Below are 56,018 nucleotides of genomic sequence, written 5' to 3' on the forward strand. Positions count from 1 at the left end.
TGAAGTCACCGGAGGATTTTGCCGCCGATGACTATCGCCGCTTCAACCCGCGCTTCCAGGCCGACAATTTCAAGCGCAACCTGGCGCTGGTCGAACGGGTCAAGGCCTTGGCCTTGGACAAGGGCATCAGTGCCTCGCAACTGGCCCTGGGTTGGGTGTTGGCCCAGGGTGACCACGTCATTCCGATCCCGGGCACCAAGCAGCGCAAGTACCTGGAGAGCAATGTGGCGGCCGCTTCGGTGGTGTTGAGCGCTGACGAATTGGCCCAGCTGGATGGGATTTTCACAGGCAAAGGTGTGGTGGCGGGCGACCGATACCAGGCGCAGACGATGACGTTGTTGAACGGTTGATCGTCGGCTGGGCTGTCGGTTTCGACAGGCCGGATTCAAGCAGGCGCCCGCCCAGCCGATAACCCTATCAACAATAGCCCTCAGCCATCGCCGGGCGCTGCCAGTTGCATAGGGTAATGATCAATGGGTTTGCCGCTTAATCGCCTGCTGATGTGGGGCGTCCTGATGTTCCTCGCTGCATGCGCTTGCGCGGCAGAGACACCGCTGCGCATCGTGACGGAGGAACTGCCGCCCTACAACATGACGCAGAACGGGCGAGTGACCGGCATGAGCACCGAAGTGGTCCAGGCCGTGCTCAAGGAAGTCGGCATGGACGCGCCTATCCAGCCCATGCCCTGGGCCCGTGCCTACGAACTGGCGCTCAATGAAAGCAATGTGCTGATCTATTCGATTGTCCGCACGCCTGCACGCGAATCGCTTTTCCAGTGGGTCGGCACCATCGGCCCGACGCAGTGGTACATCTACTCGCTGGCGGATCGGCCGGTAAAACTCGACTCGCTGGCCGATGCCCATGGTCACCAGATCGCCACGGTCAATCAGGACGTGGGCGAGCAATACCTGGTCTCGAAGGGCTTTCGCATCGGCGAAGAATTGCAGTCGAGCACCAAGTACGAACACAACTACCGCAAGCTCAAGGTCGACCACGTGGAGCTGTGGATTTCCAATGAGCTCAACGCGCTGTACCTGACCCGCCAGAATGGCGAAGACCCGGACAAGGTACTGATCCGCTCGCTGCCACTCCCCGAGCTGAGCAGTGCCGATGGCTTCAGCATGGCGTTCAGCCGCAAGACGCCGGCCGAGACAGTGGAGAAGTTCCGTGCAGGCCTTGAGGCCATCCGTCGCAATGGTGTCTACGATGCCATCGTGCGCAAATGGTTATGACATGGGTGGCCCTTTCCGCACAGCGTCCTCCCTGCCACCACCAACCAAGGCGTTCAGCTCCCTGGGACGGCGCCTGGTGCTGGCAACGCTGTTGTTCTGCCTGGTCTTTACCCTGGCGATGGTCACCTGGCGCACTTGGCTGGCCTGGGAAAACAACCTGGCGGAAATGAATTCGGAACTGGCCCTGATCGATCAGGTGTTCCAGAACACCCTGGCCCACGCCATTTGGGAACTGGACCGTGAATCCCTCGACCAGCAAATCACCAGCGTCGCCACGGCAGCCCCCGTGGGTCGCGTGGTGTTGAACATCCTGCGCCCCGGGCAAGCGCCGGAAGTCATCGAACTCAAGCGATACACCGTCGATCAGTCGGGCGTGGTGCCGGTGCTGCATCGCCAGCTCATCGCCCAGCCCTACGCCGGGGCCCACGAAAAAGTCGGCGAGCTGACCATCGAAGGCGACCATAACCTGCTGTGGGAGCGCCTCTGGAGCGAAGCACGCAGCATCGTCATCACCCAGCTCATCCAGTCCTTGCTGCTGGCCGGGTTGGTCATGACCATGTTCAACCGCCTGGTGACCGTGCATGTGGTGCATATCGCCCGTCACCTGGCTGAACTCGCGCCGCACACCCTCAAGCGTCACCTCAAGCTGCAACGGGCGGTGCAGCGCCAGGACGAACTGAGCCTGCTCGAATTCCAGGTCAATGAGCTCCAGGACAATCTGCGCGCCCACCTCGAACGCCAGCGTTCGGACGAACTGGCCCTGGCCGCCAGCCGCGATCAAATGGCCGAACTGGTCGAGGCACGCACCGCGGAACTGAAGGCGGCCAACCAGTCGCTTGAAGCATTGTCCCGCCACGATGCCTTGACGGGCCTGGCCAACCGCCGCTACTTCGACGAATTGAAGGACATCGAGTTTCGCCGGGCGATCCGCCACAACACCCCGCTGGCCGTGCTTATGTGCGACGTCGATTTCTTCAAGATCTACAACGACACCTACGGCCACATGCAGGGCGACCTGTGCCTGAAAGAGATCGCCGAAACCCTGCGCACTGTGTTCGGCCGCTCAGGCGAACTGACCGCCCGCGTAGGCGGCGAAGAGTTCGTCGTGGTCCTGCCCAACGTCGACGCGGCCCAAGCCTGCGAAGCCGCCCAACGCTTGCGCGCCAGCCTGGCGGAACGTGAGCTGCCCCACAGCGGTTCCAAGGTTTCACCTTTCGTCACCGTGAGCATCGGCGTCGCCGAGTTGGACACGCAGACCATGGACCATTTCGATCAACTGTTGCAACGCGCCGACCAGGCGCTGTACCGGGCCAAACACCAGGGACGCGACCGCGTCGCCCTGTAATTACTCTCGCGCGCCATGAGGTCTATCTATGCACTATCGCCTGATACTCTGCTCGTGCTTGCTACTCGCCTCGATCAGCCTGCACAGCCACGCCGACACGATCGAAGTCGTGACCGAAGACTCCCTGTACGCCCATCAGCGTGACGACAAGGTCATCGGGCCGGGCATTCGCATCGCCGAAGAAACGCTGAAAAGCGCGCAGCTCACCGATTACAGCCTGTCGCTGTACCCATGGGCCCGGGCCTACGAAAAGGCGCTGCACGAGCCCAACGTGCTGATCTTCCCGTTGGACCGCACCCCGGCCCGCGAACAATTATTCAAATGGGTGGGTGAAATACATCGCGTGGCGAGCCGGCTCTATAAATTGCGCGATAATAAAGACATCGCCGTCAACAGCCTCGAAGAAGCCAAGCAGTACAGCATCGGCGTGGTGCGAAACGACGCCAAGCAGATCTACCTGCAACAACGTGGATTCACCCGGCTGGTCATCTCGGCCAACAACCACGACAACTTTGAAAAACTGCTGAATCGCCAGATCCAGTTACTGCCGATGCCGGAGAATACCGCGCGCCTGATGAGCAAGGATGCCCAGGTGGATTTCACTTCGCTGGAAGAGGTCTATACCCTCGACGAACAACCTCACAAAGTCCACTTGGCCTTCAGCCTGAGCACGCCGGATGAAGTCGTCGCCAAGGCCCAACTCGCTTTCGAAAAACTCAAGGCATCCGGTGAAGTCGCACGAATCATGAACGAACAGCGGTAGACTCTGGGGGATCACACCGCAAGCAACGATGAGGTATGTCCCGATGAGTAAAGCGTCCTACGTTCCGCCCAAGGTCTGGAAAAACGACGCCCCGTCTGGCGGCCATTTCGCCAGCATCAACCGCCCGGTCGCCGGGCCGACCCACGAAAAAACCTTGCCGGTTGGCAAGCACCCGCTGCAGCTCTACTCCCTGGCCACGCCCAACGGCGTGAAGGTGACCATCCTGCTGGAGGAGCTGCTGGCGCTGGGTCATGCGGGCGCGGAGTACGACGCCTGGCTGATCCGCATCAACGAGGGCGATCAGTTCTCCAGCGGCTTTGTCGAGATCAACCCCAACTCCAAGATCCCGGCCCTGCTGGACCGCAGCGTGGAACCCGCCATCCGGGTCTTCGAGTCCGGCTCGATCCTGCTTTACCTGGCGGAAAAATTCGGCGCCCTTCTGCCCACCGACCCGGCAGGTCGCACCGAAACCCTGAATTGGCTGTTCTGGCAGATGGGCTCTGCACCGTACCTGGGCGGTGGCTTCGGGCATTTCTACGCCTACGCGCCGGAGAAACTCGAATACCCGATCAATCGCTTCACCATGGAAGCCAAGCGCCAACTCGACGTCCTGGACCGCCGCCTTGGCGAAAGCCACTACCTGGCCGGCGATGACTACACCATCGCCGACATCGCGGTCTGGCCCTGGTATGGGCAACTGGTGCGCAACAACGTGTACGGCGCCGCCGAATTCCTGAGTGCTCACGAATACACCCATGTGCAGCGCTGGGCGGAAGAGATCGCCAAGCGGCCGGCCGTACAGCGTGGGCAGCGGGTCAACCGCACGTGGGGCGATGAGGCGAGCCAGGTGCCGGAGCGGCATGCGGCTGGGGATTTGGGCTGAAGGCCCGTTCCCACACCAGATCGCTGGTAAACCCCGATCTATTGACTGTGACACTCCCCTTGTGGGAGCGAGCCTGCTCGCGATAGCGGTGGATCAGCTTGCATCGATGCTGGATGTGCCGCCGTCATCGCGAGCAGGCTCGCTCCCACACTGGATGGGTGATGAGCCTCGATTTCTCGACTGGCACCGTCCCCCTGTGGGAGCGAGCCTGCTCGCGATAGCGGTGGATCAGCTTGCAGTGACGCTGAATGTGCCGCCGTCATCGCGAGCAGGCTCGCTCCCACAGTTTTTCCCCAAGCTTTTCGTCAAGTGTTCAGCGGCTGGCTTCCAACTTGTACCCATCGCCCGCCGACGCCGGCGTCGTTTCATTGGCCAAGGCAAAAACACCCCCCATCCAGATAACGATGCAACCCAACAAAAAAACCCAGGCCACTCCGGACACGGCTTTGTATTTATTCATGGATTGTCTCTGCAAAGGGCAATGACGAGCAGATTCTCGTCTCGCGCCTGGCGTTGGTTGTGGTGAATGGCAAGAGGCCACTGCCGAAGCATAGCGGGTGGTGCTTTGTCGTCCAGCGAGCAAGAACTGATTTTTTCCGTAGGTTTCCGGGACCTATACGAAAGTCGCTGATCGACAGACGAAGTAAACCCCAACCAAAAGCTCCTACAGGCCGCCCCCGCAAATAGCACAAGCTCACGCCCACCCAAGCCCCCAGCCGTGACCGCTACAGCGAAAGGACTCCCCACGCATCCCTCGTACGCATCACGTCGCGCTCAACCGAGTCCAGCCATGAACCTAGCGAACCTCTTCAACAAAGCCCGAGCCCGCACCCAAGGGACGGTGAGCGTGGCCTGCACGTCGGGTGAACTCGACCAGGCGTTGGCCAACGTACGTATCACCCCAGTGTTGATCACCGGTTTCGTCTCCCCGCACCTGGACATCGACCAGGTCGCCGCCAAGGTCAAGAAGCGCTTTGCCCACAGCACCATCAGCCTGTGCACGACCTCGGGTGAGTTGTGCAACGCTGCGAACGCGCTGTATTGCCAGACCGGCGAGACCTGGGATCGGGTGATGCTGCAGTTGTTCGACGCCAGTGTGATTGTGTCGGCAGAGGTAGTGATGGTGCCGCTGGAGTGCGAGGACATTCGCGGTGGCGGCAAGCGCTTGGCCATGCGTGAGCGGATCACCCGGTTGGTAAATAACATCAAGCAGGCGCAGGTGAGCACGCCCATTGATCATCGCGATACGTTGGCCTATGTGGTGTTCGATGGTCTTTCGGCCTCCGAGTCGTTCTTTATGGAAGCGCTGTATGAATCCGGGCGTTTCCCCTGCCTGTTCGTTGGCGGTTCGGCTGGCGGCAAGGCTGACTTCAAGAAAACCCTGATCAGTGACGGGCAGCGCAGTTATCAGAATCATGCGCAGATTGTCTTCCTGAAAACCGCGGCGGACGTGCGCTTCGGGGTGTTCAAGAGTCAGAACTTCCAACCGGCCGGGCTGACGTTCAGCGTGCTGACCGCGTCGGTCGAAGACCGCACCATCGACCAGGTCATCGACAGTCGTGGGAACATCAAGAGCATGGTCCAGGCACTGTGCGATGCATTCGAGTGCAGCCCCCAGGCGTTGGAGAAGAAGCTGGCCGATTATTCATTCGCCATCCGCGTGGGTGATGAGCTGTTCGTCCGTTCCATTGCCCGCATCGACCACCGGCAGCAGATCATCCAACTGTTCTGCGACGTGGCGCCTGGCGAAGAGTTGGTGATGGTCAAGCGCACGCCCCTGCGCGAGGCGACCCGGCTCGACTACGAGAAATTCCTCAAGGGCAAAGGCGGCCAGCCGGTGGCGGCTATTCTCAACGACTGCATCCTGCGTCGGCTCAACAACAGCAGCGACCTGGGCAGCATGGCCGGTATTTTCGGCGATGTGCCGTTGGCCGGTTTCTCGACATTTGGTGAAATCCTCGGCTTGAACCTTAACCAGACGCTCACGGCGATTTTCTTCTTCAGAGTCACCAAGGGCGCCGGTTTTGTCGATGAGTACGTCGATAACTTCATCGCTCACTATGGCGAGTTCAAGGCGTTTTTCCTGCGCCGCCAGATCAAGAAATTGGCGGGGCTGAACCATGTGGTGGTCAAGCAGATCAAGGCGTTCAAGCGGAATGATTTCAGCAGCGCCCTGGACACCCGTGGCCTGGACCCGACGATCCTGCCGGTGTTCGACGGCCTGACGGACCTGGGCCAGGTATTGGCGCAGGCCAGCCAGCAACAGGCGCAGATGGCGACGCAGATCAAGCATTACTCCGGCGAGCTGCACCTGTCGATGGATGACCTGACGGGCACGATCGACCGGCAACACAGCGTCGCCGAGCAGGCCGGTACGACCGTTGAGCAACTTGCCACCCAAGCAGGTGAAGCCGTGGTCGGCGCCCGTGCGCTCGCCAGTTCGAGCTTGCGCATTCAGTCGATTGTCCAGGTCATCCAGCAAATCGCAGGACAGACCAACCTGTTGGCGCTCAACGCCGCCATCGAAGCCGCGCGGGCCGGTGAGATGGGCAGAGGATTTGCGGTGGTGGCTGATGAAGTTCGCAAGCTGGCGGAGATCACCCGCAAGAATGCTGCGGAAATCGGCGTGGACATCGATCTGCTTTCGACGGAAATCCAAGGCGTCGCCCAGCAGATTGAAGACCAGTCCGTCGCCGTGAGCGCCTTGCGCGAGATGCTCGACGCCCTGGAAGACTCGAGCCGTACCACCGAAGGCACGGCACAACGTACGAAGGCCATCGCGGACACCTTGACCGGGCTGACCCATGCCAGTGCTTGAGGCCGAGTTGCCCAGACAGTGAATCGAGATTGAGCGACCACCACAGATCCCTTTGTGGAAGATTCCCTTGTGGGAGCGAGCTTGCTCGCGATGACGACGGCACAGTCAACATCACTGCAATCTGATCAACCGCTATCGCGAGCAAGCTCGCTCCCACAGTGGGGATCTGCGGTGCCGCGGGTGTCACCGTCAGGGAATCAACATCTGCACCTGCCCCGGCACGACGATCTTGATCACCCCGGCCCAGCTGCACATCAGGGTGCTGTTGGCGTCGATGGCCGGCATGTTGCCCAGCAACAGGGTCGGGGCGCCGCCGGGGATCCACGGGGCCGCGGTGGCCGGGATGCAGGGCATGGGGGTCAGCACGCCCAGGGCCGCGGCGGTGGCGGCGGCCACGGTGGGATTCGCCAGGCTCATGCACATGCCGAAGGTGGTGATGTTCACCAGCGGGATGTGATCCATGATGTTCGCCGCCGGCATCCCGCCGGTCAGCAGGCGATTGACCGGCAGCACATTGAGCACCGCCGGGGCGGCACCGAAACTGCATTGCAGGGTCGCGGTGCCACAGACTTGCGGGCATCCCATCAGGGTGGCTCCTCTGAAAGCGACAGACCTCAGAACCTTAGCTCGCCCGCCTCCAACGCGCACGCCGCCATGCATCAAGCCCGCTGATTATCCGGCAACACGCTAACCTATAAGACCCTGGCGTGCTTGTGACGCCTCCCACGCGCCATTAGATTAGCCAATGATCGATGGCCTCCAAAATAAGCAGAAGGGATAAGCATGGCGTTTACTGATCAGTCCACCCGCGTGCGCGACGGTGAAGAACTCGATGCCAACCTGATCGACCCGTACCTCAAGGCCCACATTCCCGGCCTCACCGGCCTGCCGACGATCAGCCAGTTCCCCGGTGGCGCGTCGAACCTGACCTACCTGCTGGAGTACCCCGAACAGGAATTCGTCCTGCGCCGGCCGCCGTTCGGCCACAAGGCCAAGTCCGCCCACGACATGGGCCGTGAGTTCCGCATCCTCAACCAATTGCGCGATGCGTTCCCGTATTGCCCCAAAGCCTACGTGCACTGCACCGACGAATCGGTGATGGGCGCCGAGTTCTATGTGATGGAGCGGGTCAAGGGCATCATCCTGCGCGCCGAGCTGCCGCCGGAGCTGGGTTTCGACGCCGCCCGCACCGAAGCCCTGTGCAAGAGCTTCATTGACCGGCTCGTCGAATTGCACCGCGTCGACTACAACGCTTGCGGCCTGGCCGACCTGGGCAAGCCCGAAGGCTACGTGGCCCGGCAGATCCGTGGCTGGAGCGACCGCTACGAAAAAGCCCTGACCCCCGATGCGCCGAAATGGGAGACGGTCAAGGCCTGGCTCAACGACAAAATGCCCGCCGACCACCCGACGTCGAGCATCGTCCACAACGACTACCGCTTCGACAACGTGATACTCGACCCGCAGAACCCGATGCAGATCATCGGTGTGCTGGACTGGGAACTGACCACCCTCGGCGACCCGTTGATGGACCTGGGCAACAGCCTCGCCTACTGGATCGAGGCCGATGACCCGTCACCGGTGCAACTGATGCGTCGCCAGCCAAGCCATGCACCCGGCATGCTGACCCGCCGCGAATTCGTCGATTACTACGCCGAGCGCGCCGGGATCCGCATCGACAACTTCGACTTCTACTACACGTACGGCCTGTTCCGTCTGGCCGGGATCGTCCAACAGATCTACTACCGCTTCTTCCACGGCCAGACCCAGGACAAACGCTTCGCGCAGTTCGTTCAGATGAACAAATTGCTGGAGCAGATGAGCCTGCAGGTCATCGCTAAATCCACGCTCTGAGCGCCCCATAACAAGGAAACAGCATGTCCAAGACCCAGTTGTTCGACCTCGACGGTAAAATCGCCTTCGTTTCCGGCGCCAGCCGTGGCATCGGCGAGGCCATCGCCAAACTGCTGGCCCAGCAAGGCGCCCATGTGATCGTGTCCAGCCGCAAGCTCGACGGTTGCCAGCACGTGGCCGATGCCATCATCGCCGCGGGCGGCAAGGCCACCGCCATCGCCTGCCACATCGGTGAAATGGAGCAGATCAGCCAGGTGTTCGCCGGCATCCGCGAACAGTTCGGGCGCCTGGACATCCTGGTGAACAACGCCGCCACCAACCCGCAATTCTGCAACGTCCTGGACACCGACCTGGGTGCGTTCCAGAAAACCGTGGACGTGAACATCCGCGGCTATTTCTTCATGTCGGTGGAAGCCGGCAAGTTGATGCGCGAGAACGGCGGCGGCAGCATCATCAACGTGGCGTCGATCAACGGCATTTCGCCGGGGGTTTTCCAGGGCATCTACTCGGTGACCAAGGCCGCGGTGATCAACATGACCAAGGTCTTCGCCAAGGAATGCGCGCAGTTCGGCATCCGTTGCAACGCCCTGTTGCCGGGCCTGACCGACACCAAGTTTGCCTCGGCGCTGGTCAAGAACGACGCGATCCTGAAAACCGCCCTGGCGCAGATCCCCCTCAAGCGCGTGGCCGACCCGAGCGAAATGGCCGGCGCGGTGCTGTACCTGGCGAGCGATGCGTCGAGCTATACCACGGGTGTGGCATTGAATGTGGATGGTGGGTTTCTGTCCTGACAGCGGGCTCCATGACAGACCTGTGAAAATCCCCTGTGGGAGCGAGCTTGCTCGTGATAGCGCTGTATCAGGTCACACCAGTACTGCTGACCCACTGCTATCGCGAGCAAGCTCGCTCCCACAAGGGGATCTTCAGTAGCTATGGAAATGAATATTTATTCCACTATTTGCAATTTGAGAATATTTATTCCATAAAGAACCCTTCTGACAATAACAATTCAAAGGGCTCTTCCTCATGCGCGAACTCGGCATCGGTCTGATTGGCACCGGCTTCATGGGCCGTGCCCATGCCTTGGCGTTCCACAATGCCAAGGCTGTGTTCGACCTCCCCCTGAACCTGACACTGGCGGCCCTGGCCGACGCCGATCCGCAGCGTGCCCGGCAATGCGCCCAGAGTTGGGGATTCGAAACGGCCCACAGCGACTGGCAACGGCTGATCGATGACCCGAAGGTTCAGTTGGTCGCCATCACTACACCCAACCATTTGCACTTCCCGATGGCCATGGCGGCGTTGGCGGCGGGCAAGCCGGTCTATTGTGAAAAACCCCTTGCGGTGTCCCTGGAACAGGCCGAACAAATGCGCCAAGCGGCCAAGGCCGCCGGGGTGGTGACGCGGGTCGGCTACAACTACCAGCACAACCCGATGATTCAACGGGCGCGGGAGATGATCCAACGCGGCGAACTGGGGCAGATCATCAGTTTCCAAGGCGAGTTCAGCGAAGACTTCATGGCCGATCCCGCCTCGCCGTGGTCATGGCGTTGCGAAGCGACCCACGCCGGTGGCGCACTGGCGGACCTGGGCAGCCACCTGCTGGCCATGGCCCGGCACTTGTTGGGCGATGTCGAGGCGGTGTGCGCCGACAGCCAGACCGTGCACCACCAACGCCCTGCCAGTGCCGGCAGTGCCGAACAGCGGGCCATCGCCGTGGATGACCAAGTCCATGGGCTGCTGCGTTTCGCCAACGGTGCACGGGGCACGGTGAGCAGCAGTTGGCTCAAGCACGGCTACAAAAATCACCTGAGTTTCGAGATCAGCGGCACCCTCGGCACCCTGGCGTTCGATCAGGAACGACTGAATGAACTGCGCCTGTGTCGCGCCGGCCAGCCAGGCTTCCAGCGCCTGCTGGCCGGCCCGGACTTGCCCGGCTATGCCGCGTTCAGCCCGGCCGCCGGGCACCAGTTGGGGTATAACGAATTGAAGACGTTGGAGGTGCAGGAACTGGTCATGGCCCTCGCTGGCGAAGGTGCCAGCGGTACGGACTTCGACGAGGCCTGGGAAGTGGAGCGCCTGGCGGCGGCGATTCGCGTTGCGGCGCGGGAAGAACGTTGGGTGAAGGTCAGCGAGCAATAACTTGCTGAGCAAACCGCTCATGTGAACGGTTCTTGTGGCGAGGGAGCTTGCTCCCGCTGGGTTGCGCAGCAACCCCAGAGAGGCTGAATGCAATCAATCTGACACACCAGGGTGAATGGTTTTGGGGCTACTTCGTAGCCCAGCGGGAGCAAGCTCCCTCGCCACAGAGGGACTGTGTTCAACCTAGAGAAGGGTTTGCAGTTCAACCAACCGCCCCGCCAACCCCTTAGCCTGGCTCGCCACATCAGTCACAGCAGTACTCTCCCACCACATCCCCCGCAGTGGCGGGCCCATGGCGAACAAGCGGCTGGCCGGCTCGCCCTGCGCATCCAGCACCGCACCATCGGCACGCGCGGCGATGCCCAAAGCCAGCGGCCCCGGTTGGATTAACCCTCGAACCAGCAACTGTTGCGGCAATGGCCGTGCAACCCGACGCCAGTCATATTCAATGCCGCTGGAGTTGATCAACGCGGCGCCCTGCACCACTTCCAATCCTGCCTCGCCCCGTCGGCGAACGCTGATGGCCACCGATCCTTCGGCGGACGCTGCCAGCCCCTTGAACGACGCCGCCTGGATCCGCAGCCGCCCTTCCCCATGCAGCCGCGCCACCAGCTCCGCGCTCAACGGCGGCGAGCGATGGTGATGACTCTCCCACCAGGGCCGTACATGCCGTACGAACTGGCGGCGCTGCACATCGCTGGCCTGGTTCCACAAGCGCCCGATGTGCGCGCGCACGGTGTCCAGCGGCGCTTGCCAATCGATCCCTTGGGCTTGGGCCTGGCGACATTGCTCGCGCAGGGCCCGCATCAATTGGCGGGGAGAACGCAGGTTGTGATCTTCGGCGAGGAAATCCACCCAGGCGGGTGGCTGACGGCGCACATGGGGCAGCAGGCCGTGGCGGGAAAACACTTCGATCGGCCCGCGGTGGCCGGCCTGTTCCAGGGACACGACGGCATCGACCATGGTCAGCCCCGAGCCGATGATCAGCACCGTGGACTGTGGGTCGAGCTGGCGCATCGCAGCCACATCCCAAGGGTCGAGGGCTGCGGCATTCAAGCCGCTGGATTCGGTTTGCGGGGTGCGCGCCGCCGGGAACATGCCCGTGGCCAGCACCGCGAAACGGCCACGCAAGACTTGGCCGTCGTCCAGCGTCAGCGTCACGGCATCGTCGGCAAGTCGCAAGTCCACAGCCTCGCCGCGCACGTGCTCGGCGGTCGAACCGTTTTGTGCGCCCAACACGCGAGCCTCGGCCAGGCGTTGCTGCGCATAGAGGCCAAACATCCCCCGGGGTGGGAACAACTCGCTGATGGGCACGTGCTGCTGATCCGACTCGGGCCAGCCGCCGGCCTCAATGAACTCAGTGAGCCATTGAGTCAGGTCATCGGCGTTGTCCGGGTCGACGCTCATGCGCGCCGCGTTGCCGTTCAAGGTGTGGCCCAGTTCCACGGCGCTGTAGGCCTCGCCCCGGCCCAGCTCACTGCGCGGCTCGACGATCAGCACCTCGCGCCGACCGGGCAGGCGCAGCAACTGCGCGGCCAGCATGGCACCACTCAGGCCGCCGCCGATGATCAGGATGTCGGCTTCGCGGATGAGGCCGCTGCCCTGTCGCTCTGGCGCTGTGTCCATACCGCTCTTCTCCCAGGGAAATTAAATCACCACGTTGCGTACGAATCTCGCCGCCACCGGGCCATCGTTGCGATAGGCATGGGGCTGGTTGCTGGCGAACATGAAGAACTCACCGACGCCTATGCGGCGCTCTTCGCTGCCCAGCAGCAACGTCAGGCAGCCTTCGAATACATAAAGTTGTTCACTCCATCCATCTGCGTCGCACTCGGAATGGTAATGCTCGCCCGGCTCCAGCCGCCATTCCCAGAGTTCTACCTCACGGCTGGCGGTGGCCTTGGCGAGCAATACAGCTTTGCTGCCTGGGATCACACCGGCCCAGACCAGTTCGTTGATGCGGCTCGGGTCGCGGGCTTCGGGGGCCTGGATCAAATCGCTGAAGGCGACATCGAGGGCTTCGGCGACCCGGTCCAAGGTCGTCAGGCTGACGTTCTTTTCGCCGGCCTCGATAGCCACCAGCATTCGCCGGCTGACCCCCGACAGCTCGGCCAGCGCCGTCTGGCTGAGCTCGGCGGCGTGCCGCAGACGACGGACGTTCTGGCTGACGTGTTGCAGGACGGAGGCCCGCTGGCCGGATTCTTTGTGCACTATATTGCTCACATGGCAGGGTTGCGCATTATACTGCCCAACTTCGGGCGCATTGTGCGTCCGCCTCAAGTGGCGCGCAAGGTCATGGCATCGGTGAATTCCCCACAAGCTTCCTCCCGCTTCTCAAGGTTCAGCAAGGCCGAATGCGTGTTGGTGCTGATTACCATGATCTGGGGTGGGACTTTCCTGTTGGTGCAGCATGCCATGACGGTCAGCGGGCCGATGTTTTTCGTCGGTCTGCGCTTTGCCGCCGCGGCCGCGTTTGTCGCGCTGTTCTCCTGGCGTCACCTGCGAGACCTGACGCTGTTCGAACTCAAGGCCGGCTGCTTCATCGGCGTGGCGATCATGCTCGGCTATGGCCTGCAGACCGTTGGCCTGCAAACCATTCCCAGCAGCCAGTCGGCGTTCATCACCGCGCTTTACGTGCCGTTTGTACCCTTGCTGCAGTGGCTGGTGCTGGGCCGTCGGCCGGGCTTGATGCCCAGCATCGGCATCATGCTGGCGTTCACCGGGCTGATGCTGGTGTCGGGCCCGGCCGGGGCCTCGCTGAACTTCAGCCCCGGTGAAATCGCCACGCTGATCAGCGCCATCGCGATTGCCGCCGAGATCATCCTGATCAGCGCCTATGCCGGCCAGGTCGATGTGCGTCGGGTGACCGTGGTGCAACTGGCGAGCACGGCGGTGCTGGCGTTCCTGATGGTCGTGCCGACCCAGGAAACGATCCCGGATTTCTCCCTGTTGCTGCTGGTCAGCGCCGTGGGCCTGGGCGCTGCCAGCGCAGCGATCCAAGTGGCGATGAACTGGGCCCAGAAAAGCGTCTCGCCGACCCGCGCCACGCTGATCTATGCCGGCGAACCGGTATGGGCCGGCATCGCCGGACGCCTGGCCGGCGAGCGGTTGCCGGCGATCGCGTTGTTCGGCGCTGCGCTGATCGTGGCGGCGGTGATTGTCAGTGAGCTGAAGACTCGCAGCAAAGGTGTTGTCGAGGTGGATGAGGGGCTTGAGCGGGAGCAGTGAGGCCGGTTACCTGCGATGGTGATTGACCCTGTGGCGAGGGAGCTTGCTCCCGCTGGGTTGCGCAGCGACCCCAAAGAAGCCGAATGCAATCAACCTGACACACCGGGGTGAATGGTTTTGGGGCTACTGCGTAGCCCAGCGGGAGCAAGCTCCCTCGCCACAGGAGTAAGGCGCGAGATTTCGTGCTGATTCCCAAGTTGTGTCCACTGAGCAAAACAACGCAAAGTCAGAAAACCCCACCTACTTTGTAGGATTCTGCGACACCCTCGCGGTTGGTGATCCGGAATACGCCACGTATGATCCCTCACAACCTTCCGCCGAATAGAAGCCTATGTCCCTGATAGTTCTATTGCTTTTGCCCTTCATCGGCAGCTGTGTCGCGGCGCTGCTGCCGCATAACGCCCGTAACGCCGAATCACTGCTGGCCGGCCTCGTGGCCCTGGCCGGCACGGTTCAGGTGGCGTTGCTGTACCCGCAGATCGCCGACGGCGGCGTGATCCGCGAGCACTATCAGTGGTTGCCCAGCCTGGGCCTGGATTTCGTGCTGCGCCTGGACGGCTTTGCCTGGCTGTTTTCGTTGCTGGTGCTGGGCATCGGCACGCTGGTGTCGCTGTATGCCCGCTACTACATGTCGCCGGACGATCCGGTGCCGCGCTTCTTCGCTTTTTTCCTGGCGTTCATGGGCGCCATGCTCGGGCTGGTGATCTCCGGTAACCTGATCCAGATGGTATTTTTCTGGGAATTGACCAGCCTGTTCTCGTTCTTGCTGATCGGCTACTGGCACCACCGCGCCGACGCTCGACGCGGTGCCTATATGGCGTTAATGGTGACCGGCGCCGGTGGGCTTTGCCTGTTGGCCGGAGTGATGCTGCTCGGCCATGTGGTGGGCAGCTATGAGCTGGACAAGGTCCTGGCCGCCGGCGACCTGATCCGTGCCCATGCCCTCTACCCCATTCTGTTGCCGCTGATCCTGATCGGCGCCCTGAGCAAAAGCGCGCAGTTTCCGTTCCACTTCTGGCTGCCCCACGCGATGGCCGCCCCCACGCCGGTGTCGGCGTACCTGCACTCGGCGACCATGGTCAAGGCCGGGGTGTTCCTGCTGGCGCGGTTATGGCCGTCGCTGTCGGGCAGCGAAGAATGGTTTTACATCGTCGGCGGCGCGGGGGCCTGTACGTTGCTGCTGGGCGCCTACTGCGCGATGTTCCAGAACGACCTCAAGGGCCTGCTGGCCTACTCCACCATCAGCCACCTCGGGCTGATCACTCTACTGCTGGGCCTGAACAGTCCGCTGGCGGCGGTGGCGGCGGTGTTCCATATTCTCAACCACGCCACCTTCAAAGCGTCGCTGTTCATGGCCGCCGGGATCATCGACCACGAAAGCGGCACCCGGGACATTCGCAAGCTCAGCGGCCTGGTGCGGCTGATTCCGTTCACCGCGACCCTGGCCATGGTTGCCAGTGCGGCGATGGCCGGGGTGCCGCTGCTCAATGGCTTCCTGTCCAAGGAAATGTTCTTCGCCGAGACCGTGTTCATCTCCGCCACGGCCTGGGTCGAGTTGGGGCTACCAATCATCGCCACCATCGCCGGGACCTTCAGCGTCGCCTATTCCCTGCGCTTCACCGTGGATGTGTTCTTCGGCCCCGCCGCCACCGACCTGCCCCACACCCCCCATGAGCCACCGCGCTGGATGCGCGCGCCGGTGGAGTTGCTGGTGTTCACCTGCCTGTTGGTGGGGATCTTTCCGGCCCAGGTGGTCGGCTCGTTGCTCGCTGCGGCCGCGTTGCCAGTGGTGGGCGGTACGCTGCCCGACTACAGCCTGGCGATCTGGCACGGCCTGAACGCACCGATGATCATGAGCCTGGTGGCAATGTCCGGCGGCATCGTCCTGTACCTGTTGCTGCGCAAGCAGTTCCGCCTAGGTCATATCAAGCATCCGCCGTTCATTGGCCGGCTCAGCGGCAAGCGCCTGTTCGAGCGGTGCCTGGTGCTGATGATGCGCCAGAGCCGGCGCTTGGAACGCAGGATCAGTACCCGGCGCCTGCAAGCCCAACTGTTTTTCCTGGTGCTGGCGGCGGTGTTGGCCGGACTGATCCCGATGCTGCACAGCACGCTGGTCTGGGGCGACCGACCGAAGATCCCCGGCTCCATCGTCTTCGTCACCTTGTGGCTGCTGGCGATCATCTGCGCCCTGGGTGCGGCCTGGCAGGCCAAGTATCACCGGCTCGCGGCCCTGACCATGGTCAGCGTCTGCGGCTTGATGACCTGCGTGACCTTCGTCTGGTTCTCCGCGCCCGACCTGGCCTTGACGCAACTGGTGGTGGAAGTGGTCACCACGGTGTTGATCCTGCTGGGCCTGCGCTGGCTGCCACGGCGAATCGAGGATGTCTCGCCGTTGCCCAACAGCGAGCGGCGCGCGCGCATCCGACGCCTGCGGGACTTGCTGCTGTCCATCGCCGTCGGCGGCGGCATGGCGCTGTTGTCCTACGCGATGCTCACGCGGCAAACGCCCAACGACATTTCGTCATTCTACTTGAGCCGGGCCCTGCCCGAAGGCGGCGGCAGCAACGTGGTCAACGTCATGCTGGTGGACTTCCGTGGCTTCGATACCCTGGGGGAAATCACCGTGCTGGTGGCGGTGGCCCTGGCGGTGTTCGCCCTGCTAAGACGCTTCCGTCCACCGAAGGAAAGCATGCAGCTGCCGGCGCAACAGCGCCTGCTGGCGCCAGACGTGGTCACCGACCTGGTCAACCCGCGCCATGCCAGCGATACCGCCCTGGGTTTCATGATGGTGCCGTCGGTGCTGGTGCGCCTGCTGCTGCCGATCGCCCTGGTGGTGTCGTTCTACTTGTTCATGCGCGGCCACAATCAACCCGGTGGCGGCTTCGTGGCCGGGCTGGTGATGTCGGTGGCGTTCATCCTGCAATACATGGTCGCCGGCACCCAGTGGGTCGAGGCGCAAATGAGCCTGCGACCGCTGCGCTGGATGGGCACCGGGCTGTTGTTCGCCACGGCCACCGGCCTGGGGGCGATGGCCGTGGGTTATCCGTTCCTGACCACCCACACCTGGCATTTCGAATTGCCGCTGCTGGGGGACATCCATCTGGCCAGCGCGCTGTTCTTCGACATCGGCGTCTACGCCGTGGTGGTCGGTTCCACCCTGTTGATTCTCACCGCCCTGGCTCACCAGTCGGTACGGGCCCATAAGCCGGGCCTGCAAGCCAAACCCGTCGCCCCCGCCCAAGGAGCCACCGCCTGATGGAAGAAGTCATCGCAATCGCAATCGGCGTACTGGCCGCCTCCGGTGTCTGGCTGGTGCTGCGGCCACGGACATTCCAGGTGGTCATGGGCCTGTGCCTGCTGTCCTACGGCGTCAACCTGTTCATCTTCAGCATGGGCAGCCTGTTCATCGGCAAGGAACCGATCATCAAGGACGGCGTGCCCCAGGACCTGTTGCACTACACCGACCCGCTGCCCCAGGCCCTGGTGCTGACCGCCATCGTGATCAGCTTCGCCATGACCGCGCTGTTCCTGGTGGTGCTGCTGGCGTCCCGGGGCCTGACCGGTACCGACCACGTGGACGGTCGGGAGCCCAAGGAATGATCTTGACGCCTCATCTGATCGCCGCGCCCATCCTGCTGCCGCTGCTGACCGCCGCGTTGATGCTGATGCTGGGCGAGAAACACCGCCCGCTCAAGGCCCGGATCAATCTGTTGTCCAGCCTGCTAGGCCTGGGCATCGCCGTGCTGTTGCTGTACTGGACCCAGGACCAGGCCCTGCCCGCGTCCATTGGCGTATACCTGCCGGGAAACTGGCAAGCGCCGTTCGGCATCGTCCTGGTGGTCGATCGCCTGTCGGCGCTGATGCTGGTCCTGACCGGCATCATCGGCGTCAGCGCCCTGCTCTTCGCCACGGCCCGCTGGGACCGCGCCGGCGCCAGTTTCCATGCGTTGTTCCAGATCCAGTTGATGGGCCTCTACGGCGCCTTCCTCACGGCGGACCTGTTCAACCTGTTCGTGTTCTTCGAGGTACTGCTGGCGGCCTCCTACGGCTTGATGCTGCACGGCTCGGGTCGGGCGCGGGTGTCATCGGGCCTGCATTACATTTCCATCAACCTGTTGGCCTCGTCGCTGTTCCTGATCGGCGCTGCGCTGATCTATGGCGTCACCGGCACGTTGAACATGGCCGACCTGGCCCTGAAAATCCCGCTGGTGCCGGAGGCCGACCGCGGCTTGCTGCACGCCGGCGCAGGCATCCTCGCGGTGGCGTTCCTGGCCAAGGCCGGCATGTGGCCGCTGAACTTCTGGCTGGTGCCGGCCTACAGCGCTGCCAGCGCACCGGTGGCGGCGCTGTTTGCGATCATGACCAAGGTCGGTATCTACACGATCCTGCGCCTGTGGACGCTGCTGTTCTCCGGCCAGGCCGGCGCCTCGGCGTATTTCGGCGCCGATTGGCTGGTCTACGGCGGCATGGCGACCATCGTCTGCGCCGCCATCGCCATTCTCGCGGCCCAACGCCTGGAGCGCATGGCGAGCCTGAGTATCCTGGTCTCGGCCGGGATCCTGTTGTCGGCCATCGGCTTCGCCCAACCGAACCTGGTGGGTGCGGCACTGTTTTACCTGGTGAGTTCGACCCTGGCACTCTGCGCGCTGTTCTTGCTGGCCGAGCTGATCGAACGTTCGCGCTCGGCCAATGAATTGTCCCTGGACGACGACTTCGACACGTTGCCGCGACCGCTGGAATCCCTGCAGCCGCCCAAGGGCATCAACCTCGATGACGAGCAGAAAGCCGTGGTCGGGCAAGTGATTCCCTGGACCATGGCGTTCCTGGGCTTGAGCTTTATCTTCTGTGCGCTGTTGATCATCGGCATGCCGCCGCTCTCGGGGTTCATCGGCAAGCTGAGCCTGCTCAGTGCCTTGCTCAATCCCCAAGGGTTCGGCGCCAGCGCCGGGGCGCCGATGTCGAACCAGGCGTGGGGCTTGTTGGCGTTGTTGATCCTGTCGGGGCTGGCCTCGTTGATCGCGTTCTCGCGCCTGGGCATCCAGCGCTTCTGGACGCCCCAGGAACGCCCGTCACCGTTGCTGCGGCCGTTCGAATGCCTGCCGATCGTCGTGCTGCTGGGCCTGGGCATCGCCCTCACCTTCAAGGCCGAGCCGTTGCTGCGCTATACCCAATCCGCCGCCGACGCGCTGAACACGCCGGAACATTACGTGATGTCGGTACTCGCCACCCGCGCCGTGCCCAACCCTGAAGCCCGCGCCGCGTTGCAGGAGGTGCAGCCATGAAGCGCCTGTTTCCCGCCCCGTGGCTGTCCCTGGCGCTGTGGTTGCTGTGGCTGGTGCTGAACGTCTCCGTCAGCGCCGGCCATCTGCTGCTGGGGGCAGCGTTGGGCTTCCTGGCGCCGTTGATGATGCGCCCGTTGCGACCACGCCCCATCCGTATCCGCCGGCCCTGGGTGGTGTTGCGCCTGTTCCTGCGGGTGGGCCGAGACGTGCTGGTGTCCAACCTGGCGGTGGCCTGGGGGGTGCTGAACGCCGGGCGCCGTCCGCCTCGCTCGCGGTTCATCAAGGTGCCACTGGACCTGCACGACGCCAACGGCCTGGCCGCGCTGTCGATGATCACCACGGTGATCCCCGGGACCGTCTGGTCGGAACTGGCCCTCGACCGCAGCATCCTGTTGTTGCATGTGTTCGACCTGGAAGACGAGGCGTCATTCATCGCGCACTTCAAGGCCACCTACGAGCGCCCCTTGATGGAGATTTTCCAATGAGCCCGCTGCTGTCCAATGCGATCCTGTTGAGCCTGTTCCTGTTCTCCCTGGCGATGGTGTTGACCCTGTGGCGGCTGTTCAAGGGCCCGTCGGCCCAGGATCGGGTATTGGCCCTGGACTACCTGTACATCGTGGCGATGCTGATGATGCTGGTGCTGGGCATCCGTTATGCCAGCGACACCTATTTCGAGGCGGCGCTACTGATCGCCCTGTTCGGCTTTGTCGGCTCGTTTGCCCTGGCCAAGTTCCTGTTGCGTGGCGAGGTGATCGAATGACTGGCGAACTGTCGATGTGGGTGGAAATCCCGGTGGCGATCCTGCTGGTGCTCGGCAGCTTCTTCGCCCTGGCTGGAGCGATCGGTCTGGTACGGCTGAAGGACTATTTCCAGCGCATGCACCCACCGGCCCTGGCCTCCACGCTGGGCGCCTGGTGCGTGGCCCTGGCCTCGATTGTGTATTTCTCGGCGCTCAAGTCAGGACCGGTGCTGCATGCCTGGCTGATCCCGATCCTGCTGTCGATCACGGTACCGGTGACCACCCTGCTGCTGGCCCGGGCGGCACTGTTCCGCAAGCGCATGGCTGGGGATGATGTGCCGGCAGAGGTGAGCAGCCGCCGTACCGACTGACAGGTATCTCAAGCCGGTACAGCTTTTGTGACGAGGGAGCTTGCTCCCGCTGGGGTGCGCCCTGTAGGAGCTGGCGAAGCCTGCGATCTGTTGATCTTGATCTTTCGCTTGCGATTCAATTGACTGGGACAAGATCGCAGCCTCGTTGCACTCGTCAGCTCCTACACAGCTCCTACACAAGCCCAGCGGGAGCAAGCTCCCTCGCCACAACTGTGTTCGGTCGGGTGACGGAGTCAGTCAGGCCCACGCCACCGTCAACAACCCGGCCCCAAGCACCACGCACAACGGCGAATAGACCCAGGTGTCGAGCCTGGCGAATGTCGAGCCCTTGACCTCCTTGAAGAAGCCCACCAGGTTCGACTCGCCAATGGCCCGGGCGAACATCATCAAGGCAATCGCGCTGATCAGCCACTGCAACGCCCGATGGGTGACCGGTTGTGCCAACAGGCCGACCCGCAGGCACACCAGCAGCGCAATCATCAGCAGCGCCAAGGCCACCAGCAACGTCAGCCCGCCCGAGGGGTCGAACGCCGGGCGCAGCGCGTCCCCTTGCTTCACCGGCACCTGGGGCACCACCGCCAGGGCCGCCCACCGCCCACCCAGGGCCCAATACAAATGAATCAAGCTGATGGTCGCAAACACTGCGACCAGCGACCGAGCCAATAGAAGCGTCATTCGCCAGCCTCCTGAAAAAGGTTGAACAATCATCCTAGCTGGAATTTGGCATTTCGCTGGACGGGCGCAGGTTGCCAGTTTCCAGTGAATGATTCATTGCTCAGGATCAAGCGTTCAACCCGCTGGCATGGGCGCCCTAGAGACCGGCGGACACCTTGTCGGCGACCTCCTTGGGCAACCAGGCCTGCCAGACCTGGGGATGGGCCTTGAGGAATGCCTCGGCGGCTTCACGGGGCGGCGTGCGCTTCTCGCTCATGTCGGCCAGGGCCTTGTTCAGCGGCTCGATGGGCAAGTCGACCTTGCTGAAGAACCCGGTAATCTCCGGGTATTGCTTCTGGAACGGCGAGGACACGCCAATCGACAGTTTCGAGGCCAGCGAGCGGGTCGGCTTCGGATTGGGGTTGTCGGCGTCGGTCAGGGTTTTCCAGGCCTCGGCATCGAACGGTGGCTCTTGCAACTGCACCAGCTTGAAGCGTCCGAGCAGGGGCGTGGGCGACCAGTAGTAAAACAGGATCGGCTTGCCCCGGCGGATCGTCGAACTGATTTCCGCATCCAACGCCGCCCCCGAGCCGCTGCGAAAATTCACGTAGCTGTCAGACAGGCCGTACGCCTTGAGCTTCTGTTTGTTGACCACTTCGGAGGTCCAGCCGATGGGGCTGTTGAGGAAGCGGCCCTTGTCGGGGCTTTCCGGGTCCTTGAACACGTGCTTGTAGCGCGCCAGGTCCTCGACGCTGCGCAGGTCCGGCGCCAGGGGCTTGATGCCCTTGGCCGGGTCGCCCTTGATGACGTATTCGGGCACCCACCAGCCTTCGGTCGCGCCTTTGACCGTATCGCCCAAGGCGACCACCTTGCCTTCGGCCTCGGCCTTGACCCACACCGGGCTGCGGCCGGCCCATTCCTCGCCGATCACCTGAATATCGTTATTGGCCAGGGCGGTTTCCAGGGTAATGGTGGTGCCGGGCAAGGTATCGGTCTGCAATCCATAGCCTTTTTCGACGATGACCCGCAGGATCTCGGTGATCAGGCTGCCACTCTCCCAATTCAAGTCGGCAAAGTGGAGCGGCGCTGTGGCAGCCGACGCCGGAAGGGGTGAAACCAACACAGCGAAGGTGGCCCAGGCAGCCAGCCACTGTCGAACTCGTTTCATGCTTTGCACCTCGTGCCAGATACAGCAATAGCTGAACGGCCCTGCGTAACGGAACGCAAGCCCCTGAATAGTTCAGTCAATTGACTGTAGCCGAGGTTCCAGCGAGATCTTGCGAAACTGTCAGTGGTTTGGCTGCACTGCCCCTGAAAGTCCCAACGTCTACACGTTTTTCACCCGCGTTGAGCCTGTCACTCGCTGGCCTTGAAAGTCACCAGTTCACCCTTGCGCCACTTGGCGGCCTTGGCGGTGACCGCCTTCAAGGTCTTGGTCAAGCCTTCCTGCAATTGTTCGTTGGCCGCGAACACGGTCACCACACTGTGGCCTTCCTTGAACAGGATTGCCTGACCGCCGGGGGTCGTGACGAAGGCGTAATCGCCCAGGCCATAGACCGTCAGCTTGATTTCGCGAAAACGGATTTCAAACTTGCCACCTTCGCGGCTGGGCAATACCGCTGCACGAAAATGATCACCGACCTTGAGTTCCAGCCTGGGCTTGTCATCGACCACCAGCGCCGACTCGGTGTCGATTTCGGCGACATAAATACCTTCGGCGGTCTGCTCGGTGATGTAGACGAAACGTGACTGGAATTGTTTGACCAGTTTTGCCCGCAGGTCACCAAGTACGAATAACGCATGCATGTCGAGATTACTTACTGCCAAGGAAACATCCCCATCTTTGAAAGAAACCCGCCCTGCGCAAAGGACGGACCACGAGAACCCGTACCGACTGTAGTGTCGTAATGGACCTGTAATTGAAGTTCGAAATGACCGGCGCGCCCTGTCCCGGGCCGAGAGCAGACTAAAGGTTGTCGCTCTCGCCGTCTTTCCCGGGGGGTCGCCAGAGGCTGAAGGAAAAAGCCACTCTGAGCATCGGAAAAGATAGGACTACTAACTTTAGGGAATTTTCTCACTTAAAAAAGCATTTTTCTGACATCGAGCCCAAAAAAAATTGCTTTAGATAGGCGCTGCCGTCCACACGACACTGCCGATTCTAGAGCAGCCGAAGGCGTGGAGACTACTCGAAGTACCCGGCACTTCGTCGGTAAACCATGAAAAGGAATTCACAATGGCCACTTTCACCACCCAGCCCCACCCCGTCACCCCTCGTATCGTTGAACCAGCCAACAGCCCTCACGGCGTCAATTGCCTGCCCGTTTTGTTGATTCAGCCGCGTTATCGGGTGGTCTTGGCCGGCAAGTGTTTTTTTCACATCGAAGAAACATCGACTGGACGCGTAAGAGGTTTCCGAACCGACCATAACGAGGCCTGCTACCTGGCCAGGCGTCTCGAACACGGCGCCTGAATGCCTATGAATGACTTAACTCAGCCGCCGGCGGGCAACTGCTGCCATACTGCCCGCTCAGCGAAGACCGTCGTTCAACGGGCGGATCGCGCACCCATAATGATTTTGAGGAGCAGGCGCGACGTGACGGAATTTGATATTGGCGAATTTTTTATCCGGGGCGAAGCCAGGGAAGTCGAGGGCGAGTTCCAGGCTGTCATCGTGATGCGGGCCAAGCCACCGTTGACCACCGTCAGATGCCACCAGGTTGAAAAGGATCGCTGGTTCAAGACCTCGCAGATCGCTGCCGAGGCTGCCAGAGAAGCGGCCAAGGCGCTGAAGGCCGCCGTGGATGAAGGAGCCTTGAAAGCCTGATTCCAATCGAACTCCTGATGACCGCTTGCCTCAGATAAAGGTAAGCAGCGAGGCGCCATGGCGGCGCCTCACCCAAAGGAGACTTCCATGGAACAGCCTTCCCACGACCTCAAGACCCTGTTCGACCAACTCGGCCTGCCCTCCGACGACCAGGCCATTGACGATTTCATCATGGCCAACCCGCTGCCCCCGAAGATCAAGCTGGTGGAGGCTGGTTTCTGGTCGGACCTGCAGAAAGAGCTGCTTCAGGATTGGCTGCTCGCCGACGGCGAAGAAGCGGTGCTGGTGGATCAACTGAACGTGCGCCTGCACGGTGGCAAGTAGCGCAATGTCCATTGGCTGAATGCTCCCTCGCTTTTTGTGGCGAGGGAGCTTGCTCCCGCTGGGGTGCGCCCTGTAGGAGCTGTGTAGGAGCTGTGTAGGAGCTGACGAGTGCAACGAGGCTGCGATCTTTCCCCAAACACTTGAGTCTCAAGCGAAAGATCAAAAGATCAAAAGATCAAAAGATCGCAGCCTCCGGCAGTTCCTACACCAGCCCAGCGGGAGCAAGCTCCCTCGCCACAAAGGCGCCCTTGCCACATCGACAGTATTGAAACCTAGCGCGGCTTCTCGGGTTTGTAGCCCAAGCGCAAGCCACCCCAATGACGCCCCTTGAGCATGATCGGTACGGAAAGATCATGCATCAACTCCCCCGTATCCCGGGTGTAGGTCTGCAGCAGTACCGGCTGCTGGTGGCTGCCGCAGCGGATTCCGGTGCGATCGGAGAATTTGCGCTTGGTGCGGTTATTCAACGTGTCCACCTGGGGATCGCCGGTCAGCGGCTGACTGAAGACCTTGTTGTGGGTCGGCACATAGCCCTGCTGGGTGCAGGCAATCGCAAACACCAAGCCCTCGTGGCGGGCCAGCAGCGGTTCCTGGATCGCCGGCAGGATTTGGTCGGTGTAACGGTCGAAGCGGGTCTGGTATTTGGCCGGCTGGGTATTGGGGATCGCTTGGTAGTTACGGTCGAACAAATCCTCCAGGCTGACACGGCCCTGGTCGATATCGGCTTCGAACTGCGCGGCGATCTGGCTCGCCCCTTCCCGCGCCAGGTCGTAGACCCGTTGGTGGTAATCGTCGAGGCCCACCTCGGCCAGGCGTTCGCTGATGGTTTCGGCCTGGCCTTCCATCTGCACCGCCGCCTCGGCCAGCCGCTGGGTCTGCTGGTCGCTGACGGACAGGTCGCTGCGCATCTGCTCGATGGCATGGAACAGGCTGTCGAGTTGTTCGCGATTGGTGTCGGTGCCCTGGGCGATGGCGCTGACCTGGGTTTCGACGCCAGCGGCGAGCCGGGCGATGTTTTCCAGGTGCTGGCCAGTGTGCTCGACCTGCTGCACACCACTGTCCAGGTCAGCGGCCAGTTGACGGATCTGCTCCACCACCTGGGCGGTGCGCTGCTGGATGTCGGCCACCATCACCCCGACCTCGCCGGTCGCCGCGGCTGTGCGCCCGGCCAGGCCACGGACCTCATCGGCCACCACCGCGAACCCACGGCCATGCTCACCGGCCCGGGCCGCCTCGATGGCCGCGTTCAGCGCCAGCAGGTTGGTCTGGCTGGCGATCGATTGGATCACCAGGCTGACCCGCTGGATTTCATCGCTGCGCACGCTCAAGGCTTCGATCAACTCACGGCTGTCGTTGGCGCGCTGGCTGAGCTGGTGCATGCGGCTGATGGACTCTACCAATTCGCTGCGCCCGGCCACGCTGCTGCGATGGGCCTCGCTGGCGGCGCCCAGGGCCTGCTGGCTGAGTTGCGAAGTGGCCTGTTCGGTGGCAATCATCGATTCGGCATTGCTGACGATCTGCGCCGCCGCATCGAGCTGGGACTGGACCTTGCCGGCCAATTGCTTGACCGAATAGGCGACACCGGCCGCCGACAGGGCGTTATGGCTGGTGGTGTAGGACAAGTCGCGGGTCAGCTCAGCCAACGTGTCGGTGGGGGGTGCGGTTGCCCCGGCCACGCGCGAACGCAAGCGTGGCAACCAGACGATCAGCATCACCAGCGGCAGGCCCAGGTACAGCGACCAGCCACCCAGGGCCATGCCGCACAGCAGCAAGGCCAGGGCAAGACTCTGCAGAGTCGGCGTCAGCCAGCGCGCCGCGCCTTTCGTTTCGGCTACCGAGGCCGGCACCGCACCCGCCAGCGTTCCGTCTGTCGCCATGTTCGTCACCCACACTCTCGTTGTTATGACCGCATTAAACGCCACTACCGAGCCATTATCCATGGTCCATTAGTCGTGTTCTTGCAGCAGGTCAACGGGAGTCGCCGAACCGGCACGGGCGAAAACAAAAGATCGCGACCTTCGTCAAAAGGTCGCGATCTTTTTTGGGAAAACGCGAATCAGGCCTGACGCTGGTGCTTGTCGATCTGTTCGTGACGTTCCTGGGCTTCGATGCAGTACTTGGTGGTCGGGCTGATCAGCAGGCGCTTGAGGCCGATCGGCTCGCCGCTGTCGTCGCACCAGCCAAAGCTGTCGTCGTTGATGCGGTCCAAGGCCTGCTCCAGTTGAGGCAGCATGCGCTGGTCGCGATCGATGGCGTTGACCAGCCAGGTCCGCTCTTCTTCTACGGAAGCAGCGTCCGCCGGGTCGGCCGGGGTGTCCAGGCTCTCAATGGCGATTCGGTTCTGTTCGATGCGCTCGTGGGTTTCGACTTTCATGTTCTGCAACAGCTTGGTGAAGAAAGCCAGCTGCTCGGCATTCATGTAGTCATCCGCCGGCATGGCCAGCAACTTTTCCTTTGTCATTGATTTCTCTATAAAAAAACGTGCATTAAGGCGAATTATGGAGCGTCCCGCAGCGCAGCTGCCACGCTCATCGGGAAAGGCGCCGTCTATTCCAAGCGCCACCCGGCACTCAATTTACGAGGGGCGGCAGTCTAAGGCCGAGTCGAGGCCTCAGCAACTGAAAACATAGGGAAAATGTCCGACAACCCCCTCAAATGTTCTCTGACAGGCTTTTGGCAGTCATCGGAGTGCGTTTATAACAAGAAATTCGGTGCAATTGCTGTATTAAGAAGACAAATGGCAACGCCACGCGGGTCAGGCGTGGCGCTTTGTCGCAATTTTCGGCTATCAGCGCTTGAGTTTGCGCTTGTTGCGGTACTGGTCGATGACCACCGCCACCACGATGATCAGGCCCTTGATGATGTCCTGGATGTAGGCATCGACCCCGACGAAGGTAAAGCCGCTGGCCATCACCCCGAGGATCAGCGCCCCGATCACGGTCCCGGTGATGCGCCCCACCCCGCCCGCCAGGCTGGTGCCGCCGATCACCGCCGCGGCAATCGCGTCCAGTTCATAGGACATGCCCATGCCTGCCTGCCCGGTCGCCGCCCGCGCCGAGGCCACCACGCCGGCCAACCCCGCCAGCAACCCGGCAATGCTGTAGACGATCACCAAGTGGCGCTTGACGTTGATACCCGAGGTCCGCGCCGCCTGCATATTGCCGCCAATGGCGTAGGTGTACTTGCCGTACTTGGTGTAGCGCAGGGCAATGTGGAAAATTACCGCCACCACCAGGAAGATGATCACCGGCATCGCACCATGGCCAATGGCGGTATAGGAATCGGACAACATGCTCACTGGCTGGCCTTCGGTGTAGTAGCGCGCCAGGCCACGGGCCGAGACCATCATGCCGAGGGTGGCAATGAACGGCGGGATGCCGGTCATGGCGATGATGCTACCGTTGATCGCCCCGGCCAGCAGCCCGACCCCGAGCCCCGCCACCACCGGTATCCACACCGGCAAATCCGTCAGCGAGGGAAACACCGCCCGGGCGAAGTCCGAGGTCTGGGCCAGGCTGGCGGCAATCATTGCCGACAGCGCCAGCACCGAGCCGGACGACAGGTCGATCCCGGTGGTGATGATCACCTGGGTCACGCCGATGGCCAGCAGGCCGATGATCGATACTTGCAGGATCATCAGCACCAGGCGCTGGGAGTTCATCAGAAAACTCTGGTCACGCATGATCCAGCCGAACATTTCGAACACCAGGCCGATGCCGATCAGCACCAGGAAGATGCTCAGTTCCGTCGGCAACCGCCGCCGGGTCCTGTTCGGTGCTGCCGCGGGTTTGTTTTCCAGTATCGCGTTCATAACCATTCACCTTTTTTATCTGTGGCGAGGGAGCAAGCTCGCGCTGGGTTCTGTAGGAGCTGGCGAAGCCTGCGATCTTTTGATCTTTCGCTTGAGATCCAAGTGTCTGGGGAGAGATCGCAGCCTCGTTGCACTCGACAGCTCCTACAGCTCCTACACCGTTCTACTGACCCAGCGCGAGCGTTGCTCCCTCGCCACGGGATTATTGCTCGACGTTATTGATCCGAACGACGAGCATCAGGACAGGCCCGAGGCCAGTTGCATCACGCGTTCCTGGGTCGCTTCGCTGCGGTCGAGGGTGCCCATCAGGTCGCCTTCGTGCATCACCATGACCCGGTCGCTCATGCCCAATACTTCCGGCAGCTCCGAGGAAATCATGATCACCGCCATGCCTTCGCTGGCGAGGTAAGAAATCAGCCGATAGATCTCGGCCTTGGCGCCAACATCGATACCGCGGGTCGGCTCGTCGAGGATCAGGATGCGCGGGTTGGTCATCAGCCAGCGCGCCAGCAGCGCTTTCTGCTGGTTGCCGCCGGACAAGGTGTCGATGCACTGTTCCAGCGACGGAGTCTTGACCCGCAGCTTCTTGCACATGTCCTCGCACAAGGCGCGCAGGGCTTTCTGCTGGATGAAGCCGTTGCCGACATAATGGGGCAGCACGGCCATCTCCATGTTTTCCAGCACCGACAGGCACGGGAACAGACCACTGAGCTTGCGGTCCTCGGTCAACAGCGCGAAGCCTTTTTCGATGGCCATGTGCGGGTCGCTGATGCGCACCGGTTGGCCGTCCAGGCGGATTTCGCCGCCGGTGCTCGGGGTCACGCCGAAGATCGCTTCGGCCACGTTGGTCCGGCCCGAGCCCATCAACCCGGCGATGCCCAGGATCTCCCCGGCATGCAGGTCGAAGGACACGCCTTTGAAGATGCCGTCCAGACTCAGGTCGCGCACCGACAGCACCAACTCACCGATGGGTTGTTCGCGCACCGGGAACAACTGGCTCAGCTCGCGCCCGACCATCATCGAAATCAGGCTGTCGCCGTCCATGCTGTCGGCCCGTTGCAGGCCGATGTAGGCGCCGTCGCGAAACACCGCCACTTCATCGGCGATGGCGAACACTTCGTTCATTTTATGGGTGATGTAGATGATGCCCTTCCCCTGGGACTTGAGGTCGGCAATGATCGAGAACAGGTGGGCAACTTCGGTCTCGGTGATGGCCGAGGTCGGCTCGTCCATGATCAGGATGTCAGAGTCGTAGGACACGGCCTTGGCAATCTCCACCATCTGCCGCTCGGCGATGCTCAGGTTACCCACCTGCTCCTCGGGATCGAGCTTGATGCGCAGGCGTTCCAGGAGCCGGGCGGTGCAGCGGTGCATCTCGCCATGGTCGACCATGTGCAGGCCGTTGAGCTGCTCGCGGCCGATCCAGATGTTTTCGGCAATGCTCATGTGGGGCATCAGGTTCAGCTCCTGATGGATCATCGCGATGCCGGCCTGCAACGCCGCCAGTGGCGTGTCGAACGTTACCGGTTTGCCACGCAGACGCAGTTCGCCGGCGTCCGGCTGGTAGATGCCGGCGATGATCTTCATCAAGGTGGATTTGCCCGCCCCGTTTTCACCCATCAAGGCCAGCACGGAGCCGGGGCGTACCCGCAGTTGGACATCGGACAGGGCCACCACACCGGGAAAGCCCTTGCTGACATTGACGACTTCCAGCAGGTACGGCTCATCAAGTAATACGTCCGGCTGGAAAGTCATGGCCGGGGCGCTCGAAGCAGTCGCTGAAGCGAACATGATCAGGTACTCCCTCGGCAAGGTGGCGTTGCAACCTTGCCTGCTTATTGTTGTGGTGGGACCGGGTTGAACGTCACTTGAACTGATCGACGTTTTCCGGCGTGATCAAGCGGTACGGCACCACGACGGACGCCATTTTCTCGCCCTTGGCCATTTTGACCGCCGTGTCGATGGAGCCATCGGCCTGGCCCTTGGCGTCCTGGAACACCGAGACCGCCATTTGGCCTTTCTTGATGGCGTTCAAACCGTCCGGCGTGCCATCGACCCCGGCAATCAATACGCTGCCTTTCTTTTTACCCGCTTGCCTGAGGGCCATGGCCGCGCCGATGGCCATTTCGTCGTTGTTGGACACCACCGCGTTGAACTCGCGACCTTGGGTCAGCCAGTCATTAACCAGGGTCATACCCTTGTCCCGCGACCAGATACCGGTCTGCTCCTGTTCGATCTTGATGCCCGGGTACTTGGCCAGTACCTCCTTGACGCCCTTGGTGCGGTTGGTGGTGGAGTTGTTGGCCAGGTCACCCAGCAGGATCACGATGTCGCCCTTGCCGCCCATCTTGTCGGCCAGGTATTGCATCTGCATGCGCCCGGCTTCGAGGTCGTCGGAGGCCACGGTGACCACCCCTTCAGGCAACTTCGGATCGTCCGGGCGACGGTTGACGTACACCAGTGGAATACCTGCGGCCACCGCGGCCTTGGTGATGCGCTGGGTCGCGGCAGTGTCCACCGGGTTGACGATGAGCGCATCGACCTTCTGGCTGATGAAGCTCTCTACCTGGCTCAGTTGCTTGACCACGTCGCTGCGCGCATCTTCGAACTGCAGGGTGACGCCGTCCGGCAGGGACTTGGCTTTCTTGTCCATGGATTCGCGCAGGTAGGTCAACCAGGTGTCATCGAACTGGGACATGCTGACGCCGATCTTCAGGTCCGCCAGGGCAGCGCCGCTGGTGAGCATCAACGACAGGGCCAGCGAGGCGATACGGGTCTTGGTCTTCATGAACGGTCTTTCTCCACTTTTTTGTTGGTTTTATGGATAAGGCGTGACGGATCAGGAACGGGGCAAACGCACGATGGGCGCGCCGGGCATGCAACAGACCACGGCGCCCTTGCGCTGGATACACAGGGATTCGAACAGGGGAAGGACTGCGGACAGGCGCAGCAGATGTGACAGGTGAAACGCAGAACGGCTGAAGGTTTTCATCGACGGTACCTAGCTGTGTTTCTTGTTTTTGTTTCGTCTGTCTCCATTCAAGGCTGGCTTGGCAGAGGCAGACAGGGTTGTCGGTCACCTGGAATCGACTTTATTGGAAAATATTTTCCACATCAACTAATTTTAGAATTTTATTCGTTTTTTATTCCATGTCCCACAGACGCGGATAAACACATCACCTCGCCCTGTTCGGCACTCTGCCTGGCCGCGTCGAGGATGCGCGTGGTCGCCAGCGCATCACGGGCCTCCACCGGCAGCGGGCCAGCGCCCTGCAATGCGCTTTGCAGCTGTTGGTAAAACGCCAGCCAGCAGCCGCGTTCCGAGGTCACCCGCTCGCGCTCGGTGCCGTGTTCGAACCAGCCCCAGCGCCGATGCTCTTCGGCCCCCCAGCGTTCGCCCTCGGTCGCCGGGCTCAAGCCGGCCAGCGCTTGGGCCTCCTGCCCGTCCAAGCCTTCGACGGTGTAGCAACCCTGGGTGCCGTTGACCCGAAAGCGCGGGCGCGGTGCGTTTTGCACGCAATTGCCGCTCAAGTGGGAGATCACGCCGTTGGCGTGGGTCAAGGACATGAAGAAGCCGTTGTCGAATTCCTGACCTGGCTGCCGGTAGTCCAGCTCGGCATAGACCCGCACCACCGGCCCGAACAGTTGCAGTGCCTGGTCCACCAAGTGGCTGCCGAGATCGCGCAGGAACCCGCCACCGCTGCCTTTGCCGACCGAGGTCGGCGAATAGCGTTCGACGCTGGATTCAAAACGGATGACCTGACCCAGGGCACCGGACGCCAGCAGTTTGCGCAGGGTCAGGAAGTCCGAATCCCAGCGGCGGTTCTGGTACACGCTCAAGGGCACATTTCGGCGCTCGGCGGCCAACACCAGCGCCTCGGCCTGGGCGGCGTCAGGGGCGAACGGTTTGTCGCTGACCACCGCCACGCCGAGTTCAATGGCCTGCATTACAATGGCCGGGCGACCGTCCAACGGCGTGGACACCACCACCGCATCGACACCCGCCGCTACCAATTGTTCGAGAGTGTCGAAGGCTTGGGTATCGGGGTGATCGCTGGCCAGTTGCTGGCGGCGCTCGGCGGACCGGGTCACCACGCCGACGAACGTAGCCCCTGGCAGGCTGCTGATCAGCGGCGCATGAAAGAACCGCCCACCCTTGCCATAGCCGACTAGTCCGATTCGCATGAAAGTTCCTTGTTGATCACTGAATGAATGCAACCCCTGTGGGAGCGGGCTTGCTCGCGAAGGCGGCGGCACATTCAACATTGATGTCGACTGACACTATGCCTTCGCGAGCAAGCCCGCTCCCACAGGGGGAATGCATTTAACCGTAGAAACGCGGCCGTTCGGGCAGGTCGACCTTGACGATCTGCCCACTCTGCTGCGCTTCGACACAGGCATCCGCCGCCATCGCCGCGGCAAACCCATCCCAGGCCGACGGCCCGCCCACTTGCCCGGCGCGCACACCGTCGATGAAGGCTTGCAATTCGACGTCGTAGGCCGCGATGAAACGGTCCTTCCAATCCATCAGGATCGCATTGGACAGCTTGGCGCCGCTGCGCAGTTGCACCTGGGACGGCTCCGGGAGCTTGGCGATGCCGGTCTCCCCCACCACTTCGCATTGGATGTCATAACCGTACTGGCAGTTGACGAACACCTCGACGTCGATGCGCGTACCCCGGGCGGTTTCCAGCAGGACGATCTGCGGGTCCCGCAGGTGAGCCAGGGCCTTGCTGGTCTTGCGCGGAAAGACCACCTGCACCGAGACGTAGTCATCGGCCAACAGCCAGCGCAACACATCCAGTTCATGGATCAAGGTGTCGGTGATCGCCATGTCGGTCTTGTAGTTCTCGCCCACGCTCGGGTTGCGGTGGGCGCAGTGCAGCATCAGCGGCTCACCGATCTGGCCGCTGTCGATCACCGCCTTGAGCGCCCGATAGCCTTCATCGTACGGACGCATGAAACCGACCTGCACCAGGCGCTTGCCATGGGCCACTTCGGCGTCGACGATCTTGCGGCAGCCCTCGGCGGTGACCGCCAGAGGCTTTTCACAGAACACCGGCTTGCCCGCCGCAATCGCCGCCAGCACGAACTCTTCATGGCTCGGGCCCCAGGAGGTGACAAGAATCGCCTCCACGTCCGGCGCCTTGATCAACGCATGACCGTCGGGATAAACCTCGGCGGTCAATTTCAAGTCGGCCACCACCTTCGCCGCCTGGGCAAGGTTGATGTCGGTCACCGCGACCACCTGGCTGTTGAGCAAGGTCTGGCTGCAACGACGGATATGGTCCTGGCCGATGGCCCCGGTGCCGATGACGCCCAGCTTCAAAGACATTTGGAACTCCTTTCGTAGGGTTGGGGCAATCAGTATTGACGGGCTTCGGCCAGTCGTTCGTTGAGGGTCTTGGCGACGGCATCGGTGCGGGCGCTGGTGGACACTTGCGCCACGCCGACCCGCCACCAGGACAGATATTTGTGGATCATGGTCTTGGGCAAGACCTTGATGTCGATCAGCGTCGAGACCGTCTGGCGCCGCGCATCGGCCAGGGCCGCGTGCAGCTCATCAAGGGTCCTCACTTTGTAGGTCTTGCACCCGTAGGCCGCCGCGCTCATGGCGAAGTCCACCGGCACAAAGGCACCGTCGAGCTTGCCGGTCTCGGGGTTGCGAAAACGGAACTCGGTGCCAAAGCTGTCCATACCGTGTTCCATTTGCAGGTTGTTGATGCAACCGAAGGTCATGTTGTCCAGCAGCACCACGTTGATCTTGCGGCGCTCCTGGATCGAGGTCGCGAGCTCCGAATGCAGCATCATGTAAGAGCCATCGCCCACCAACGCATAGACCTCTTTGCCCGGCTCGGCGAGCTTGACGCCCAGCGCCGCATTCACTTCATAGCCCATGCAGGAATAACCGTACTCGACGTGATAGGTGCCCACACCCTTGCTGCGCCAACTGCGCTGCAAATCGCCGGGCAGGCTGCCGGCGGCGGCGACGATGATGGCGTCATCCGCCAAGGTTTCGTTGAGCGTACCGAGCACCCGGCTCTGGGTCAGGCAGGAGCCGGTGAGTTCGATGAATTCACGAAACACCGCCGGATCCATGTGGTCGTTGATTTCCGGGACGAAATCCTCGGCCTGGTAATCCGCCTGGTAGATCCGGTCCACTTCCGCGTCGAGCTGGGCCTTGGCGTCGGCGATCTGCCCGCCCCATTCGGCGCGATAATCCCCCATCGCGGCCGACAAGGCCTCCAGGCCCGAACGGGCGTCGGCCAACAGTTGCACGCCGTCGAGCTTCAAGGCATCGCACGGGCTGATGTTGAGGTTGAGAAACTGCACCTCGGGGTGCTGGAACAGCCATTTCGACGCCGTGGTGAAATCACTGTAGCGGGTGCCGATGCCAATGATCAGGTCGGCTTCCTTGGCCAGCAGGTTCGCCGCCAGGCAACCGGTTTCGCCAACGCCGCCAACGTTCAGCGGATGGCTGGAAACCACGGCGCTCTTGCCGGCCTGGGTCTCGGCAAAGGGAATCTCGAAGCGCTCGGCAAACGCCTGCAACGCCGCGTTCGCGCCGGAGTAGCGCACGCCGCCGCCACAAATGATCAACGGTTTGCGCTTGCCCTTGAGCAGCGCCAGGGCATCGCCGAGCATCGCTTCGGTGGCCGGGCGCCGGTCGATGCGGTGCACGCGTTTTTGCAGGAAGTAATCCGGGTAATCGTAGGCTTCGGCCTGCACGTCCTGGGGCAGCGCCAGGGTCACCGCGCCGGTTTCGGCCGGGTCGGTCAGCACCCGCATCGCGTGGATCGCGGCGGTCATCAATTGCTCGGGGCGGTTGATGCGGTCCCAATATTTGCTCACGGCCTTGAAGGCATCGTTGGTGCTGATGCTCAGGTCGTGGAACTGCTCGATCTGCTGCAGCACCGGGTCCGGCTGGCGACTGGCGTAGACATCGCCGGGCAACAGCAGCAACGGGATGCGGTTGGCCGTGGCGGTGGCCGCGGCGGTCAGCATGTTCGCCGCACCGGGGCCCACCGACGAACTGCAGGCGTAGATCTTGCGCCGCAGATGCTGCTTGGCAAACCCGATAGCGGCGTGGGCCATGCCCTGCTCGTTGCGGCCCTGGTGGACCACCAGGTCGCCGCTGTCCTGCTCCAGCGCCTGGCCCAGGCCCAGCACGTTGCCGTGGCCGAAAATGGTAAAGACCCCGGCGACGAACTTGCTCTGGACGCCATCGACCTCGACGTATTGGTTATCGAGGAATTTCACCAGGGCCTGGGCCATGGTCAGTCGTGTTGTGGTCATGCTTGCACCTTTTCAAACGCAACTCGGTCAAGTGTGGGAGCGAGCTTGCTCGCGATAGCGGTGTGTCAGTCAAAATTGATGCTGGCTGACCTACGCCATCGCGAGCAAGCTCGCTCCCACAGGAGGTTCTCCATCGTTCGGGGAGGCGGGTCAGGCCTGTGAGCTTTGCAGGTGGCTCATGCTCGCCCCCAACGCCTGGCGGATGTCGGCCAGGTCATGGACGCTCTCGGCGAACGGCTCGAAGGACAGGTGGCCCTCGTAGCCACCAGCCCGCAGCGCCTCGATCTGCGCGGCATTGCCGAGGATGTCAGCCTCGCCCACCAGCACCCGGTGGCCGTCTCGAATCGTCGCCAACGGCGCCTGGGCATCCTCGACCCCGGAGATGTGCACCAGTCCGGTCAACTCAGGGAAAAATTCCTGCTCGCCCGCCAGATGATGGTGAAAGGTGTCGTGCACCAGGCGGAACACATCCAGCCCGCCAATGCTCTTGATCGCTTCCACCGCCGTGCGTTTGCGGCGCAACGAGCACTCTTCGAAACCCAGGGGTTCGATGAAACCGTAGATGCCAAAGGCGCGCAGGATCGGCGCCAGTTCACTGAGGGCGGTCCGCAGCCCCGCAGCCCGTTCAGCCTCGCTGCGCGGGTCGGCGTGGTCGTTGAGCGGGCACATCACCAGCCCCTCGGCACCGCACTCGCGGGCGTAGTCGGCCAAGCGCACGGCCTGGGTGCGGCGCTCGTCGTTCCACACATCAAAGGGGTACAGGGCGTTGATCGACAGCACCTTGATGCCGCGTGCCTCGCACAACTCACGGACGCGGGCCGGCGGCATGCCGTCTTCGATCTCGACACCCTTGAGGTCGTTGCGAATCTCGATGGCATCGGTTTTCAACGCCAGGGCCAGGTCGATGAACGCGGGCAGTGACAGGCGCGGCGCAACCATTCGGTTCAAGGCAAAACGCAGGGGCTTGTTCATTATTGTTCTCCCTCCGGCAGTCATTCGAAAAATGCGTTATTGGGCAGTCGGCATGCTGAATTCAGGGCCCTTGGCGATGCTGTCCGGCCAGCGCTGCATCACGCTTTTGTAGCGGCTGTAGAAGCGCAGCCCTTCTTCCCCGTAGGCATGGTGATCGCCGAACAGCGAGCGCTTCCAGCCACCAAAGGAATGCCAGGCCATGGGCACCGGAATTGGCACGTTGATGCCCACCATGCCGACCTTGATGCTGCGGGCGAACGCCCGGGCGATGCCGCCGTCCCGGGTGAAGCACGACACGCCGTTGCCGAACTCATGGGCGTTGATCAGCGCCACCGCCGTGGCGAAATCCGGTACGCGGACGATCCCCAGCACCGGGCCGAAAATCTCCTGCTGGTAGATGCTCATCTCCGCAGTGACCTGGTCGAACAGCGTCGCCCCGACAAAGAACCCCTGCTCGGCTCCCGGCACTTTGAAACCACGACCATCGACGATCAGCCGTGCGCCCTCGGCGACACCGGCGTCGATGAAACCTTCGACCTTGGCCTTGTGCTCGGCGGTGACCAGCGGCCCCATGTCAGTGCCAGGCTGCTGGCCGTTGCCAACCTTCAACTGGTCGATACGCGGCAGCAGGCGAGCGATCAATTCGTCGCCGACATCGCCCACCGCCACGGCAATGGAAATCGCCATGCAGCGTTCACCGGCCGAGCCGTAGGCCGCACCAATCAAGGCGTCCGCCGCCTGGTCGAGGTCGGCATCGGGCATGACGATCATATGGTTCTTCGCCCCGCCCAGGGCCTGCACGCGCTTGCCGTGGGCCGTGCCCTGCTGATGGATGTATTCGGCGATGGGCGTGGAGCCGACAAAGGAAATCGCTTCGATGTCCGGGTGCTGCAACAGCGCATCCACCGCCACCTTGTCGCCTTGGACCACGTTGAACACGCCGTCCGGCAAGCCGGCTTCCGTCAGCAAGCGGGCCATCAGCAAACTGGCGGACGGGTCGCGCTCCGAAGGCTTGAGGATGAAGCAATTGCCGGCAACCAGCGCCAGGGGAATCATCCACAACGGCACCATCACCGGGAAGTTGAACGGCGTGACCCCGGCGCAAACGCCCAGGGGTTGGCGCAGGTTCCAGTTGTCGATGCCACCGCCGATGTTGTCGCTGAAATCGGTCTTGAGCAGGTTCGGCGCACCGCAGGCGTACTCGACGATCTCGATGCCGCGGGTGACTTCGCCATGGGCGTCGGACAGCACCTTGCCGTGTTCACGGCTGATGATCTGCGCCAGTTCGTCGTGGTGACGATCGAGCAGTTCCTTGAACTTGAACATCACCCGCGAACGGCGCAAGGACGACTGCTCGGACCAGACCGGGAACGCCGCCAGCGCCGAAGCCACCGCCGCGTCAACGGTGCTCGGTTCGGCCAGGGCCACCCGGGCCTGCACCGCACCGGTGGCCGGATTGAAGACGTTGCTGGACCGCGGACTGTCGCTGTCCTGCACCTGACCGTTGATGTAATGGCCTACTACCGGGGCGTCGCTCATTGTGCTTATTCTCCCTGCGTATGTGTGGGGTCAGAGATCCAGCAGCCAGCTGTGCTGCGGATCGTTGTGGAATTGCCAGACCCGCTTCGGGCCGGCCATGACATTCAGGTAATACGACTCGTACCCGTAGGGCACGCTGACCGGGTGATAGCCCTTGGGGACCACCACCAGGTCGCTGTTCTCCACGGCCAGGGCCTGGTCGATGCTGCGGTCGTCGGTGTAGACCCGCTGGAACACGAAGCCTTGGGACGGATTGACCTGATGGTAATAGGTCTCTTCGAGGAAGCTCTGGTGCGGCAGGTCATCGGTGTCGTGCTTGTGCGGCGGGTAGCTAGAGGAATGCCCCGACGGCGTGCGCACTTCCACCACCAGCAGTGAATGGGCCGGTTCGCTGTCCGGCAGGATGTCGCAGACATAGCGTGTATTGGCGCCCTTGCCGCGCACGCTGCGCTTCATGCTGTCCGGGCGGATCAGCCGTGGGCCATAACTGTTTTGCGCAGAACCCGGCGCGGCGCACACGGCAATCTGCACATCGCTCAGGGCGGTGACCTGGGCCTGGCTGCCGGGCGGCAGGTAAGCGGCATAAGGCGATTTGTCCTCGAACACCGACTGGCGATCGCCGAGGTTGTCCCAATCGAAGGCGCCCTGCCCCGGCGCTTCGCCCTTGAGGCTGATGCGACCACTGAGCAGCACCAGGCACAATTCCTTGTCCCCGGCGGCCACCGGCAGGGTTTCCCCGAGGCTCAGGCGATAGGCGGCGAAGCCGACATATTCCAGCTCACCCGCCGGCAACTGGACCATGGTCCGGCCGCTGGATTGGCTCTTGATCAACAGGCTCATGCCGGACTCCTTTCCTGCAGCAAGGCGCGCAGGGTGTCGTAGCCCTTCTTGGCGTAGGTATAACTCGGCGCTACGGCCGGGTCCTGCTCGGCTTCCACCACCAGCCAGCCGTGGTAGGCGGCGGCCAGCAGCACATCGAGCAATGCAGCGAAGTCGATGTCGCCATCTCCCGGCACGGTGAAGGTGCCGTTGATGATGCAGTCGGGGAAGCTCCAGAGGTTGTTGCGCGCCAGCTGCACCACGGGTTTGCGCACGTCCTTGAAGTGCACATGGCAGACCCTCTCGATGTGCTTGCGCAGCACCTGCAACGGTTCGCCACCGCCCATGTAGCAGTGGCCCGAGTCGAACAGCAGGCCCACTTCGCTGCCGGTCAGGGCCATCAGTTTGTCGATGTCCGAGGGCGACTCGACGTAGGCGCCCATGTGGTGGTGATAGGCCAGGCGCACACCGTGGGACAAGGTGAAGCGCGCCAGCTCGGTAAGTTTGTCGGCATAGGCTTGCCAGGCGTCATCCGTATGGAAGCGTGGCCGCTCGACCAGTGGAATCCGCTGGCCCTGGATCGAGTCGGCGACTTCGCCGTAGACCAGCACCGTCGCACCGTTCTGCGCCAGCAGCTCGACGTGGCTGGCGATGGCGTCGATTTCTTCGGCCGCCGAACGCCGAGCCAGGCGACTGGAATACCAGCCGGAGACCAGCGCCAGGTCATAAGGCCGCAGCACATCGCCAACGCCCTTGGCGTCCTTGGGGAACTTGCCGTTGAGCTCAAAACCTTCGTAGCCGATGGCCTTGCCTTCACTCAGCGCCGTACTCAACGGCGTCTCGCCGCCCAGCGACGGCAAGTCATCGTTGCTCCAGGAAATCGGGTTGATGCCAATTCGAATAGCGGGCATGGCTGCACCTTTTATTGTTGTCTCTAATGTTCAACCGATCACCTGTGGCCAGAGATTGCTCCCGCTCGGCTGCGCCTGTAGGAGCTGTCGAGTGCAACGAGGCTGCGATCTTTCCAATACCAATTGAGTCGAGAGCGAACGATCAAGATCAAAAGATCGCAGGCTTCGCCAGCTCCTACAGCGTCCAGCGGGAGCAAGCTCCCTCGCCACAAAAGCCCCTGTGCCTCATGCACGAGCACTGCGCCACGCCTCGATCAACTCCACAAACCTGCCCTGCACGTCCCGGATCAGCGTTTCATCATCGATCTCCCCGGCCAGCCAGGCACGGCTCGGTTCCTGGAAGATCGTACGGCCCACGGCAAACCCACGGCAGGTGGTGCTCTTCCTGGCCTGGCGAAAGCCTTCGGCCAACGCGGTGGCCGGGGCGTTGAGACCCAGCAGGACCACGCCACGGCAATACGGATCGCGCTGCTGGATCAGCTCATCGAGCTGCTGCCATTCATTCGCACCCTGGGCTTCGATCTTCCACCACGCAGGGAAAATACCCAGGTTGTAGAGGCGCTTGAGGGCGCGATAGAGCACGTCCGGGTGCGGTGATGGATGATCCTTGGGCGGTATGACTTCCAGCAGCAATTCATGGCCGCTGGCCTGGGAAGCTTTGTACAACCCCATCAACTGCGCCTCTTGCTCCAGGCGCAGCAGCGGTTCGTCGTCAGGGTGAAATTGCACCAGGCACTTGATGATCTGCTCCTGTGGCCAGGCGATCAGGTTGCTGCCAATGGAGCGCCCGTGTTCAAAGGCCAGTGGCCGCGAACCTTGCACCTCCACCGGCCGCGCCACCCACCAGCCCCGACCGGTGGCAGCGTTCAGCGAGTCCTGGCCGAAGCGCTGGTCGGCCAGCAGACCGACATCGGCCTCGATGCCCTGATGTCGCAGGTCGGCTTCGACCCGCGCCACCGCCTGGATGAACAACTGCTTGAGTTCGCCGATGCTGCTCAACTCGCGGCCACCCTTCTGAGCCAGCTCCACCAATTGTCCGCGATGGTCGAAGGCGAAGATGAACAGCTGTTTCCAAGCCTTGCGGGGCACGCTGACCTGGTGCAGCCGTTGCAGCACGGCATCCTGGTCGGGCCGGGTGATCGGCACCGGGCTTTGGAATAGATAGTCGAGCTCGGCCCGGGTCGGCATCGCCGGGGCGCAGGCATGGCGCGACACCACCAGCCCTCCGCAAGCATTGGCCAACTGGCAGCAGCGTTCATCGCTGGCGTCCTCCAGCCAGCCGGCGAGAAATCCGGACATGAATGCATCACCGGCGCCCAATACGTTCAAGACTTCGACCCGTACACCTGGGTAAATCGCACCGTCTTCAAGCCGGGTCGGAATGGGGCCATGGATCACCGTGCAGCCCTGGGGGCCGAGCTTGACCACCAGGGTCGCCGCCGTCAGCGAGCGCACGGTGCGCAGCGCGGTCAGCAGGTCTTCGCTGCCGCCGGCAATGAGGAATTCTTCTTCGGTGCCGACGATCAGGTCGAAACGCGGCAGGATGCCTTGCACGTGCTGGCTGACCTTCTGGTCGGCGACAAACCGGGTTTCTCCGTCAGCCTTGGCCGCCAGGCCCCAGAGCACCGGCCGATAGTCGATATCGAGGACGCGCTTGACCTGGTGCTTTTGCGCGTAGTCCAACGCTTGGATACTGGCCTGGTAGACGCCATCGGTGGAGAAATGCGTGCCGGTGATCAGCAGAGCCTTGCTGGAGGCAATGAAGGTTTCGTCGATGTCTTCGGCGCGCAGCGCCATGTCGGCGCAATTTTCCCGGTAGAACACCAGGGGAAAGGTTTCCCGGTCCTTGATACCCAGCAGGACCATGGCCGTCAGGCGTTCGGGATCGACCTTGATGCCACTGACGTCGCAGCCTTCGCGGGCCAGGGACTCCATCAAAAAGCGGCCCATGTGGTCGTCCCCGACCCGGCTCAGCATCGCCGACCGGAGCCCCAGGCGCGCCGTGCCGAAGGCGATGTTGGCCGAGGAACCGCCCAGGTACTTGGCGAAGCTCGAAACATCTTCCAGGCGCGCGCCGACTTGCTGCGCGTAGAGGTCGACGCCCAGGCGTCCCAGGCAGATCACATCCAATTGACGCCCACTGGCAAAACGAGTCTGGCCCATGCTGGCTCCTGTTATTTTTATCAGCCTGCGCTTGTCGCCGACACCGGCGCCAACGCTGTTGGTGAATGCAGACTAAAACGAGCAGTGGGCAATAATCAATAATTATTCTATAAATTTTTTACGTGGAATATTTTTTCCAATACGCTATGACCCAAGCGAACCAGACACCGTGCATCGTTTCAGCACTGCTGCAACATTTGTCCGCCCATGATTTTCCCTGCGCCTACGCTGTAGACTGCGACCAGCCAACCTATTGTCGAGGGCCGGCCTTTTTTCGGGCCGCCCTATAAGAACAAGCCAGAAGGATTTTCTATGACCCGCCCCGATGATCTGCCGGCGCCGTCCGAGAGCGCGTCCGAACCCGCCCTCCCGAGCCCACCGATCAATGCCGAGCGCCTGCTGCAACTGATCACCGACGAATACGAAAGCCTGCCGCGCCAGCTCAAACGCATCGCCAGCTACATGAGCCAGCAGAGCGACCGGATCATGGTCGACCGCATCAGCGACATCGCCCGGGAATGCGAAGTGCACCCCTCGGCCATCGTCCGATTCTCCCAGCGCTTCGGCTTCAGCGGGTTCAGCGAAATGCAGGCGTTGTTCCGCGAGGCCTACACCCACAAGACCACGCCGGTGCAGAACTACCAGCAGCGCATCCGCAGCATGATCGCCAACAAGTCGCAGAAAGCCAGCGGCGGCGACCTGGCCCGCGAGTGCGTCAACGCGACCCTGTCGGGCATCGAGCGCCTGGGGTTGGAGCTGGACGACCAGGCGTTCGAAAAGGCCGTGGACCTGGTGGTCAACGCCGACAACATCTATGTGGTGGGCGTGCGCCGCTCGTTCGCGGTGGCCGATTACCTGGTCTACAACCTGCAACACACCAACAAACGCATTCACCTGGTGTCCGGCCTGGGGGGCAGTTACCGCGAGCAGATGCGCAGCGTGCGGGCCAACGACCTGGTCATCGCCATCAGCTTTACGCCCTACGGCAAGGAAACCCAGCACTGCCTGCGCATTGCCCAGCATCACCAGGCCAAGACCCTGATCATCACCGACAGCAACCTCTCGCCCTTGGCCAAGCGGGCCAACGCGGTGTTGCTGGTGAACGAAGGCAGTTCGTTCGCCTTCCGTTCGTTGAGCGCCACGTTGTGCCTGTGCCAGGCGTTGTTCATCGCCGTGGCTTACCGGCTGGAACTCAAGGTCGATGAAATCCATGAACAGGTCGGGTTCGAGGATTAACCCCGCAAGATTTTTCTGAAGGAGACGTCATGAAACTGATCGGCATGCTGGACTCGCCCTACGTGCGACGCGTCGCCATTTCCGCCAAATGCCTGGGGGTCGCCCTGGAACACGAGTCCGTTTCGGTGTTCAGGCATTTCGACCAGTTCCAGCGCATCAACCCGGTGGTCAAGGCCCCGACCCTGGTGCTGGACGATGGCAATGTGCTGATGGACTCTACGTTGATCATCGACTACCTCGAGGCCTTGGCCGCGCCGGGCAAAAGCCTGATGCCGGTCGACAGTGGGCAGCGACTGCGCTCACTGCGCCTGATTGGCTTGGCCCTGGCCGCGTGCGAGAAGTCGGTGCAGATCTACTACGAACGCAACCTGCGTCCCACGGAAATCCAGCACGCCCCCTGGGTTGAACGCGTGGAAGGTCAACTCGCGGCGGCTTATTGCCTGCTGGAGCAAGAACTGGAAAAACAGCCGCTGCCCACCGATGGCACACTCGATCAGGCCGGCATCACCGTGGCGGTGGCCTGGAGCTTCACCAACCTGGTGGTGCCGGACCAAGTGCAGGGCCAGTCGTTTCCGTCGATCAGCGCGTTCACCGCCTATGCCGAAGGGTTGGAGGCGTTTGTCAGCACGCCGATGGAATAACCTCTTTGAACAAGAATTCCTGAAGGCAACCAGAGCCCCTGTGGGAGCGAGCTTGCTCCCACAGGGGGTTCCTGAATAACTTACGGATCGAGGCTCACCCTAAATCCCTGTGGGTCCTGGATGACCGCCAGATAGGGTTCAATTCAAATCCCACACAGGATTTTGCTCAGGCCAGTTCCATTTCCTTTGGCTTTACCACCGGCGCCACTTCGAAGCGATCCGCCAGGAACGGCGTGATGTCCAGCGGCAAGGGCTCGTTGTTCACCAGTTTGTCCAGCAGCACCCCGGTGATGGCCGAGGTCAGGATGCCGGTGCGGAAATGCCCGCAGGCGTTGAGATAGCCCTCCACGCCGCGCATCGGCCCCAGGATCGGCAATTCATCGGGCGAGCCCGGGCGCAGGCCGGCCCAGGTTCGTTTCAGGTTGATGTCGACCAACTGCGGGATGCAGCGCACCGCGCCTTGCACCAGCCCCTCGATCTCCGGATAAGTCGTGGTCACGTCGAAGCCTTTGTCTTCAGTGGTGCTGCCAATCAGGATTTCACCGTTGTCTTTCTGCGCCACATAGCAGTCGCTGGTGGTCAGGCAGCCGTTGAGGATTTTCGGCATGCGCTCGGTCAGCAGGATCTGGCCCTTGACCGGCTTGACCGGAATCCGCACGCCAGTGGCCTGCTCGCTCAGGTCCGCCGCCCAGGCACCGGCCGCGTTGATCAGGGTCCGGCAATGGAAAGTCCCCGCCTCGGCAGTTTGCACCCCAGTCACCCGTGTGCCGCTGCGCAACACCTCCGTCACATGGGTGTTGAAGAACAGATCGACGCCATTCTGCCGGGCGCCCTCGGTGTAGGCGTCGGCCAGGCGGAACGGGCTGACCTGATGATCGCAGAGAAATTCCAGGGCCCCGAGGGCTTCATGGCTGACATTCGGCTCTGCCGCGCGCAGGGCAACCTGATCGAGCCAGCGCACCTGGTCGGCCAGGTGGGGAATGCAGGCGACGATGTGCTCGGCGTACAAGCGGTCTTCGTCGTCGTAGATCACGAACTTGAGCCCGGTCTCCTCGAACTTGAAGTCCATGCCGTGACGGTCGATCAATTCGCGGTGCAACTGCGGGTACATCGCGTTGGACTGCAAGGCGAAATCGAAAAACGACTGGGGCAGGATGTGCGGCGTGCTGGCATCCACCGCCACGGCGGCACCCTGGGTCTGGCGCTTGCGGTTGGCCGACATCATGCGAAAGAAAATCACCCCACACCCCAGGCCCACCGACTCACCGATGGCCCACAGCCCACCCGCCGAGGCGCGGGTCGCGTTGCCGGGGCGCTTGGCGTCGATCAAGGCGATCTTCAAGTGTTTGCGCTTGGACAGTTGATAGGCGCACGAGGCCCCGATCACACCGCCACCGGCGATGACCACGTCATAGTCCTTAATCATGGGAAACGGCCTCCGTGCCGACGTTCTGAAACGCTGAAAAGGGAATCGGGTCGATGGGGAAGCGCGGCCGCAGCCAACCCACGTCGGCGCGCCCGGTGGCTTCGCGCAAGCGGTCGCTGCAGTAGCCGACGCACATCCGCCCCTGGCAATCGCCCATGCTCACGCGGGTGCGCATCTTCAGGCTGGCCATGTCCTGCACGCCTTGCTCCAGCGCCCGGTCGATGTCGGCGCGGGTGGCGTGTTCGCAGCGGCAGATCACCGTGTCGGCGGCCGGCAATGCGGTTTGCCCGGCGCCACGCTGGGTGTAGCGATCCACGGCGGCGCGAAAGCGAATGATCCGCTGCAGTTGCGCCTGGTAGCGTTCGCGGTGGGCCAGGGCCGTGGACGGATCCAGCACATTGCGTTGCAGGAGGATCGACAACGCCGCGATGCGCCCGCTGAGCATGGCCGCTTCACCGCCGCGAATCCCGCCCATGTCACCGGCCAGATGAATGTGCGCTTCGCTACTTTGTTGCCAGGCATCGGACACCGCCCGCAAATAGCCTTCCTCGCTGAAAACGTGTTCCAGGCCCATCTGTTGGCTCAATTGAGTTCGCGGGATAAAGCCGTAGCCAACTGCCAGGGTCTGGGCCGGCACCTGTTCGGCGCGTTTGAGATCCGGTTCCCAGGTCGTGGAATAAGGAGCGACGGTGACATGGCTCAACTCGCCCTCGCCGTCAGCCTGCACCACGCCCCAGCCATAACGGACGGGAATGCGATTGCGCTTGAGGTAGGCGAGCATGCCCAGGCCGTCGAGGAACAGTTGCGGTTTGTTCAGCAACGCCAGGCTTTCCTTGGCGATCCGGCCGAATGCGCAGGCTTCGAAGACCCCCGCCACCGCCACGCCCGCTGCGTGCAGTTGGCAGGCCACCAGCGGCAACAACGGGCCGGTGCCGGCGATCACCACCGGGCTCGGCGGCCTGACCACGCCGCTCTTGATCTGCAATTGCAGGCCGCCGAGCATCATCACCCCCGGCAGGGTCCAACCGGGAAACGGTACGCTGCGTTCGTGGCAACCGGCCGCCAGGACCAGATGGGAATAGGCGACCTCACCCAGGCGCTCGTCGGCGTCCAGCAGCATCAGCGCCCGGAAGCCTTCGGCACCGATGACACGGCTGCCCAATCGCACGTCGATCAACCCGGCGTGGCGCTGATATTCTCCGTGGAGTTTTTCCAGGGCTTCGCGGTAGCGCGGCCCCAGGTAGTCGAGGCTGACGCCATCGCGCAGCGGCCCGCGGTACACGACGCCACCCAGGCGCGGCGCTTCTTCGAGCAGCGTGCAACGCACCCCGTGGGCGGCCAGCTCAATGGCCGCCGCCATGCCCGCCGGCCCACCGCCGACAATCACCGGATCGAGGCTCATGGCGCCTCCGTTTCGGTCATGCGGTTGGCCCGCGTCTCGATCTGCATGCCAGGGCGCACCAGGGTCTGGCAGGCACGGCGTTTGTGCCGACCGTCGATCTTGACGAGGCAGCACTGGCACACGCCCATGCCGCAGTAGGCACCGCTGATCTGGTCGTGGTCGTTGCGGGCGACCTGGCGTTGCCCCAGGGACTGGATGACGGTGAGGACGGTTTCGCCGTGGGCGGCGTTGACGACTTGCCCGTCCAGGCGCACCGTCATGTCGGCGCGGGTCAACGGCTGGATATCGAATGTTCGGCGTAGAACGTCTTGAGGTTGCATCATGCGGCTCTTCCTTGAAGGTTCAGTGAAGTTTCGGCTCCTTGCGGCACACATCCACCGGTTCGCGTCGGCCCCCGGCAACAGCGCACCGAAGCGGGGCAACAGACGCGACATGATAGTGCGCACGAAATTCATGTTAGGGATAATTTGTGACCAAGTGTTGATCCAGGCCAGCGAATCGGTGTGTCGGTCCATGAACTTTTTTTCAGAAAGCCGACAGGTAATGTTTGGCAGAATGCTGCGTAATCGCTCCAATTTCCCCACACGGTACCGCCCATGAACCGCATCCTGACCATCGAAGACGACGCCGTGACCGCCCGTGAAATCGTGGCCGAGCTGACCCGCAACGGCCTGGACGTCGATTGGGTCGACAACGGCCGCGAAGGCCTGGAACGGGCAGTCAGCGGCGACTACGACCTGATCACCCTCGACCGCATGCTGCCCGAGCTCGACGGCCTGGTGATCGTCACCACCCTGCGCACCATGGGCGTGGCCACACCGATCCTGATGATCAGCGCCCTCTCCGACGTGGATGAACGCGTGCGTGGCCTGCGGGCCGGCGGCGACGATTACCTGACCAAGCCGTTCGCCACCGACGAGATGGCCGCCCGGGTCGAAGTGCTGCTGCGGCGCAACAATGGCACCCGCGAGCCGGAAACCGCACTGCGGGTGGCCGACCTGGAGCTCAACCTGATCAGCCGCGAAGCCAGCCGCAACGGGCAACTGCTCAGCCTGCTGCCCACCGAATACAAGCTGCTGGAATTCCTGATGCGCAACAGTGGCCAGATTCTCTCGCGCATGATGATTTTCGAGGAAGTCTGGGGTTATCACTTCGACCCCGGCACCAATCTGATCGACGTCCACATCGGCCGCCTGCGCAAGAAAATCGACCCGCCGGGCCTGGAACCGCTGATTCGCACGGTACGGGGTTCCGGCTATGTCATTGCTGAACCCCGCTAAGGGCTGGCGCTCCTCCAGCAGCCGCCTGCTGGCGCTGTACAGTTCGCTGTTCGTGATCTGGAGCGCGATCCTGATGGGGGTGATGTATTACGAAGTGTTTGGCTACCTCGACAGCCTGGCCAAGCACTCCCTGATGCAGCGCCAGCACCTGTTCGCCCGGATCCACGGCGAGCAATTGGAAGATGCGCTGATGGCCAGCCTGACGCTGGACGAGCGCGGCGTCGACGCTTATGGGCTGTTCGATCCGCAACTGCGCCATTTGAGCGGACCGATCCAGCGAGTGCCCGCCGATCTGCCACTGGACGGCAAGATCCACATGCTCGGCGGCTGCGTCGATTCCGATGAACCGGGCGTGCCTTCCGACAGCTGCGACGCGGTGGCGACCCGGACCCAGGACGGCCGCTGGCTGGTCCTGGCCCGGGACAACGGTTCGCTGTTCGCGGTGACGCGGATCATCTTGCACGCGCTGTTCTGGGGGGTATCGCTGACGATCCTGCCGGGCATCGCCGGCTGGCACCTGTTGCGCCGCCGACCGCTGCGGCGGATCCGCCAGTTGCAGGCCAGCGCCGAAGCCATTGTCGCCGGTGACCTGACCCATCGCCTGCCGCTGTCGAGCCGGCGCGATGAACTGGACATGCTGGCAGCGATCGTCAACGCCATGCTCGAACGCATCGAACGCTTGATGAACGAGGTCAAGGGTGTGTGCGACAACATCGCCCATGACCTGCGCACCCCGCTGACGCGTCTGCGTGCCCAACTTTATCGCATCCAGCAGCAAGCACCGGACGGCTCCGCCGAAGCCTTGCAGATGGACCAGGTGCTCGCCGAGACCGACACCCTGATGGCACGGTTTCGCGGTTTGTTACGGATTTCCGAACTGGAAGACCAGCAACGGCGCTCGGGCTTCGTGCGCCTCGATCCGTTGCAGTTATTGCAGGAGCTGCATGACTTTTACCTGCCACTGGCCGAAGAAGGCGAACTGACCTTCCTCCTGGAGGCGCCCGACGCCCTGCCCCTGCTCAACGGCGACCGGGCCCTGCTGTTCGAGGCGGTGTCGAACTTGCTGAGCAACTCCATCAAGTTCACCCCGCCGGGGGGCACAGTGATCCTGCGCGGGGTCGATCAGGGCGACAGCACGCGCATCGAAGTGCTCGACTCCGGCCCCGGTATCCCCGAGGCGGAGCGCAAGGCCGTGTTCCGCCGCTTCTACCGCGCCGAGGGCAGCAGCCAGCACGGCGGATTCGGCCTGGGCCTGTCGATCGTCGCGGCGATCGTCAATCTGCATGGGTTCACGTTGGAGGTGGGCAGCAGCGAACACGGCGGCGCGCGGTTGGTGCTCGATTGCCGGGCGACGTTGTTGTAGGAAAACCGCACCTGTGCTGCACCAGAAAACCGCACCAATGTTGCTGCAGAAAACTGCACTTGTGGCGAGGGAGCTTGCTCCCGCTCGGCTGCGAAGCAGTCGCAAAACCGGTGGACATGGTTGGCCTGGCGTGCGCGTTCGGCAGGTTTTGGGGTCGCTGCGCGACCCAGCGGGAGCAAGCTCCCTCGCCACAGGGTGTGTGTGCTTAACCTTTATCTATCAAGCCACAGGGCGTGGTGTGTTTGATCTTTAGTTATCAGGGTTCACTGCGATGCGGCGGGGTGTTCTGCAGCTCATAGCGCAGCTCGTCGATCAACTTGGCGATGCTTTCTTCCGAGCGGACACTGTCGACACTCATGCCGCTCACCACCAAGTCCACCTCGCCGCTTTCACGGTGGTACAGGCGCACGGTGAGGGTGCCGTCGCCATTGAGGCTGCATTCGCAGGCCAGGGGCGTAAAGCTTTCTTCGAGGCGGGCACGAAAGGGGGCCAGATGAGTCATGGAATGCACCTCAGCCCCGGGGGCGCAAATGAACGGTAGACAGCTCCGGCCTCCTGGTCCGCATAGACATCCTGTCGCTCACGTATCGAGTTCGTTCATAGCACATTGAGGCGTATTCCTTGAGTGTTTCGTGGGGGACGCAGCATCACGGCGGATGTCGCACACTCACAGCCTAAGGAACCGCCTCCTCCCGCAAAACCTGAATTTGCACCAGCACACCCGGTGCATTTGCACTGGCTATCATGGTGCCTTCATGCGCCATTCATTGGCGAACAACCCCCGCTCCCGTGCCCAGACAATCGCCTCGCTGCGGCTATGCAAATCCAGTTTCGAATACAGTGTTGCCACGTGATTGCGCACGGTGTTGGGCGCGAGCTTCAGGCGCGCGGCAATTTCCTTGTCAGCCAGCCCCTCACAGATCAGCCCCAGCACATCACGTTCCCGGGCCGTCAGCTCGGTGAAGGATGCGCTGGGCACCTGGGTATTGAGGCTCTTCACGTTGGCCAGTTTTTCAATCAGCGTCCGACTGAACCATGACGCGTCTTTCATCACTTCCTCGATCGCCGCCACCAGTTCCAGCTCCGAGCGCTTGCGTTCGGTGATGTTCATCAACACCAGCAGGTAACAGGGCTTGTCCTGGATGAGCACCGTATCGGCGGCGACCTCGCAGTCGATGAGTTCGCCACCCTTCTTGTGCACCTTGACGTCGATACTTGAGACAGCGGCGGCCTTTTCCAGCCGGGCAAACAACGCGACGCCGGCGTCCTTGTCGAGAAAGCCGATCTCCTCCACGGTTTTACCCAGCAACTCTTCGCTGGCGTAACCGGTGGTCTGGAGAAACGCTTCGTTGATTTCCAGCAATTGCTGCTCGGCACTGCATACCAAGGTGGGCACGGGTGACAGGCGGAACGACTTGGCAAAACGCTCCTCGCTCTGGCGCAGCGCCGTTTCCGCCTTGCGGCGCAGCTCCATGTCCATGAAGGAAAACAGCATGCAGTCTTCGTCATGCAGGTCCAGCGGCTGGCCGGCAACGACCACCTGCTTGCTGGTGCCATCGGGCAATTTCAACTCGGCCTGCATTTGCGGAATGGTCGCGCCCTGCCCCAGGCGCTCGATGGCCAGGTCGCGCTTCTCGGCGGCTTCGAGCACATCCAGTTCGTACACCGAACGCCCGATCACCTGCTCGCGGCTGTAGCCGGTCATCTCCAGGAAACCCGGGTTGACCTTGATGTAGCGCAGGTCGCTAAGGCGGCAGATCACCGCCGGCGCCGGGTTGGCCCCGAAGGTTTTTTCAAAACGCTGCTCGGCGCTGGCCCATTCGGTGGCATCGCTGAGAATCAGCACGAGCAGTTCCGGCTCACCGTTGCGGTCGGCCAACACCATGCTGCGGATCCGATGCACCCAGGTGCGATCCGGGTCGGCCTTGGGCGTGACTTCCACCAGCACATCGCTGAACTCATCGCCACGGGCCACTCGGGCGATGGGATAGTTGTCTTCGGTCAGTGGATGGTTGTTGCGGTAACGCAAATTGAAACGCCGGGCGTATTGCCGGGCCGTGGTGCCCAGCTCATCAAGGTCGTTGACCCCGTGCATGGCCAACGCTGCGGCGTTGGCCCAGGCGATGGTCTGGTCGACCTCGATCAACATCACCCCGTCGGACAGCCCGGCAATAATCTGCAGCAATTGACGACGGTTGGTATCGGTGGTCGGGACTTGCTGATTCATTGGGTCTCCATGTGGTTGGAAGCGCATGCAGATTACGACCCTCCACAGGGATGACACGTTCCCCATAGGAACTGTGTAGGAGCTGTGTAGGAGCTGTCGAGTGCAACGAGGCTGCGATCTTGCCAGCATCAATTGAGTCAAAAGCGAAAAATCAAGATCAAAAGATCGCAGGCTTCGCCAGCTCCTACAGAAATCTGCGTGCACTGAAATATTGCGCAATTGCTTTTTCAAGCGTTCTTCGTCGCAACGACTAATTTTCGATGATCGACATATTTCTTTTGGAGATCACCCAATGCCCACCGCAGCACATGGATGTCGTTTGCGTAAAGGTCGAGTAAGCGAGCACGAACGAATCTATCTATTGACCGCCGTTGTGTACCAGCGTCAGCCTATTTTCAGCGATTGGCGAGTGGGCCGGCTGCTCGTCGAGCAATTGCGCAGTGCCGAAGAAGCCTCAATGGTGACCTCCCTCGCCTGGGTAGTGATGCCGGATCACGTACATTGGCTGACACAGTTGCATAGCGGCACTCTGGCCGAGCTGATGAGCCGCATCAAATCCCGCAGCAGCCGAGGCGTCAATCTTGGCCGTTACCAGCAAGGCCGATTATGGCAGCGAGGCTATTATGATCGTGCGCTACGCAAGGATGAGGATCTGAAAGACGCTGCAAGGTACATCATCAACAATCCATTGCGTGCCGGCTTGGTGAAGCGTGTGGGTGACTACCCCCTGTGGGATGCCATTTGGGTTTGAAGAGCAAAAAGATCGCAGGCTTCGCCAGCTCCTACACCGGCAATCCCCCTGTAGGAGCTGTCGAGTGCAACGAGGCTGCAATCTTGCCCCAGGCAATTGAGTCGAGAGCGAAAGATCAAAAGATCGCAGGCTCCTACACCGGCGATCCCCTGTAGGAGCTGTCGAGTGCAACGAGGCTGCGATCTTTTACCCCTCACGCGGCCATGCGCCCCTCGGCAATTGCCTGGGACGCGGCCAGCATCGCTCGCAGCAGCACCGCGCAACCGGCGGCGAGGTCGTCTGGGGCGGCGTTTTCGATTTCGTTGTGGCTGATGCCGCCTTCGCAGGGCACGAAGATCATTCCGGCCGGGCCCAGTTCGGCGAGGAAGATCGCGTCATGGCCGGCACCGCTGACGATGTCCAGGTGGGACAGGCCCAGCCCTTGGGCGGCGCCGCGTACGGCGTCGACGCAACCCTGGTCGAAATACAGCGGCGGGAAGTCGGCGGTGGGTTTCAAATCGAAGGTCAGGCCGTGTTGCCGGCAGGTGTCTTCGATCACCTGCTTGACCTCGGCGATCATCGAATCCAGGCGCGCCGGTTCCAGGTGACGGAAATCCAGGGTCATGCGCACCTCGCCGGGAATGACATTGCGCGACCCCGGATAGGCTTGCAGGCAACCGACCGTGCCGCAGGCATGGGGCTGATGACCGAGGGCGGCACGGTTGACGGCGCCGACGATGATCGAGGCACCCACCAGGGCGTCCTTGCGCAGGTGCATCGGGGTCGGGCCGGCGTGGGCTTCGACGCCGCGCAAGGTCAGGTCGAACCACTTCTGCCCCAGGGCACCCATCACCACGCCGATGGTCGTGCCCTCGTCTTCGAGGATCGGCCCTTGTTCGATGTGCGCCTCGAAATACGCCCCCACCGGATGCCCACTGACCGGGCGCGGGCCGGCATAGCCGATGGCGTTGAGCGCCTGGCCGACGCTGATGCCCTCGGCGTCGGTCTTGGCGAGGGTTTCTTCGAGGCTGAATTTCTCGGCGAACACACCGGAGCCCATCATGCACGGGGCGAAGCGCGAGCCTTCTTCGTTGGTCCAGACCACCACTTCCAGCGGCGCTTCGGTCTCGATGTTCAGGTCGTTGAGGGTGCGCAGCACCTCCAGCCCGGACAGTACGCCAAAGCAGCCGTCGAACTTGCCGCCGGTGGGTTGGGTGTCGATGTGGCTGCCGGTCATCACCGGTGGCAGGTTCGGATTGCGCCCCGGGCGACGGGCGAAGATATTGCCCACCCCGTCGATGCTGACGGTGCAGCCCGCCGCCTGGGTCCATTGCACGAACAGGTCGCGGGCCTGGCGGTCGAGGTCGGTCAGGGCCAGCCGGCACACACCGCCCTTGACCGTAGCGCCGAGCTGGGCCAGGTCCATGAGCGACTGCCACAGGCGGTCGCGGTTGATGTGCTGATGGGTGGATTGCAGGACGTCGAGGGCTGCGTTCATGGGGATCTCCATTTTTTCAGGCATTTTTTTCGGGTGTGTTTGAGGCCGCTATCGCGAGCAAGCTCGCTCCCACACTGGATTTGGGTGGATGCAAAATCTGTGTGCACAGCACATCCCCTATGGGAGCGAGCCTGCTCGCGATGAGGCCCTCTTTCACACCGCTGTTTTAGCGACGGACGGGCTCGCTCGCATACTGCACAACCCGTAATAAATCACCCCGCCCAGGGCCGAGCCGGTGAACCAGCCATAGCTGTAGAACCAACTGAACGCATCGCTGCCCAGGGACAGCAGCGTCAACACCACCGGCACGCCAAAGGCGATGAAGCCATTCCAGTTCCACGCCGGGTAAATGTCGTCGCGGTACAACCCGGCCAAGTCCAGTTGCTGTTTCTTGATCAGGAAATAATCCACCACCATGATCCCGGCAATCGGCCCCAGCAGGCTTGAATAACCCAGCAGCCAGTTGGAATAGACCGACTCGAGGCTGACCTCGGAGACGATCAGGCCGAGTTTCTTCAGCAGTTCGTGGGCCATCAACGCCAGCCCGACCAACCCAGTGAGCATCACCGCCTTGGTGCGACCGATCAGTTTCGGCGCCAGGTTCTGAAAGTCGTTGGTGGGCGAAACGATGTTGGCCGCGGTGTTGGTCGACAGCGTAGCGACGATGATCAGCACCATGGCCAACGCCACCCACACCGGGCTCTGGATGTGCCCGATCAAGGTCACCGGGTCGGAGACGGTCACCCCCACCAGTTTTTCCGAAGCCGCGGTCATGACCACGCCGAGGGAGGCGAACAGGAACATGGTCAACGGCAGGCCGATGATCTGCCCGACGATCTGGTCTTTCTGGCTCTTGGCATAACGGCTGAAGTCCGGAATATTCAACGACAGCGTGGCCCAGAAACCGACCATCGCCGTCAGCCCGGCAAGGAAATAGCTCGTCACCCCGGCGCCTTCAGGCCGCTTGGCCGGGACCGCCATCAGTTCAGTCAACGAGACATTGGGCAACGCCCACACCAACAGCCCCGCCCCCACCAGTACCAGCAGCGGCGCAGACAGGGTTTCCAGCCACTTGATCGACTCGGCACCGCGCAGCACCACCCACAGGTTGATGACCCAGAACACCATGAAGCCGATCACTTCGCCGGTACCGCCCAGGCTCTTCCAGCCTTCGAACACCGAGCCGAGAAACAAGTGGATCGCCAACCCGCCGAACATGGTCTGGATGCCGAACCAACCGCACGCCACCAGGGCGCGGATCAGGCACGGCACGTTGGAACCAATGACACCAAAGGACGAGCGCAGCAGCACCGGAAACGGAATGCCGTACTTGGTTCCGGCGAAGGCGTTCAGGGTCAGGGGGATCAGCACAATGATGTTGGCGAACAGGATCGCCAGCAGCGCCTCGCCCACCGTCAAGCCGAAATAGGCGGTGAGCACGCCGCCGAGGGTGTAGGTCGGCACGCAGATCGCCATGCCCACCCACAATGCGGTGATGTGCCATTTGTTCCAGGTTCGCTCATGCACCTGGGTCGGCGCGATGTCGTGGTTATAACGGGGGCTGTCGAGGACGTCGCTGCCGGCTTCAAGCTCGAATAATCCGTCGCGCTCGATCACTGTTGATCTGGTCATGTCCGCTCCACTGTTTTCATTATTTTTGCTCATCGACTGGCGATGGCCGGAGTACTTGCACGCGTGCTATCCATCACCCCGCCAGGCCACGACGGCACTCAATAACCGTGCCGAATAACGCGCCGAGCTGACCGGATGATCGATATAACCCTTTCAACCTTTTGATGTTTAACGTTTTAAAACCCAGTGATTGCCTTGTTTAACTCCCGGCTTATCGATATTGAGGCTAGATGACCTTCACGCCCTGTCGAGCAGGAGATTCAAAGTGGTGCACCCCGAATCGACGCGAGGTGTCTGGACCGCACTTCAAACGCTTTCAAGCCGCTGATTTACCATGACAAATCTCGCTCAAATAACGATCCTGTCAAGTGCGTCAAAATGGTGAACAGGCTCACCATTTTGGTGAAGTTGTAAATTAATCGTTAAATTTCAATAGGTTAATTAACGAATAAGCTTATAAAAAATAATCTTGCTCATTTCGATAACTCCAGCTAGCGTCTAATCCTGACAGTCGTGACAAGAATATAAACCGGCACGACTTTACCTACCGTGATGGATAAAACATAAAGAACCGGCAACAGTCGGTCATGCCTGCGAGGAACTCGGAATGTCTCTG

General features: G+C 62.1%; 53 protein-coding genes and 1 pseudogene (2 of these 54 cut by a window edge). 26 read left to right on the plus strand and 28 right to left on the minus strand.

What is annotated here, in order from left to right; genetic code table 11:
* The 5 genes from AD659_RS15380 to yghU all read left to right on the plus strand — a co-directional run.
* Nucleotides 1-350, plus strand: partial view of an aldo/keto reductase gene (locus tag AD659_RS15380; protein WP_053122753.1) — the final stretch only. Its footprint begins 646 nt before the window's first position; 350 of the gene's 996 nt are visible here — the last part of the coding sequence; its start codon lies off the left edge, out of view; its stop codon occupies nt 348-350.
* Between the two features lie 123 nt (nt 351-473).
* A complete protein-coding gene (locus AD659_RS15385) occupies nt 474-1,232 on the plus strand; it encodes a substrate-binding periplasmic protein (protein ID WP_053122755.1) in 759 nt (252 codons plus the stop codon).
* Between the two features lies 1 nt (nt 1,233).
* Nucleotides 1,234-2,577: a GGDEF domain-containing protein gene (locus AD659_RS15390; protein ID WP_053122757.1), complete on the plus strand. Its 1,344-nt coding sequence runs from the start codon at nt 1,234-1,236 to the stop codon at nt 2,575-2,577.
* A 28-nt stretch (nt 2,578-2,605) separates the two neighbouring features.
* The gene (locus tag AD659_RS15395; RefSeq protein ID WP_053122759.1) at nt 2,606-3,340 is read left to right on the plus strand and encodes a substrate-binding periplasmic protein; all 735 of its coding nucleotides are present in this window, start codon (nt 2,606-2,608) and stop codon (nt 3,338-3,340) included.
* A 43-nt stretch (nt 3,341-3,383) separates the two neighbouring features.
* Nucleotides 3,384-4,223 (plus strand): glutathione-dependent disulfide-bond oxidoreductase, encoded by an 840-nt coding sequence (gene yghU, locus AD659_RS15400; protein ID WP_053122761.1) that lies wholly within the window; start codon nt 3,384-3,386, stop codon nt 4,221-4,223.
* A gap of 313 nt (nt 4,224-4,536) precedes the next feature.
* Here the strand turns inward: yghU and AD659_RS29800 are convergent, their stop codons facing one another.
* Nucleotides 4,537-4,683: a hypothetical protein gene (locus AD659_RS29800; protein WP_156330589.1), complete on the minus strand. Its 147-nt coding sequence runs from the start codon at nt 4,681-4,683 to the stop codon at nt 4,537-4,539.
* Between the two features lie 330 nt (nt 4,684-5,013).
* Here AD659_RS29800 and AD659_RS30530 point away from each other — a divergent pair.
* Both AD659_RS30530 and AD659_RS30535 read left to right on the plus strand, forming a co-directional pair.
* A pseudogene (locus AD659_RS30530) lies at nt 5,014-6,168 on the plus strand (FIST signal transduction protein); the annotation flags it as partial.
* 372 nt (nt 6,169-6,540) lie between these two features.
* On the plus strand, nt 6,541-7,041 hold the full coding sequence (locus AD659_RS30535; RefSeq protein ID WP_425287132.1) for a methyl-accepting chemotaxis protein: 501 nt from the start codon (nt 6,541-6,543) through the stop codon (nt 7,039-7,041).
* A gap of 189 nt (nt 7,042-7,230) precedes the next feature.
* Here the strand turns inward: AD659_RS30535 and AD659_RS15410 are convergent, their stop codons facing one another.
* Nucleotides 7,231-7,626, minus strand: coding sequence for a DUF4280 domain-containing protein (locus AD659_RS15410; protein ID WP_053122765.1), 396 nt, complete (start codon nt 7,624-7,626; stop codon nt 7,231-7,233).
* A 198-nt stretch (nt 7,627-7,824) separates the two neighbouring features.
* Between AD659_RS15410 and AD659_RS15415 the strand changes: the two genes are divergently transcribed.
* From AD659_RS15415 to AD659_RS15425, 3 genes are all read left to right on the plus strand, one after another.
* Entirely contained in the window at nt 7,825-8,892 is a 1,068-nt protein-coding gene (locus AD659_RS15415; RefSeq protein WP_053122767.1) for a phosphotransferase family protein, read from the plus strand.
* Nucleotides 8,893-8,915: 23 nt separating this feature from the next.
* Nucleotides 8,916-9,683 (plus strand): SDR family oxidoreductase, encoded by a 768-nt coding sequence (locus AD659_RS15420; RefSeq protein ID WP_025213231.1) that lies wholly within the window; start codon nt 8,916-8,918, stop codon nt 9,681-9,683.
* Nucleotides 9,684-9,918: 235 nt separating this feature from the next.
* Nucleotides 9,919-11,034 (plus strand): Gfo/Idh/MocA family protein, encoded by a 1,116-nt coding sequence (locus AD659_RS15425; protein WP_053122769.1) that lies wholly within the window; start codon nt 9,919-9,921, stop codon nt 11,032-11,034.
* A 183-nt stretch (nt 11,035-11,217) separates the two neighbouring features.
* Here the strand turns inward: AD659_RS15425 and AD659_RS15430 are convergent, their stop codons facing one another.
* Both AD659_RS15430 and AD659_RS15435 read right to left on the minus strand, forming a co-directional pair.
* The gene (locus tag AD659_RS15430; protein ID WP_053122771.1) at nt 11,218-12,660 is read right to left on the minus strand and encodes an FAD/NAD(P)-binding protein; all 1,443 of its coding nucleotides are present in this window, start codon (nt 12,658-12,660) and stop codon (nt 11,218-11,220) included.
* A gap of 21 nt (nt 12,661-12,681) precedes the next feature.
* A complete protein-coding gene (locus tag AD659_RS15435; protein WP_018612737.1) occupies nt 12,682-13,245 on the minus strand; it encodes a helix-turn-helix domain-containing protein in 564 nt (187 codons plus the stop codon).
* Nucleotides 13,246-13,257: 12 nt separating this feature from the next.
* On the opposite strand from AD659_RS15435, the gene AD659_RS15440 reads away from it, so the two are divergent.
* The 7 genes from AD659_RS15440 (at nt 13,258) to AD659_RS15470 (ending at nt 20,654) form a co-directional block, all read left to right on the plus strand.
* Nucleotides 13,258-14,262 carry a DMT family transporter gene (locus AD659_RS15440; protein ID WP_053122773.1) on the plus strand — a complete coding sequence of 335 codons (1,005 nt, stop codon included), beginning with the start codon at nt 13,258-13,260 and terminating at the stop codon, nt 14,260-14,262.
* A 331-nt stretch (nt 14,263-14,593) separates the two neighbouring features.
* The gene (locus AD659_RS15445) at nt 14,594-17,518 is read left to right on the plus strand and encodes a monovalent cation/H+ antiporter subunit A (RefSeq protein ID WP_053122775.1); all 2,925 of its coding nucleotides are present in this window, start codon (nt 14,594-14,596) and stop codon (nt 17,516-17,518) included.
* Nucleotides 17,518-17,862, plus strand: a complete 345-nt coding sequence (locus AD659_RS15450; protein ID WP_003202835.1) for a Na+/H+ antiporter subunit C — start codon at nt 17,518-17,520, stop codon at nt 17,860-17,862. Before AD659_RS15445 ends, AD659_RS15450 begins: the two co-directional genes overlap by 1 nt.
* On the plus strand, nt 17,859-19,544 hold the full coding sequence (locus AD659_RS15455; protein WP_053122777.1) for a monovalent cation/H+ antiporter subunit D: 1,686 nt from the start codon (nt 17,859-17,861) through the stop codon (nt 19,542-19,544). Before AD659_RS15450 ends, AD659_RS15455 begins: the two co-directional genes overlap by 4 nt.
* Nucleotides 19,541-20,029, plus strand: a complete 489-nt coding sequence (locus AD659_RS15460) for a Na+/H+ antiporter subunit E (RefSeq protein ID WP_053122779.1) — start codon at nt 19,541-19,543, stop codon at nt 20,027-20,029. The genes AD659_RS15455 and AD659_RS15460 overlap by 4 nt, the downstream gene beginning before the upstream one ends.
* Entirely contained in the window at nt 20,026-20,304 is a 279-nt protein-coding gene (locus AD659_RS15465) for a K+/H+ antiporter subunit F (RefSeq protein WP_003202841.1), read from the plus strand. The genes AD659_RS15460 and AD659_RS15465 overlap by 4 nt, the downstream gene beginning before the upstream one ends.
* Entirely contained in the window at nt 20,301-20,654 is a 354-nt protein-coding gene (locus AD659_RS15470; protein ID WP_053122781.1) for a Na+/H+ antiporter subunit G, read from the plus strand. Before AD659_RS15465 ends, AD659_RS15470 begins: the two co-directional genes overlap by 4 nt.
* 237 nt (nt 20,655-20,891) lie before the next feature.
* Here the strand turns inward: AD659_RS15470 and AD659_RS15475 are convergent, their stop codons facing one another.
* From AD659_RS15475 to AD659_RS15485, 3 genes are all read right to left on the minus strand, one after another.
* Nucleotides 20,892-21,329, minus strand: a complete 438-nt coding sequence (locus AD659_RS15475) for a DUF3995 domain-containing protein (RefSeq protein WP_053122783.1) — start codon at nt 21,327-21,329, stop codon at nt 20,892-20,894.
* Nucleotides 21,330-21,465: 136 nt separating this feature from the next.
* The gene (locus tag AD659_RS15480) at nt 21,466-22,476 is read right to left on the minus strand and encodes an ABC transporter substrate-binding protein (RefSeq protein ID WP_053122786.1); all 1,011 of its coding nucleotides are present in this window, start codon (nt 22,474-22,476) and stop codon (nt 21,466-21,468) included.
* A 188-nt stretch (nt 22,477-22,664) separates the two neighbouring features.
* Nucleotides 22,665-23,114 carry a hypothetical protein gene (locus tag AD659_RS15485; RefSeq protein ID WP_053122788.1) on the minus strand — a complete coding sequence of 150 codons (450 nt, stop codon included), beginning with the start codon at nt 23,112-23,114 and terminating at the stop codon, nt 22,665-22,667.
* A 427-nt stretch (nt 23,115-23,541) separates the two neighbouring features.
* Here AD659_RS15485 and AD659_RS15490 point away from each other — a divergent pair, with 427 nt between their 5' ends.
* The 3 genes from AD659_RS15490 (at nt 23,542) to AD659_RS15500 (ending at nt 24,456) form a co-directional block, all read left to right on the plus strand.
* A complete protein-coding gene (locus AD659_RS15490) occupies nt 23,542-23,778 on the plus strand; it encodes a hypothetical protein (protein ID WP_153043871.1) in 237 nt (78 codons plus the stop codon).
* A gap of 123 nt (nt 23,779-23,901) precedes the next feature.
* Complete coding sequence (locus AD659_RS15495) at nt 23,902-24,132, plus strand: hypothetical protein (protein WP_053122857.1); 231 nt, start codon at nt 23,902-23,904, stop codon at nt 24,130-24,132.
* Between the two features lie 87 nt (nt 24,133-24,219).
* Nucleotides 24,220-24,456 carry a DUF2789 family protein gene (locus AD659_RS15500; RefSeq protein ID WP_053122790.1) on the plus strand — a complete coding sequence of 79 codons (237 nt, stop codon included), beginning with the start codon at nt 24,220-24,222 and terminating at the stop codon, nt 24,454-24,456.
* A 272-nt stretch (nt 24,457-24,728) separates the two neighbouring features.
* On the opposite strand, the gene AD659_RS15505 is transcribed toward AD659_RS15500, so the two are convergent.
* The 14 genes from AD659_RS15505 to AD659_RS15565 form a co-directional block, all read right to left on the minus strand.
* On the minus strand, nt 24,729-26,396 hold the full coding sequence (locus AD659_RS15505) for a methyl-accepting chemotaxis protein (RefSeq protein ID WP_425287130.1): 1,668 nt from the start codon (nt 26,394-26,396) through the stop codon (nt 24,729-24,731).
* Between the two features lie 116 nt (nt 26,397-26,512).
* A complete protein-coding gene (locus tag AD659_RS15510; protein ID WP_003202859.1) occupies nt 26,513-26,917 on the minus strand; it encodes a TraR/DksA family transcriptional regulator in 405 nt (134 codons plus the stop codon).
* A 327-nt stretch (nt 26,918-27,244) separates the two neighbouring features.
* Nucleotides 27,245-28,267: an ABC transporter permease gene (locus tag AD659_RS15515; RefSeq protein WP_053122794.1), complete on the minus strand. Its 1,023-nt coding sequence runs from the start codon at nt 28,265-28,267 to the stop codon at nt 27,245-27,247.
* A gap of 237 nt (nt 28,268-28,504) precedes the next feature.
* Nucleotides 28,505-30,058 carry a sugar ABC transporter ATP-binding protein gene (locus tag AD659_RS15520; protein WP_053122796.1) on the minus strand — a complete coding sequence of 518 codons (1,554 nt, stop codon included), beginning with the start codon at nt 30,056-30,058 and terminating at the stop codon, nt 28,505-28,507.
* A gap of 73 nt (nt 30,059-30,131) precedes the next feature.
* Nucleotides 30,132-31,055, minus strand: a complete 924-nt coding sequence (locus AD659_RS15525; RefSeq protein ID WP_053122798.1) for a sugar ABC transporter substrate-binding protein — start codon at nt 31,053-31,055, stop codon at nt 30,132-30,134.
* A 51-nt stretch (nt 31,056-31,106) separates the two neighbouring features.
* Nucleotides 31,107-31,259 (minus strand): hypothetical protein, encoded by a 153-nt coding sequence (locus AD659_RS29985; protein ID WP_167352829.1) that lies wholly within the window; start codon nt 31,257-31,259, stop codon nt 31,107-31,109.
* A gap of 140 nt (nt 31,260-31,399) precedes the next feature.
* The gene (locus tag AD659_RS15530; RefSeq protein ID WP_053122801.1) at nt 31,400-32,452 is read right to left on the minus strand and encodes a Gfo/Idh/MocA family protein; all 1,053 of its coding nucleotides are present in this window, start codon (nt 32,450-32,452) and stop codon (nt 31,400-31,402) included.
* Nucleotides 32,453-32,591: 139 nt separating this feature from the next.
* Nucleotides 32,592-33,602 (minus strand): bifunctional inositol 2-dehydrogenase/D-chiro-inositol 1-dehydrogenase, encoded by a 1,011-nt coding sequence (gene iolG, locus AD659_RS15535; RefSeq protein WP_053122804.1) that lies wholly within the window; start codon nt 33,600-33,602, stop codon nt 32,592-32,594.
* Between the two features lie 29 nt (nt 33,603-33,631).
* A complete protein-coding gene (gene iolD, locus AD659_RS15540) occupies nt 33,632-35,563 on the minus strand; it encodes a 3D-(3,5/4)-trihydroxycyclohexane-1,2-dione acylhydrolase (decyclizing) (protein ID WP_053122806.1) in 1,932 nt (643 codons plus the stop codon).
* Between the two features lie 150 nt (nt 35,564-35,713).
* Nucleotides 35,714-36,535: a TIM barrel protein gene (locus AD659_RS15545; RefSeq protein ID WP_053122808.1), complete on the minus strand. Its 822-nt coding sequence runs from the start codon at nt 36,533-36,535 to the stop codon at nt 35,714-35,716.
* Nucleotides 36,536-36,571: 36 nt separating this feature from the next.
* Nucleotides 36,572-38,074, minus strand: coding sequence for a CoA-acylating methylmalonate-semialdehyde dehydrogenase (locus AD659_RS15550; RefSeq protein ID WP_053122810.1), 1,503 nt, complete (start codon nt 38,072-38,074; stop codon nt 36,572-36,574).
* A 30-nt stretch (nt 38,075-38,104) separates the two neighbouring features.
* Nucleotides 38,105-38,914, minus strand: a complete 810-nt coding sequence (gene iolB, locus AD659_RS15555) for a 5-deoxy-glucuronate isomerase (protein WP_053122812.1) — start codon at nt 38,912-38,914, stop codon at nt 38,105-38,107.
* Nucleotides 38,911-39,804 (minus strand): myo-inosose-2 dehydratase, encoded by an 894-nt coding sequence (gene iolE / locus AD659_RS15560; protein WP_053122814.1) that lies wholly within the window; start codon nt 39,802-39,804, stop codon nt 38,911-38,913. The genes iolB and iolE overlap by 4 nt, the downstream gene beginning before the upstream one ends.
* 225 nt (nt 39,805-40,029) lie before the next feature.
* Nucleotides 40,030-41,967, minus strand: a complete 1,938-nt coding sequence (locus AD659_RS15565) for a bifunctional 5-dehydro-2-deoxygluconokinase/5-dehydro-2-deoxyphosphogluconate aldolase (protein ID WP_053122815.1) — start codon at nt 41,965-41,967, stop codon at nt 40,030-40,032.
* 312 nt (nt 41,968-42,279) lie between these two features.
* Between AD659_RS15565 and AD659_RS15570 the strand changes: the two genes are divergently transcribed.
* A complete protein-coding gene (locus AD659_RS15570) occupies nt 42,280-43,203 on the plus strand; it encodes a MurR/RpiR family transcriptional regulator (RefSeq protein ID WP_003202885.1) in 924 nt (307 codons plus the stop codon).
* 29 nt (nt 43,204-43,232) lie between these two features.
* Nucleotides 43,233-43,844, plus strand: a complete 612-nt coding sequence (locus tag AD659_RS15575; RefSeq protein ID WP_053122817.1) for a glutathione S-transferase — start codon at nt 43,233-43,235, stop codon at nt 43,842-43,844.
* Nucleotides 43,845-44,010: 166 nt separating this feature from the next.
* Here the strand turns inward: AD659_RS15575 and hcnC are convergent, their stop codons facing one another.
* From hcnC to hcnA, 3 genes are read right to left on the minus strand one after another with little or no spacing between them, the layout of a single operon-like run.
* A complete protein-coding gene (gene hcnC / locus AD659_RS15580; protein WP_053122818.1) occupies nt 44,011-45,270 on the minus strand; it encodes a cyanide-forming glycine dehydrogenase subunit HcnC in 1,260 nt (419 codons plus the stop codon).
* Nucleotides 45,263-46,672 carry a cyanide-forming glycine dehydrogenase subunit HcnB gene (hcnB, locus tag AD659_RS15585; protein ID WP_053122820.1) on the minus strand — a complete coding sequence of 470 codons (1,410 nt, stop codon included), beginning with the start codon at nt 46,670-46,672 and terminating at the stop codon, nt 45,263-45,265. The genes hcnC and hcnB overlap by 8 nt, the downstream gene beginning before the upstream one ends.
* Nucleotides 46,669-46,992, minus strand: a complete 324-nt coding sequence (gene hcnA, locus AD659_RS15590; RefSeq protein ID WP_053122859.1) for a cyanide-forming glycine dehydrogenase subunit HcnA — start codon at nt 46,990-46,992, stop codon at nt 46,669-46,671. Before hcnA ends, hcnB begins: the two co-directional genes overlap by 4 nt.
* A gap of 276 nt (nt 46,993-47,268) precedes the next feature.
* Between hcnA and AD659_RS15600 the strand changes: the two genes are divergently transcribed.
* Together AD659_RS15600 and AD659_RS15605 are read left to right on the plus strand one after the other, a co-directional pair.
* On the plus strand, nt 47,269-47,952 hold the full coding sequence (locus AD659_RS15600) for a response regulator transcription factor (protein WP_053122824.1): 684 nt from the start codon (nt 47,269-47,271) through the stop codon (nt 47,950-47,952).
* Nucleotides 47,930-49,315: a sensor histidine kinase gene (locus AD659_RS15605; RefSeq protein ID WP_053122825.1), complete on the plus strand. Its 1,386-nt coding sequence runs from the start codon at nt 47,930-47,932 to the stop codon at nt 49,313-49,315. The genes AD659_RS15600 and AD659_RS15605 overlap by 23 nt, the downstream gene beginning before the upstream one ends.
* Before the next feature lie 256 nt (nt 49,316-49,571).
* Here the strand turns inward: AD659_RS15605 and AD659_RS15610 are convergent, their stop codons facing one another.
* Nucleotides 49,572-49,817 (minus strand): DUF1652 domain-containing protein, encoded by a 246-nt coding sequence (locus AD659_RS15610; RefSeq protein ID WP_053122827.1) that lies wholly within the window; start codon nt 49,815-49,817, stop codon nt 49,572-49,574.
* A gap of 240 nt (nt 49,818-50,057) precedes the next feature.
* Nucleotides 50,058-51,542: a helix-turn-helix transcriptional regulator gene (locus AD659_RS15615; RefSeq protein ID WP_053122829.1), complete on the minus strand. Its 1,485-nt coding sequence runs from the start codon at nt 51,540-51,542 to the stop codon at nt 50,058-50,060.
* A gap of 292 nt (nt 51,543-51,834) precedes the next feature.
* Between AD659_RS15615 and AD659_RS15620 the strand changes: the two genes are divergently transcribed.
* Complete coding sequence (locus AD659_RS15620; RefSeq protein WP_053122831.1) at nt 51,835-52,293, plus strand: REP-associated tyrosine transposase; 459 nt, start codon at nt 51,835-51,837, stop codon at nt 52,291-52,293.
* 193 nt (nt 52,294-52,486) lie between these two features.
* On the opposite strand, the gene AD659_RS15625 is transcribed toward AD659_RS15620, so the two are convergent.
* Nucleotides 52,487-53,770, minus strand: coding sequence for a Zn-dependent hydrolase (locus AD659_RS15625; protein WP_053122833.1), 1,284 nt, complete (start codon nt 53,768-53,770; stop codon nt 52,487-52,489).
* Between the two features lie 153 nt (nt 53,771-53,923).
* Nucleotides 53,924-55,402: an NCS1 family nucleobase:cation symporter-1 gene (locus AD659_RS15630; protein ID WP_053122836.1), complete on the minus strand. Its 1,479-nt coding sequence runs from the start codon at nt 55,400-55,402 to the stop codon at nt 53,924-53,926.
* A gap of 607 nt (nt 55,403-56,009) precedes the next feature.
* Here AD659_RS15630 and hydA point away from each other — a divergent pair.
* Nucleotides 56,010-56,018, plus strand: partial view of a dihydropyrimidinase gene (hydA, locus tag AD659_RS15635; protein ID WP_053122837.1) — the start only. Its footprint extends 1,431 nt past the window's final position; only the first 9 of its 1,440 coding nucleotides appear in the window; it begins with the start codon at nt 56,010-56,012; its stop codon lies beyond the right edge, outside the window.

The sequence above is a fragment of the Pseudomonas thivervalensis genome (assembly GCF_001269655.1).
GTDB classification, from domain to species: domain Bacteria; phylum Pseudomonadota; class Gammaproteobacteria; order Pseudomonadales; family Pseudomonadaceae; genus Aquipseudomonas; species Aquipseudomonas thivervalensis.

Excerpts from the sequence above, each read along its gene's own strand:
- AD659_RS15385 (WP_053122755.1), top strand. The coding sequence starts at position 474 with ATGGGTTTGCCGCTTAATCGCCTGCTGATGTGGGGCGTCCTGATGTTC.
- AD659_RS15390 (WP_053122757.1), top strand. The coding sequence starts at position 1,234 with ATGGGTGGCCCTTTCCGCACAGCGTCCTCCCTGCCACCACCAACCAAG.
- AD659_RS15395 (WP_053122759.1), top strand. The coding sequence starts at position 2,606 with ATGCACTATCGCCTGATACTCTGCTCGTGCTTGCTACTCGCCTCGATC.
- yghU (WP_053122761.1), top strand. The coding sequence starts at position 3,384 with ATGAGTAAAGCGTCCTACGTTCCGCCCAAGGTCTGGAAAAACGACGCC.
- AD659_RS29800 (WP_156330589.1), bottom strand. The coding sequence starts at position 4,683 with ATGAATAAATACAAAGCCGTGTCCGGAGTGGCCTGGGTTTTTTTGTTG.
- AD659_RS30535 (WP_425287132.1), top strand. The coding sequence starts at position 6,541 with ATGGATGACCTGACGGGCACGATCGACCGGCAACACAGCGTCGCCGAG.
- AD659_RS15410 (WP_053122765.1), bottom strand. The coding sequence starts at position 7,626 with ATGGGATGCCCGCAAGTCTGTGGCACCGCGACCCTGCAATGCAGTTTC.
- AD659_RS15415 (WP_053122767.1), top strand. The coding sequence starts at position 7,825 with ATGGCGTTTACTGATCAGTCCACCCGCGTGCGCGACGGTGAAGAACTC.
- AD659_RS15420 (WP_025213231.1), top strand. The coding sequence starts at position 8,916 with ATGTCCAAGACCCAGTTGTTCGACCTCGACGGTAAAATCGCCTTCGTT.
- AD659_RS15425 (WP_053122769.1), top strand. The coding sequence starts at position 9,919 with ATGCGCGAACTCGGCATCGGTCTGATTGGCACCGGCTTCATGGGCCGT.
- AD659_RS15430 (WP_053122771.1), bottom strand. The coding sequence starts at position 12,660 with ATGGACACAGCGCCAGAGCGACAGGGCAGCGGCCTCATCCGCGAAGCC.
- AD659_RS15440 (WP_053122773.1), top strand. The coding sequence starts at position 13,258 with ATGGCAGGGTTGCGCATTATACTGCCCAACTTCGGGCGCATTGTGCGT.
- AD659_RS15445 (WP_053122775.1), top strand. The coding sequence starts at position 14,594 with ATGTCCCTGATAGTTCTATTGCTTTTGCCCTTCATCGGCAGCTGTGTC.
- AD659_RS15450 (WP_003202835.1), top strand. The coding sequence starts at position 17,518 with ATGGAAGAAGTCATCGCAATCGCAATCGGCGTACTGGCCGCCTCCGGT.
- AD659_RS15455 (WP_053122777.1), top strand. The coding sequence starts at position 17,859 with ATGATCTTGACGCCTCATCTGATCGCCGCGCCCATCCTGCTGCCGCTG.
- AD659_RS15460 (WP_053122779.1), top strand. The coding sequence starts at position 19,541 with ATGAAGCGCCTGTTTCCCGCCCCGTGGCTGTCCCTGGCGCTGTGGTTG.
- AD659_RS15465 (WP_003202841.1), top strand. The coding sequence starts at position 20,026 with ATGAGCCCGCTGCTGTCCAATGCGATCCTGTTGAGCCTGTTCCTGTTC.
- AD659_RS15470 (WP_053122781.1), top strand. The coding sequence starts at position 20,301 with ATGACTGGCGAACTGTCGATGTGGGTGGAAATCCCGGTGGCGATCCTG.
- AD659_RS15475 (WP_053122783.1), bottom strand. The coding sequence starts at position 21,329 with ATGACGCTTCTATTGGCTCGGTCGCTGGTCGCAGTGTTTGCGACCATC.
- AD659_RS15480 (WP_053122786.1), bottom strand. The coding sequence starts at position 22,476 with ATGAAACGAGTTCGACAGTGGCTGGCTGCCTGGGCCACCTTCGCTGTG.
- AD659_RS15485 (WP_053122788.1), bottom strand. The coding sequence starts at position 23,114 with ATGCATGCGTTATTCGTACTTGGTGACCTGCGGGCAAAACTGGTCAAA.
- AD659_RS15490 (WP_153043871.1), top strand. The coding sequence starts at position 23,542 with ATGGCCACTTTCACCACCCAGCCCCACCCCGTCACCCCTCGTATCGTT.
- AD659_RS15500 (WP_053122790.1), top strand. The coding sequence starts at position 24,220 with ATGGAACAGCCTTCCCACGACCTCAAGACCCTGTTCGACCAACTCGGC.
- AD659_RS15505 (WP_425287130.1), bottom strand. The coding sequence starts at position 26,396 with ATGGATAATGGCTCGGTAGTGGCGTTTAATGCGGTCATAACAACGAGA.
- AD659_RS15510 (WP_003202859.1), bottom strand. The coding sequence starts at position 26,917 with ATGACAAAGGAAAAGTTGCTGGCCATGCCGGCGGATGACTACATGAAT.
- AD659_RS15515 (WP_053122794.1), bottom strand. The coding sequence starts at position 28,267 with ATGAACGCGATACTGGAAAACAAACCCGCGGCAGCACCGAACAGGACC.
- AD659_RS15520 (WP_053122796.1), bottom strand. The coding sequence starts at position 30,058 with ATGTTCGCTTCAGCGACTGCTTCGAGCGCCCCGGCCATGACTTTCCAG.
- AD659_RS15525 (WP_053122798.1), bottom strand. The coding sequence starts at position 31,055 with ATGAAGACCAAGACCCGTATCGCCTCGCTGGCCCTGTCGTTGATGCTC.
- AD659_RS29985 (WP_167352829.1), bottom strand. The coding sequence starts at position 31,259 with ATGAAAACCTTCAGCCGTTCTGCGTTTCACCTGTCACATCTGCTGCGC.
- AD659_RS15530 (WP_053122801.1), bottom strand. The coding sequence starts at position 32,452 with ATGCGAATCGGACTAGTCGGCTATGGCAAGGGTGGGCGGTTCTTTCAT.
- iolG (WP_053122804.1), bottom strand. The coding sequence starts at position 33,602 with ATGTCTTTGAAGCTGGGCGTCATCGGCACCGGGGCCATCGGCCAGGAC.
- iolD (WP_053122806.1), bottom strand. The coding sequence starts at position 35,563 with ATGACCACAACACGACTGACCATGGCCCAGGCCCTGGTGAAATTCCTC.
- AD659_RS15545 (WP_053122808.1), bottom strand. The coding sequence starts at position 36,535 with ATGAACAAGCCCCTGCGTTTTGCCTTGAACCGAATGGTTGCGCCGCGC.
- AD659_RS15550 (WP_053122810.1), bottom strand. The coding sequence starts at position 38,074 with ATGAGCGACGCCCCGGTAGTAGGCCATTACATCAACGGTCAGGTGCAG.
- iolB (WP_053122812.1), bottom strand. The coding sequence starts at position 38,914 with ATGAGCCTGTTGATCAAGAGCCAATCCAGCGGCCGGACCATGGTCCAG.
- iolE (WP_053122814.1), bottom strand. The coding sequence starts at position 39,804 with ATGCCCGCTATTCGAATTGGCATCAACCCGATTTCCTGGAGCAACGAT.
- AD659_RS15565 (WP_053122815.1), bottom strand. The coding sequence starts at position 41,967 with ATGGGCCAGACTCGTTTTGCCAGTGGGCGTCAATTGGATGTGATCTGC.
- AD659_RS15570 (WP_003202885.1), top strand. The coding sequence starts at position 42,280 with ATGACCCGCCCCGATGATCTGCCGGCGCCGTCCGAGAGCGCGTCCGAA.
- AD659_RS15575 (WP_053122817.1), top strand. The coding sequence starts at position 43,233 with ATGAAACTGATCGGCATGCTGGACTCGCCCTACGTGCGACGCGTCGCC.
- hcnC (WP_053122818.1), bottom strand. The coding sequence starts at position 45,270 with ATGATTAAGGACTATGACGTGGTCATCGCCGGTGGCGGTGTGATCGGG.
- hcnB (WP_053122820.1), bottom strand. The coding sequence starts at position 46,672 with ATGAGCCTCGATCCGGTGATTGTCGGCGGTGGGCCGGCGGGCATGGCG.
- hcnA (WP_053122859.1), bottom strand. The coding sequence starts at position 46,992 with ATGCAACCTCAAGACGTTCTACGCCGAACATTCGATATCCAGCCGTTG.
- AD659_RS15600 (WP_053122824.1), top strand. The coding sequence starts at position 47,269 with ATGAACCGCATCCTGACCATCGAAGACGACGCCGTGACCGCCCGTGAA.
- AD659_RS15605 (WP_053122825.1), top strand. The coding sequence starts at position 47,930 with ATGTCATTGCTGAACCCCGCTAAGGGCTGGCGCTCCTCCAGCAGCCGC.
- AD659_RS15610 (WP_053122827.1), bottom strand. The coding sequence starts at position 49,817 with ATGACTCATCTGGCCCCCTTTCGTGCCCGCCTCGAAGAAAGCTTTACG.
- AD659_RS15615 (WP_053122829.1), bottom strand. The coding sequence starts at position 51,542 with ATGAATCAGCAAGTCCCGACCACCGATACCAACCGTCGTCAATTGCTG.
- AD659_RS15620 (WP_053122831.1), top strand. The coding sequence starts at position 51,835 with ATGCCCACCGCAGCACATGGATGTCGTTTGCGTAAAGGTCGAGTAAGC.
- AD659_RS15625 (WP_053122833.1), bottom strand. The coding sequence starts at position 53,770 with ATGAACGCAGCCCTCGACGTCCTGCAATCCACCCATCAGCACATCAAC.
- AD659_RS15630 (WP_053122836.1), bottom strand. The coding sequence starts at position 55,402 with ATGACCAGATCAACAGTGATCGAGCGCGACGGATTATTCGAGCTTGAA.